The 56,139-nt window shown below is 63.9% G+C and carries 51 protein-coding genes (2 of these 51 only partly in view); 30 read left to right on the top strand and 21 right to left on the bottom strand.

Annotated elements, in window-relative coordinates; all coding sequences use genetic code 11:
- From OKC44_RS14380 to OKC44_RS14315, 14 genes are all read left to right on the top strand, one after another.
- Nucleotides 1–174, top strand: partial view of a hypothetical protein gene (locus OKC44_RS14380; RefSeq protein ID WP_270813597.1) — the final stretch only. 465 nt of this gene lie to the left of the window's left edge; 174 of the gene's 639 nt are visible here — the last part of the coding sequence; its start codon lies beyond the left edge, outside the window; the stop codon is at nucleotides 172–174.
- On the top strand, nucleotides 171–1,541 hold the full coding sequence (locus OKC44_RS14375; protein ID WP_270813595.1) for an AMP-binding protein: 1,371 nt from the start codon (nucleotides 171–173) through the stop codon (nucleotides 1,539–1,541). Before OKC44_RS14380 ends, OKC44_RS14375 begins: the two co-directional genes overlap by 4 nt.
- Nucleotides 1,525–1,896 carry an ApeI family dehydratase gene (locus tag OKC44_RS14370; RefSeq protein WP_270813593.1) on the top strand — a complete coding sequence of 124 codons (372 nt, stop codon included), beginning with the start codon at nucleotides 1,525–1,527 and terminating at the stop codon, nucleotides 1,894–1,896. Before OKC44_RS14375 ends, OKC44_RS14370 begins: the two co-directional genes overlap by 17 nt.
- Complete coding sequence (locus OKC44_RS14365; RefSeq protein WP_270813591.1) at nucleotides 1,893–3,596, top strand: glycosyltransferase family 2 protein; 1,704 nt, start codon at nucleotides 1,893–1,895, stop codon at nucleotides 3,594–3,596. Before OKC44_RS14370 ends, OKC44_RS14365 begins: the two co-directional genes overlap by 4 nt.
- Nucleotides 3,583–5,145, top strand: a complete 1,563-nt coding sequence (locus OKC44_RS14360) for an HAL/PAL/TAL family ammonia-lyase (protein WP_270813589.1) — start codon at nucleotides 3,583–3,585, stop codon at nucleotides 5,143–5,145. The genes OKC44_RS14365 and OKC44_RS14360 overlap by 14 nt, the downstream gene beginning before the upstream one ends.
- Nucleotides 5,142–5,582: an acyl-CoA thioesterase gene (locus OKC44_RS14355; RefSeq protein ID WP_270813586.1), complete on the top strand. Its 441-nt coding sequence runs from the start codon at nucleotides 5,142–5,144 to the stop codon at nucleotides 5,580–5,582. The genes OKC44_RS14360 and OKC44_RS14355 overlap by 4 nt, the downstream gene beginning before the upstream one ends.
- Complete coding sequence (locus tag OKC44_RS14350) at nucleotides 5,579–6,193, top strand: outer membrane lipoprotein carrier protein LolA (RefSeq protein ID WP_270813583.1); 615 nt, start codon at nucleotides 5,579–5,581, stop codon at nucleotides 6,191–6,193. The genes OKC44_RS14355 and OKC44_RS14350 overlap by 4 nt, the downstream gene beginning before the upstream one ends.
- Nucleotides 6,194–6,240: 47 nt before the next feature.
- Nucleotides 6,241–8,601 (top strand): MMPL family transporter, encoded by a 2,361-nt coding sequence (locus OKC44_RS14345; RefSeq protein ID WP_270813580.1) that lies wholly within the window; start codon nucleotides 6,241–6,243, stop codon nucleotides 8,599–8,601.
- The gene (locus OKC44_RS14340) at nucleotides 8,598–9,155 is read left to right on the top strand and encodes a DUF3261 domain-containing protein (RefSeq protein WP_270813578.1); all 558 of its coding nucleotides are present in this window, start codon (nucleotides 8,598–8,600) and stop codon (nucleotides 9,153–9,155) included. Before OKC44_RS14345 ends, OKC44_RS14340 begins: the two co-directional genes overlap by 4 nt.
- On the top strand, nucleotides 9,152–10,336 hold the full coding sequence (locus OKC44_RS14335; protein ID WP_270813576.1) for a beta-ketoacyl-[acyl-carrier-protein] synthase family protein: 1,185 nt from the start codon (nucleotides 9,152–9,154) through the stop codon (nucleotides 10,334–10,336). The genes OKC44_RS14340 and OKC44_RS14335 overlap by 4 nt, the downstream gene beginning before the upstream one ends.
- Entirely contained in the window at nucleotides 10,329–10,790 is a 462-nt protein-coding gene (locus OKC44_RS14330) for an ApeP family dehydratase (protein ID WP_029304317.1), read from the top strand. Before OKC44_RS14335 ends, OKC44_RS14330 begins: the two co-directional genes overlap by 8 nt.
- A gap of 9 nt (nucleotides 10,791–10,799) precedes the next feature.
- The gene (locus tag OKC44_RS14325; RefSeq protein WP_043167653.1) at nucleotides 10,800–11,525 is read left to right on the top strand and encodes a 3-ketoacyl-ACP reductase FabG2; all 726 of its coding nucleotides are present in this window, start codon (nucleotides 10,800–10,802) and stop codon (nucleotides 11,523–11,525) included.
- Nucleotides 11,522–12,748, top strand: a complete 1,227-nt coding sequence (locus OKC44_RS14320) for a beta-ketoacyl-ACP synthase (protein ID WP_270813574.1) — start codon at nucleotides 11,522–11,524, stop codon at nucleotides 12,746–12,748. Before OKC44_RS14325 ends, OKC44_RS14320 begins: the two co-directional genes overlap by 4 nt.
- 89 nt (nucleotides 12,749–12,837) lie before the next feature.
- Entirely contained in the window at nucleotides 12,838–13,251 is a 414-nt protein-coding gene (locus OKC44_RS14315) for a DUF2541 family protein (RefSeq protein WP_270813572.1), read from the top strand.
- Nucleotides 13,252–13,290: 39 nt separating this feature from the next.
- On the opposite strand, the gene mog is transcribed toward OKC44_RS14315, so the two are convergent.
- Entirely contained in the window at nucleotides 13,291–13,821 is a 531-nt protein-coding gene (gene mog / locus OKC44_RS14310) for a molybdopterin adenylyltransferase (protein ID WP_016351777.1), read from the bottom strand.
- 398 nt (nucleotides 13,822–14,219) lie between these two features.
- Between mog and OKC44_RS14305 the strand changes: the two genes are divergently transcribed.
- From OKC44_RS14305 to proX, 7 genes are all read left to right on the top strand, one after another.
- A complete protein-coding gene (locus OKC44_RS14305) occupies nucleotides 14,220–14,561 on the top strand; it encodes a DUF3135 domain-containing protein (RefSeq protein WP_101617679.1) in 342 nt (113 codons plus the stop codon).
- 235 nt (nucleotides 14,562–14,796) lie between these two features.
- Entirely contained in the window at nucleotides 14,797–15,594 is a 798-nt protein-coding gene (locus OKC44_RS14300; RefSeq protein ID WP_011707144.1) for a threonine/serine exporter family protein, read from the top strand.
- A complete protein-coding gene (locus OKC44_RS14295; protein WP_011707143.1) occupies nucleotides 15,591–16,058 on the top strand; it encodes a threonine/serine exporter family protein in 468 nt (155 codons plus the stop codon). Before OKC44_RS14300 ends, OKC44_RS14295 begins: the two co-directional genes overlap by 4 nt.
- Nucleotides 16,059–16,082: 24 nt before the next feature.
- Nucleotides 16,083–16,574 (top strand): type 3 dihydrofolate reductase, encoded by a 492-nt coding sequence (gene folA, locus OKC44_RS14290; RefSeq protein ID WP_270813568.1) that lies wholly within the window; start codon nucleotides 16,083–16,085, stop codon nucleotides 16,572–16,574.
- A 500-nt stretch (nucleotides 16,575–17,074) separates the two neighbouring features.
- Complete coding sequence (gene proV / locus OKC44_RS14285; protein WP_049048238.1) at nucleotides 17,075–18,271, top strand: glycine betaine/L-proline ABC transporter ATP-binding protein ProV; 1,197 nt, start codon at nucleotides 17,075–17,077, stop codon at nucleotides 18,269–18,271.
- Complete coding sequence (proW, locus tag OKC44_RS14280) at nucleotides 18,268–19,419, top strand: glycine betaine/L-proline ABC transporter permease ProW (RefSeq protein ID WP_270813566.1); 1,152 nt, start codon at nucleotides 18,268–18,270, stop codon at nucleotides 19,417–19,419. Before proV ends, proW begins: the two co-directional genes overlap by 4 nt.
- Nucleotides 19,416–20,417: a glycine betaine/L-proline ABC transporter substrate-binding protein ProX gene (gene proX / locus OKC44_RS14275; RefSeq protein ID WP_270813564.1), complete on the top strand. Its 1,002-nt coding sequence runs from the start codon at nucleotides 19,416–19,418 to the stop codon at nucleotides 20,415–20,417. The genes proW and proX overlap by 4 nt, the downstream gene beginning before the upstream one ends.
- A 92-nt stretch (nucleotides 20,418–20,509) precedes the next feature.
- Here the strand turns inward: proX and OKC44_RS14270 are convergent, their stop codons facing one another.
- Genes OKC44_RS14270 through OKC44_RS14260 form a run of 3 tightly spaced genes read right to left on the bottom strand, consistent with a single transcriptional unit; the run spans nucleotide 20,510 to nucleotide 24,808 of the window.
- Nucleotides 20,510–21,316: a phosphoadenylyl-sulfate reductase gene (locus OKC44_RS14270; protein ID WP_270813562.1), complete on the bottom strand. Its 807-nt coding sequence runs from the start codon at nucleotides 21,314–21,316 to the stop codon at nucleotides 20,510–20,512.
- Nucleotides 21,306–23,018 carry an assimilatory sulfite reductase (NADPH) hemoprotein subunit gene (gene cysI / locus OKC44_RS14265; RefSeq protein WP_270813560.1) on the bottom strand — a complete coding sequence of 571 codons (1,713 nt, stop codon included), beginning with the start codon at nucleotides 23,016–23,018 and terminating at the stop codon, nucleotides 21,306–21,308. Before cysI ends, OKC44_RS14270 begins: the two co-directional genes overlap by 11 nt.
- Nucleotides 23,018–24,808, bottom strand: a complete 1,791-nt coding sequence (locus OKC44_RS14260; protein ID WP_270813653.1) for an assimilatory sulfite reductase (NADPH) flavoprotein subunit — start codon at nucleotides 24,806–24,808, stop codon at nucleotides 23,018–23,020. Before OKC44_RS14260 ends, cysI begins: the two co-directional genes overlap by 1 nt.
- A gap of 198 nt (nucleotides 24,809–25,006) precedes the next feature.
- Between OKC44_RS14260 and OKC44_RS14255 the strand changes: the two genes are divergently transcribed.
- Entirely contained in the window at nucleotides 25,007–25,810 is an 804-nt protein-coding gene (locus tag OKC44_RS14255) for a PhzF family phenazine biosynthesis protein (protein WP_270813559.1), read from the top strand.
- A gap of 128 nt (nucleotides 25,811–25,938) precedes the next feature.
- Here OKC44_RS14255 and lysS read toward each other — a convergent pair whose 3' ends face one another.
- Nucleotides 25,939–27,474 carry a lysine--tRNA ligase gene (gene lysS, locus OKC44_RS14250; RefSeq protein WP_011707134.1) on the bottom strand — a complete coding sequence of 512 codons (1,536 nt, stop codon included), beginning with the start codon at nucleotides 27,472–27,474 and terminating at the stop codon, nucleotides 25,939–25,941.
- Nucleotides 27,475–27,498: 24 nt separating this feature from the next.
- Nucleotides 27,499–28,597 (bottom strand): peptide chain release factor 2 gene (prfB, locus tag OKC44_RS14245; RefSeq protein WP_270813558.1). Its coding sequence is split into 2 segments (ribosomal slippage): nucleotides 27,499–28,521 and nucleotides 28,523–28,597, totalling 1,098 coding nucleotides; the frame shifts between segments, so codons are not numbered across the junction.
- A 253-nt stretch (nucleotides 28,598–28,850) separates the two neighbouring features.
- Between prfB and OKC44_RS14240 the strand changes: the two genes are divergently transcribed.
- Nucleotides 28,851–30,722, top strand: coding sequence for a methyl-accepting chemotaxis protein (locus tag OKC44_RS14240; RefSeq protein ID WP_011707132.1), 1,872 nt, complete (start codon nucleotides 28,851–28,853; stop codon nucleotides 30,720–30,722).
- A 183-nt stretch (nucleotides 30,723–30,905) separates the two neighbouring features.
- On the opposite strand, the gene gltS is transcribed toward OKC44_RS14240, so the two are convergent.
- On the bottom strand, nucleotides 30,906–32,105 hold the full coding sequence (gene gltS / locus OKC44_RS14235) for a sodium/glutamate symporter (RefSeq protein WP_226031423.1): 1,200 nt from the start codon (nucleotides 32,103–32,105) through the stop codon (nucleotides 30,906–30,908).
- A gap of 514 nt (nucleotides 32,106–32,619) precedes the next feature.
- On the opposite strand from gltS, the gene ansA reads away from it, so the two are divergent.
- Nucleotides 32,620–33,627 (top strand): asparaginase, encoded by a 1,008-nt coding sequence (ansA, locus tag OKC44_RS14230; RefSeq protein ID WP_270813555.1) that lies wholly within the window; start codon nucleotides 32,620–32,622, stop codon nucleotides 33,625–33,627.
- A 261-nt stretch (nucleotides 33,628–33,888) separates the two neighbouring features.
- On the opposite strand, the gene OKC44_RS14225 is transcribed toward ansA, so the two are convergent.
- Together OKC44_RS14225 and OKC44_RS14220 are read right to left on the bottom strand one after the other, a co-directional pair.
- Nucleotides 33,889–34,182 carry a YeaC family protein gene (locus OKC44_RS14225; protein WP_039214746.1) on the bottom strand — a complete coding sequence of 98 codons (294 nt, stop codon included), beginning with the start codon at nucleotides 34,180–34,182 and terminating at the stop codon, nucleotides 33,889–33,891.
- Nucleotides 34,183–34,222: 40 nt separating this feature from the next.
- Nucleotides 34,223–35,653 (bottom strand): glyceraldehyde-3-phosphate dehydrogenase, encoded by a 1,431-nt coding sequence (locus OKC44_RS14220; protein ID WP_270813551.1) that lies wholly within the window; start codon nucleotides 35,651–35,653, stop codon nucleotides 34,223–34,225.
- 197 nt (nucleotides 35,654–35,850) lie between these two features.
- Between OKC44_RS14220 and OKC44_RS14215 the strand changes: the two genes are divergently transcribed.
- Both OKC44_RS14215 and OKC44_RS14210 read left to right on the top strand, forming a co-directional pair.
- The gene (locus OKC44_RS14215; RefSeq protein WP_270813549.1) at nucleotides 35,851–36,651 is read left to right on the top strand and encodes a DUF2989 domain-containing protein; all 801 of its coding nucleotides are present in this window, start codon (nucleotides 35,851–35,853) and stop codon (nucleotides 36,649–36,651) included.
- A 6-nt stretch (nucleotides 36,652–36,657) separates the two neighbouring features.
- The gene (locus OKC44_RS14210; protein ID WP_017409320.1) at nucleotides 36,658–37,215 is read left to right on the top strand and encodes an NUDIX domain-containing protein; all 558 of its coding nucleotides are present in this window, start codon (nucleotides 36,658–36,660) and stop codon (nucleotides 37,213–37,215) included.
- A 60-nt stretch (nucleotides 37,216–37,275) separates the two neighbouring features.
- Here OKC44_RS14210 and sppA read toward each other — a convergent pair whose 3' ends face one another.
- Nucleotides 37,276–39,120: a signal peptide peptidase SppA gene (sppA, locus tag OKC44_RS14205; protein WP_270813547.1), complete on the bottom strand. Its 1,845-nt coding sequence runs from the start codon at nucleotides 39,118–39,120 to the stop codon at nucleotides 37,276–37,278.
- A 310-nt stretch (nucleotides 39,121–39,430) separates the two neighbouring features.
- On the opposite strand from sppA, the gene OKC44_RS14200 reads away from it, so the two are divergent.
- Entirely contained in the window at nucleotides 39,431–41,446 is a 2,016-nt protein-coding gene (locus OKC44_RS14200) for an oxidoreductase (RefSeq protein WP_270813650.1), read from the top strand.
- 106 nt (nucleotides 41,447–41,552) lie between these two features.
- Complete coding sequence (locus OKC44_RS14195) at nucleotides 41,553–42,101, top strand: NAD(P)H nitroreductase (RefSeq protein WP_270813545.1); 549 nt, start codon at nucleotides 41,553–41,555, stop codon at nucleotides 42,099–42,101.
- Nucleotides 42,102–42,559: 458 nt separating this feature from the next.
- Here OKC44_RS14195 and OKC44_RS14190 read toward each other — a convergent pair whose 3' ends face one another.
- From OKC44_RS14190 to OKC44_RS14175, 4 genes are all read right to left on the bottom strand, one after another.
- A complete protein-coding gene (locus OKC44_RS14190; RefSeq protein WP_270813543.1) occupies nucleotides 42,560–43,123 on the bottom strand; it encodes a sugar O-acetyltransferase in 564 nt (187 codons plus the stop codon).
- A gap of 73 nt (nucleotides 43,124–43,196) precedes the next feature.
- Nucleotides 43,197–44,174, bottom strand: coding sequence for a D-2-hydroxyacid dehydrogenase family protein (locus OKC44_RS14185; protein ID WP_270813542.1), 978 nt, complete (start codon nucleotides 44,172–44,174; stop codon nucleotides 43,197–43,199).
- A gap of 245 nt (nucleotides 44,175–44,419) precedes the next feature.
- Nucleotides 44,420–45,298 (bottom strand): 50S ribosomal protein L11 methyltransferase, encoded by an 879-nt coding sequence (gene prmA, locus OKC44_RS14180; protein ID WP_005298012.1) that lies wholly within the window; start codon nucleotides 45,296–45,298, stop codon nucleotides 44,420–44,422.
- Between the two features lie 528 nt (nucleotides 45,299–45,826).
- Nucleotides 45,827–46,843 carry a zinc-binding alcohol dehydrogenase family protein gene (locus tag OKC44_RS14175; protein WP_270813539.1) on the bottom strand — a complete coding sequence of 339 codons (1,017 nt, stop codon included), beginning with the start codon at nucleotides 46,841–46,843 and terminating at the stop codon, nucleotides 45,827–45,829.
- A 100-nt stretch (nucleotides 46,844–46,943) separates the two neighbouring features.
- Here OKC44_RS14175 and OKC44_RS14170 point away from each other — a divergent pair, with 100 nt between their 5' ends.
- Complete coding sequence (locus OKC44_RS14170; protein ID WP_270813536.1) at nucleotides 46,944–47,816, top strand: LysR family transcriptional regulator; 873 nt, start codon at nucleotides 46,944–46,946, stop codon at nucleotides 47,814–47,816.
- 2 nt (nucleotides 47,817–47,818) lie between these two features.
- On the opposite strand, the gene OKC44_RS14165 is transcribed toward OKC44_RS14170, so the two are convergent.
- The 7 genes from OKC44_RS14165 to acs form a co-directional block, all read right to left on the bottom strand.
- Entirely contained in the window at nucleotides 47,819–49,246 is a 1,428-nt protein-coding gene (locus tag OKC44_RS14165) for a PTS transporter subunit EIIC (protein ID WP_270813534.1), read from the bottom strand.
- Between the two features lie 77 nt (nucleotides 49,247–49,323).
- On the bottom strand, nucleotides 49,324–50,802 hold the full coding sequence (panF, locus tag OKC44_RS14160; RefSeq protein WP_017409311.1) for a sodium/pantothenate symporter: 1,479 nt from the start codon (nucleotides 50,800–50,802) through the stop codon (nucleotides 49,324–49,326).
- Entirely contained in the window at nucleotides 50,792–51,070 is a 279-nt protein-coding gene (locus OKC44_RS14155) for a YhdT family protein (protein ID WP_016351749.1), read from the bottom strand. Before OKC44_RS14155 ends, panF begins: the two co-directional genes overlap by 11 nt.
- A 112-nt stretch (nucleotides 51,071–51,182) precedes the next feature.
- Nucleotides 51,183–52,523, bottom strand: coding sequence for an acetyl-CoA carboxylase biotin carboxylase subunit (gene accC, locus OKC44_RS14150; protein ID WP_011707113.1), 1,341 nt, complete (start codon nucleotides 52,521–52,523; stop codon nucleotides 51,183–51,185).
- A 15-nt stretch (nucleotides 52,524–52,538) separates the two neighbouring features.
- Nucleotides 52,539–52,994, bottom strand: a complete 456-nt coding sequence (gene accB / locus OKC44_RS14145) for an acetyl-CoA carboxylase biotin carboxyl carrier protein (RefSeq protein WP_219253804.1) — start codon at nucleotides 52,992–52,994, stop codon at nucleotides 52,539–52,541.
- Between the two features lie 36 nt (nucleotides 52,995–53,030).
- Complete coding sequence (aroQ, locus tag OKC44_RS14140) at nucleotides 53,031–53,480, bottom strand: type II 3-dehydroquinate dehydratase (RefSeq protein ID WP_016351748.1); 450 nt, start codon at nucleotides 53,478–53,480, stop codon at nucleotides 53,031–53,033.
- Between the two features lie 266 nt (nucleotides 53,481–53,746).
- Nucleotides 53,747–55,693 (bottom strand): acetate--CoA ligase, encoded by a 1,947-nt coding sequence (gene acs, locus OKC44_RS14135; RefSeq protein WP_029299275.1) that lies wholly within the window; start codon nucleotides 55,691–55,693, stop codon nucleotides 53,747–53,749.
- 168 nt (nucleotides 55,694–55,861) lie between these two features.
- On the opposite strand from acs, the gene OKC44_RS14130 reads away from it, so the two are divergent.
- Nucleotides 55,862–56,139 carry the 5' portion of a hypothetical protein gene (locus OKC44_RS14130; protein WP_049048219.1) on the top strand. The gene runs 19 nt beyond the window's last position, so only the first 278 of its 297 coding nucleotides appear in the window; it begins with the start codon at nucleotides 55,862–55,864; its stop codon lies beyond the right edge, outside the window.

Raw genomic sequence — 56,139 nt, 5'->3', positions numbered from 1 at the left:
GTCTGGTGCGGCTTCTTCATCATCAACGGCGCGCTGGCGGCCTTCACCATCTGGCACGGGGATCTGGCGCTCTGGAGCCTCTACAACGGCCTCATCAGCTACGCCCTGATGGGCGGCCTGATGGGCGCTGAGTATCTGGTGCGCCGCCGCCTGCTCAAGAGGCTGGCCCCATGACCCTGCTGAAAACTATCTGGCAGCGGGACGGCGAGCGGGTGGTGGCGTTCGGCCCGGATGGCGAGGTGACCCTGGCGGAGCTGCGCCGTGGCAGCCTGCAGCTGGCGCGGGCCATGGCCCGTCTGGCCGGCCCAGAGCGGCCAAGCATGCGCTGGGCGCTCTGTTTCGATGACAGCCTGCTGTTTGCCCAGGCGCTGCTCGCCTGCGCCCTCGGCGGGCACCGGGCCATCCTGCCGGGTCATCAGCGACTGGCCGGTCTGCAGGCGCTGCAGAGCCAGTTCGACGGCCTGCTCACCGACGGCGAGCTGCCGGGTTCGGCACTCACGGCGGCGCAGCTCAGGCTGCCGCAGCTGGTGGTGGATGACGAACCGGAGGCAGACGGTGCGGTCCTGCCGCCCGAGCGCCTCGATCTCACCCTGTTCAGCTCCGGCTCCACCGGCGAGCCCAAGGCGATCCCCAAGGCCTGGCCCCAGCTGGAGGCGGAATTGCGGGTGCAGATGGCTCTATGGGGCGAGCGGCTGGCGGACACCCGGGTGCTGGCCAGCGTCAGTCACCAGCACATCTACGGTCTGCTGTTTCGCATTCTGTTGCCGCTTGGCCTCGGCATCCCCTTTGATCGTCGCAGCATCGACTACCCGGAGCAGCTGGCGCTGCAAACGGCCCCCTGGTGCCTGATCGCCTCGCCAGCGTTTCTGAGCCGGCTCGACCCGGCCATTCCCGCCGCTGGCTGCCGGTTGATCGTCTCCTCCGGCGGTCCCCTGCAACCGGTCGATGCCCAGCAGGCCAGAGAGCTGTTCGGTCAGCTGCCGGTGGAGATCTTCGGCAGCAGCGAGACCGGCGGCATCGGCTGGCGCCAGCGCCACCAGGTACAGACCCCCTGGACGACGCTGCCCGGAGTCGAGGTGCGGGTCGGCCCGAAGCAGGGCCTGCTGCTGCGCTCCCCCTTTCTGCCGACGGGGGAGTGGCTCGTCTGCGCCGATCGCATCGCCTTGCACGAGGGCGGTTTCGAGCTGCTGGGCCGCCAGGATCGGGTGGTCAAGCTGGAGGAGAAGCGCATCTCCCTCGACGAGGTGGAGGCGCGCCTGCAGGGGCTGGCGGAGGTGGAGGCAGCCGCCGTGCTGCCGCTGCAGCAGGGTCAGCGCCAGATCCTCGGCGCCGTGCTGGTGCTGAGCGAATTGGGTGCCGCCCGCTGGGCTGAGCTCGGGCCCGGGCGTTTCCTGCTGGCCCTGCGCCAGCAACTGAGACCCTGGCTCGAGCCGGTCGCCCTGCCGCGCAGCGTGCGCCGGGTCGAACAGATGCCCGTCAACGCCCAGGGCAAGCGCCCCTGGCCACAACTCAAGGAGCTGTTCGATGAGCCTCTCGGTTGATTCTTTGCCAGCGAACACCTTGCCCACCGTGCTGGCCTGCGAGACGCTGGCCGACGGAGTGTGCCTGCAACTGCGGCTCGATCCCGATTTGCCCTGGTTTACAGGCCATTTCCCCGGTGCGCCCCTGCTGCCCGGGGTGACCCAGATCCACTGGGTGATGCACTATGCCGCCAGCCTGCTCAAGCTGGCGCAGCCGTTTCACGGGGTGGATCAGCTCAAGTTCCAGCGCCCCCTGCGCCCCGGGGCCGAGTGCAGCCTGAACCTGCAGTGGCAGGCAGACAAGGGCCAGCTCCTCTTTCATTATCTGCTCGGCGATGAGCCGGCGAGCAGCGGCCGGGTGCGACTGATCCCATGACCCCCTGCATTCTCATCCCCTGTTACAACCATGCCGGCCCGCTGGCCGCCGTGCTGGCACGGCTGGCCGAATACGGGCTGCCCTGCCTGCTGATCGACGATGGCAGCGAGCCCGTCGCCGCCGCCGAGCTGGCTGCGCTGGCTGCGCGTTACCCCTGGGTCACCCTGCTGCGCCACCCCCACAACCAGGGCAAGGGTGGCGCCGTGATGACGGGGCTGCGCCGCGCCCATGCACTGGGCTTCAGCCATGCCCTGCAGGTGGATGCCGACGGCCAGCACGATCTGGCGGACATTCCGGCCCTGCTGGCCGAGGCAGACCAGCACCCGGCGGCGCTTGTCTCCGGCCGCCCGCTCTACGATGATTCCGTGCCCAAGGGGCGCCTCTACGGCCGCTACATCACCCATGTCTGGGTCTGGATTGAGACGCTGTCGTTCGCCATCAAGGACAGCATGTGCGGCTTTCGGGTCTATCCGCTGGCGGCCACCTGCGCGCTGCTCGAACGGGTGGCGCTCGGCCGGCGGATGGATTTTGACACCGAGGTGATGGTGCGCCTCTACTGGGCCGGGGTGGCGGTGCGCTTCGTGCCGACCCGGGTCATCTATCCCGCCGATGGCAGCTCCCACTTCCAGCTCTGGCGCGACAACCGCGACATCTCCTGGATGCACACCCGGCTGGTGTGCCGCCTGCTGTGGGATCAGCTGCTGCGCCTCGGCCGCTGGCCCCGCCGCCTCGGCGCCAGGGCGGCGCAGCTGTGGCGCGAGCGGCGCACCCACTGGTCACGCACCCCGGAGCGGGGATCCCTGCTCGGCATGCAGATCATGCTGACCAGCTATCGCCTGCTGGGGCGGCGTGGCTTCTCCCTGCTGCTCTACCCGGTCATCGGCTACTTCTGGCTGACTGGTCGCGCCCAGCGCCAGGCATCCCAAGCCTATCTGACCCGCCTAGAGTCCTTCGCCAATGCGAGCGGTGTGGCGCTGCCCGCCGAGCCAAGATCGAGCTTTCGCCACTTCCTGCGCTTTGGCGAGGCGGCGCTCGACAAGCTGGCGGGCTGGCGCGGCGACATCACCGAGCAAGAGGTGGAACTGGTGGGAGCGGAGCATTACCAAGCGGCCATCAACAGCGGTCAGGGGGTTCTGCTGCTGGGCTCCCACCTCGGCGATCTGGAGCTGTGCCGCGCCCTGGGCAGCCGCAAGCAGGGGCTGCGCATCAATGCGCTGGTATTCACCCGCCACGCGGCCCGCTTCAACGCCCTGCTCAAACAGATCAACCCGGATTCGCACCTTAATCTCATCCAGGTGCAGGAGCTGGGGGCCGATACCGCTATCCTGCTCAAGGAGAAGCTGGAGCGGGGGGAGTGGGTGGTGATCGTCGGCGATCGCACCTCGGTGACCCGGGAGAAGCGGGTGATCTGGGCCGATTTTCTCGGCGCGCCGGCGCCCTTTCCGCTCGGGCCCTTCGTGCTCAGCAGCGTGCTGGACTGCCCGGTTTACCTGATGTTCGGCCTCAAGGAGCAGGGCCGCTTTCGGGTACATTTCGAGCCCTTTGCCGACGGCCAACCCCTGCCACGGCAGGGGCGCCAACAGATTCTTGCGTCCCGGGTGCAGGCCTATGCCGATCGCCTGCAGCATCACTGCCTGCAGGCCCCGCTGGACTGGTTCAACTTTTTTGATTTCTGGCAGCTGACCGATGAACAAGAGTGAGATGAGACGGGTCACCTTCGGCGCCGAGCCGCTGACCATAGAGGACGTGGTGGCGCTGGCCGAAGGGCGCGCCACCCCCGCACTGAATCCGGATCCCGCCTTCATGGCCCGCATCCAGCGGGGCGCTGACTTTCTCGATCGGCTGCTGGCCGAAGAGGGGGTGATCTACGGGGTGACCACAGGCTATGGCGATTCGGTGACCCGGCCGGTGCCAACCGAGCTGGTGCCCGAGCTGCCGCTGCACCTGACCCGCTTTCATGGCTGCGGGCTGGGGGCGGATCTCGAGCTCGATGCTGCCCGCGCCGTGCTGGCGACCCGGCTCTGCTCGCTGGCGCAAGGGGTCTCCGGGGTCAGCCCGGCCTTGCTCGAGCGGCTCTGCTGGCTGCTGGAGCAGGATCTGGTGCCGCGCATTCCGGAAGAGGGGTCGGTGGGCGCCAGCGGCGATCTGACGCCGCTCTCCTACGTCGCCGCCGTGCTGGTGGGGGAGCGCGAGCTTCATCATGATGGTGTGCTGCGCCCCGCCACCGAGGTCTATCGGGAGCTGGGGGTCACCCCCCTGACCCTGCGGCCGAAAGAGGGGCTGGCGCTGATGAACGGCACCTCGGTGATGACGGCGCTGGCCTGCCTCGCCTATGCCCGCACCGACTACCTGATGCGGCTGGCGACCCGGATCACCGCCCTGGTGAGCGTCGCCATGGGGGGCAACGCCTTCCACTTTGACGAGCGGCTGTTTGCCGCCAAGCCGCACCCCGGCATGCAGGGCATCGCGGCCTGGCTGAGGGAAGATCTGGTGGCCGGCGAGCTGCCGCGCCACAGCGATCGGCTGCAGGACAGATACTCGTTGCGCTGCGCCCCCCACGTCATCGGGGTGGTGGCCGACAGCCTGCCCTGGTGGCGCCAGCTCATCGAAAACGAGCTCAACAGCGCCAACGACAACCCGCTGATCGACGGGGAGGGGGAGCACGTGATGCACGGCGGCCACTTCTACGGTGGCCACATCGCCATGGTGATGGACAGCATGAAGGCGGCCGTCGCCAACCTGGCGGACCTGCTGGATCGCCAGCTGGCACAGCTGGTGGACAGCAAGTTCAACGGCGGCCTGCCGAGCAACCTCTCCGGCGCGCCAGAGGAGCGGCAGATGATCAACCACGGCTTCAAGGCGGTGCAGATCGGTGTCTCGGCCTGGACTGCGGAGGCGCTCAAGCAGACCATGCCCGCCAGCGTCTTCTCCCGCTCCACCGAGTGCCACAACCAGGACAAGGTGAGCATGGGTACCATAGCGGCGCGCGATGCGCTGCGGGTGCTGACCCTGACCGAACAGGTGGCGGCCGCCTGCCTGCTGGCGGCGGTGCAGGGTGTGGAGCTGCGCCTGGCCCGGCCCACCCCCTTCACCCGTCCGCTTGGCACGGCGCTGGCCGCCATGGTCGCGCAGGTGCGGGCCGAGTTTGCCCCGCTGCTGGAAGATCGGGGGCTCGAGCCCGAGCTGAGGGCGCTGATCGCCCGCATTCGTCAGCGTCACTATCCCCTCTATCAGGACTCTTCACTATGAGCCGTATTCAGACTACGCCTGAACCCTGGCAGGTCAGCGCCGAGATCGAGGTGACCATTCCGTTCCACGACGTGGACATGATGGCAGTGGCCTGGCACGGCCACTACTTTCGCTACATCGAGCTGGCCCGCTGCACCCTGCTCGATCTCATCGATTACAACTACCCGCAGATGGAGGCCTCCGGCTACCTCTGGCCCATCATCGACACCCGGATGAAGTACCTGGCGCCGCTGCGCTTCGGCCAGCGGGTGCGGGTGCGCGCCACCCTGACCGAGTACCAGAACCGCCTGAAGATCGACTACCTGCTGAGCGACGCCGCGAGCGGCACCCGCACCAGCAAGGGTTACAGCATCCAGGTGGCGGTGAGCAAGGCGAGCGGCGAGATGTGCCTGGCTTCGCCCCAGGTGCTGCTGGACAAGCTGGGGGTGAGCCAATGAGCCGGCTGACAAGGCCGCTGCTGGCCGGTCTGCTCCTGCTGCTGACATGGCCGCTGCAGGCGGCGCCCCTGAGCCGGGCCGAGGTGCAGCAGTTGCTCGCCCTGAACGAGGCCAAGCAGGCCCGTTTCGAGCAGGAGAAGCAGGTGGCGGGGTTGAGCCAGCCGCTCAAAGCGTCCGGCGAGCTGCTGCTGGTGCGCGATCAGGGGCTCTGGTGGCAGCAGCAGAAACCCTTTCCGCTGACCCTTGTCCTGACGCCGACGCGCATGGTGCAGCAGATGGCGGGCCAGCCCGCCACCGTCATCGACAACCCCCAGCTGCTGGAGTTCAGCCAGATGCTGCTGGCGCTGTTCGGCTCGGACGAGGCGACCCTGAGCCGCTACTTCAGCATCGATTTTCACAGCACGGAGGCGGGCTGGCAGCTGGTGCTGGTGCCGACCATGGCACCGCTCGACAAGGTGTTTGCCAGCCTCACCCTGAGCGGGCAGGGGCAGCTGGATCAGCTGCTCATCGCCGACAAGCAGGGTGACAGCACCCGCATCCGCTTCACCGCCTGGCGGGATCGCGCCCTGCCGCTGACCCCTGAGGAGCAGGCCCGCTTTGCTGCTCACTAGCACGATGACGCGCCAGCGCGGCGCCCCCGGGACGAGGAGAGCCCCTCTTGCTGCAAGCTGAAACCACCTGGCGCTGGCTCTCCTGGCTCTGGCTGCTGCTCAGCGCGTTGGTGTTGGCGCTGCTCGGCTGGCAACTCTCCCACAGCCGCATCAACACCAGCCTGATGGATCTGCTGCCCCACGAGGAGCGCTCCGCGCTGGATCCCGCTCTGCGTGAGGGCTTGCTGCGCCAGGTCGACAGGCAGCTTGTCTGGATGCTGAGCCTGCCGGCGGGGCAGGATGGGCTGGCCGCGGCGCAGGCGTGGGCAAAAGACCTGCAGTCCCTGCCCGAGCTCAGCGCGGTGCGCGCCGCCCAGCCGGAGCTGGCCTCCGCCTGGCAAGGCTTCATCTATGACTATGGCTGGCAGCGCCTCGACGAGGGCAGCCGGGCGCGGTTGGCCGCAGGGCCAGAGGTCTGGAGCCAGTGGGTGCTCGGCCAGATCTACAGCCCCTTTGGCGGCGTCTCCCGCACCGAGTGGCAGGCCGATCCCCTGCTGCTGACCCGGGCCGCGGTGCAGGGGCAGATGGCCAGCCCCCTGCGCCTCGACCACGGCTGGCTGAGCAGCCGGGACGAGGGCGGGCGGCAGTGGTACCTGCTGCGCGCCGAGCTGGACTTGTCGGCCTTCGACCTTGCCCGCAACAGCGAGCTGCTGAGCCGGCTCAACGAGGCGGAGCAACACCTCAAGGCCGAGTTTCCGGGCGTGGAGCTGCTGCGCCGTGGCACCCTCTTCTACAGCCAGCATGCCAGCGAGCTGGCCCAGCAGGACATCTCCACCATAGGGCTCGGCTCCACGGTCGGGGTCTTGCTGCTGATGTGGCTGGCGTTTCGCTCGTTGCGGGCGCTCTGGATCTCCCTGCTGCCCATCGCTGTCGGCCTCGCCTGGGGGGTATTGGCGGTGCTGCTGTGGTTTGGCGAGGTGCACATGTTCACCCTGGTGATCAGCTCCAGCCTGGTCGGCATCATAGATTACGGGATCCACTTCCTGACCGAGCGGCGCCTGCATGGCCGGCAGGAGAGTCCGCACCAGACCCGTGCCCGCCTGCTGCCCAGCCTGTCGATGGCGCTGTTCGCCACCCTGGTCGGCTATGGCCTGCTCTGGCTCGCCCCCTTCCCCGGCCTGCAGCAGATGGCCCTGTGCGCCCTGGTGGGGCTGACTGCGTCATTCATTACCGTGCTCTGCCTGTACCCGCTCTGGCTCGGGGAGTTGCCCCAGCGGGAGGCGCGCGTGCTGGTGCCGATGGCGCTCTGGCTCACATGGTGGCGCGAGTGGCGTCTCTTGCGCTGGGGCGTGCCCCTGCTCTGGCTGACCCTGATCGGCACGGGCTTGAGCCGGCTGGCCGTCGATGACGACATCGCCCGCCTGCAACCGCTGCCCGTCGAGCTGCAGGCGCAGGAGCGGCAGATCCAGCGCCTCACCGGCCAGCAGGGGGGCATGACCGGCTTCCTGGTGACGGCGGCCGACGGTGAAACGGCGTTGCAACGGCTCGAGGCCATGAGCCGCAAACTGGCCGAGGCCAAGGCAGAGGGGCAGCTGACGGGCTTCGTGTCACTGGCCCAGTGGCTGCCCTCGCTGGCGCAGCAGCAGGCGGATCACGCCGCCCTCACGGGCCTGTTGCCGGAGGTGGTGACGCGGCTCAACCAGGCCGGGGTGCCGGTCCAGGCCGAGCCTCGTCCCTTGCACCCTCTGACCCCGCAGCAGTGGCTGGCCAGCCCGGTCAGCGAGGGCAGCCGGCTGCTGTGGCATACCATGGCCGATGGCCGGGTGGCGCTCTGGCTGCCGGTCAACGGCGTGACCGATGCGGCCGCCGTGGCGGCCCTGGCCGAGGGGCAGGAGGGGGTGTTCTGGCAGGATCCGCGCAATCAGTGGAGCCAGCTGTTCGCCCACTACCGGGTCAAGCTGACCGAACTGCTGCTGGTGGCGATCGCCCTGGTGGGGGGGCTGCTGTGGGCCCGCTTCGGCTGGCGCAAGGGGGGGCGGATCCTGCTGATCAGCGGGTTCTCGCTGGGGTCCGGGCTGGCCCTGCTGGCCGCCTGCGGCCAGCCGCTCACCCTGTTCGGGGTGCTGGCCATGAGCCTCATCTTCGGCATCGGCATCGACTACAGCCTCTTCTTCGCCTATAGCGGCGGGGATCCTTTGCGCCAGCGTTCGACCATGTTCGCCATCCTGCTGGCCAACCTGACCACCCAGCTCTCGTTCGGTTTGTTGGCGCTGAGCCACACCTCTGCCATCGCGGGCTTTGGTCTGGTGCTGAGCGGCGGTATCTTTACCGCCTTCCTGCTGTCGCCTCTGGTGCTGGATAAACAGGGATTGAACAAACCGGCATGTACCCCGCCGGTGCGGGGCCACCGGGAGCAGGAGCAACCATGAGACCACTGTTCGCCTTTATCATCCTCTTGCTGGCAGGCTGCAGCAGCCAGCCGACCCCCACCGCCTATCTCGACAAGGGGACCATCATGACGCTGCCGGCCCCCGTGCTGGCCGCCCCTTTCTATCGCCAGCAACTGCTGACCGCCAGCGTGGGGGAGAGCACTCACCAGCTGATGACGGTGCTGGAGGCTGACGGCCGCCAGCTGACCCTGGTGGGGCTGACCCCGAGCGGGGTGCGGCTGTTCCTGGTGCGCTATGACCAGCAGGGGATTTCAACTCGGCAGCTCAGCCCGCTGCTCACCACCGGCATGCCGCCGGTGAGCCAGGTGCTGGCGGACGTGATGCTCTGCTACTGGCCGCTCGCCAGCTGGCAGTCGCAGCTGCCACCGGGCTGGACGCTGCGCGACGAAGGGCCGCTGCGCCGACTGCGCGCCCCCGACGGCACTTTGGTGACCGAAATCCGCTACCGCGACGTCGACGGCGTGCGCGAGCCAGTCGGCCTGCAGCAGCACGTATTCCACTATCGCCTGCAACTGGAGACCCTGAGCCAATGAGCTGTTATATCGCCGCCTACGGCCTCGTCTCGGCATTGGGGATGGGGCGCGATGCCAGCGCCGAGGCGCTGCTGGCCTGGCAGCAGTCGGGCGTGAGCCCGCTGGATCGCCACCGGGCGCCGCTGCTGGATGGCCGCCAGACCCCGGTGGGGCGAGTGGAGGGCGAGTTGCCGGCCATACCGACGGCGCTGGCTCCTTATGCTTCGCGCAACAACCAGCTGCTGCTGGCGGCGCTGGCCCAGGTGCGGCCTGCTCTCGACGAGGCGTTGGCGGCCCATGGCCCCGCGCGGGTGGGGCTGGTGCTTGGCACCAGCACCGCCGGGATCGGCGAGGCCGAGCTGGCGGTGGCGGCTGCCCGGCGCGGGGAGGCCGTGCCGCCCGCCTTTGACTATCGCCAGCAGGAGCTGGGCTCGCCGTCCGAATTTCTGGCTCGCCACCTCGGCCTGACCGGGCCGGCCTGGACTATCTCCACCGCCTGCTCCTCCAGCGCGCGCGCCTTCATCAGTGGCCAGCGATTGCTGGCGGCCGGGCTGGTGGACGCCGTGCTGGTGGGCGGCGCCGACAGTTTGTGCGGGCTCACTCTCAACGGCTTTGACAGCCTGGAGTCCCTCAGCTGTGCGCGCTGCCAGCCGTTTGATGAGGCGCGCCAGGGGATCAACATCGGCGAGGGGGCGGCGCTGTTTCTGCTGAGCCGCACGCCTGCGCCGCTGGCGCTGCTGGGGGCGGGGGAATCGTCCGATGCCTGGCATATCTCGGCGCCCCATCCAGACGGTATCGGCGCCGAGGCGGCGATGCAGATGGCGCTGGCCCAGGCGGGCCTGACGCCGGCGCAGGTGGGTTACGTCAACCTGCACGGCACCGCCACCCGCCTCAACGACGCCATGGAGAGCCAGGCGGTGCATCGGCTGTTTGGTGCCGAGGTGCCCTGCAGCTCCACCAAGCCGCTCACCGGTCATGCCCTGGGGGCGGCGGGGGCCATCGAGGCGGCGCTCGCCTGCCTGTTGCTGGAGCGCGCCCTGCCGCTGCCACCCCAGCGGGTGATGACGCCGGGTCCGGCGCTGGCGCCCATCCGGCTGGTGAGCGGCGAGGTGCCGCTTGCGGCGCCCCGGGTGCTCTCCAACTCCTTTGCCTTCGGTGGCAACAATGTCAGCCTGCTGTTTGGGAGCGTTCACCATGAATGAGCCAAGTTCACTGCCCGCCATCGAGACCCTGTTGCCCCATCAGGCCCCCATGCTGCTGCTGGATCGGCTCTGCGCGGCGGATGCCCAGCAGGCGCGCTGCGAGACCCGCATCGGTGCTCGCCATGCCTTGCTGCTGGATGGCGAGGGCAACCTGCCCGGCTGGGTCGGCATCGAGCTGATGGCCCAGACCATCGCCGCCTGGGCCGGCATGCAGGGGCGGCTGCGCGGTGAGCCGGTGCGCATCGGCATGCTGCTCGGCAGTCGCAAGTATCGCTGCCTGCGCCCCGCCTTTGCGGCCGGTAGCCTGCTCACCATCGAGGCGTGCTGCCTGTTGCAAGACGGTGGCATGGCCAGTTTTGATTGCCGGATCCTGCTGGCGGGGGAGGAGTGCGCCCAGGCGCGTCTCTCCACCTACCAGCCGAGCCCCGGCGAATTGTCCGATTTGTTAGCCTGAGGAAGCTTCATGATCTCTAGCGTATTGGTCACGGGCGCCAGCAAGGGGATAGGCCGCGCCATCGCCCTCAAGCTGGCGGCCGACGGTTTTTCCATCGTGGTGCACTACCACAGCGATCGGGCCGGGGCCGAAGCCACTCTGGCCAGCCTGCAGGCGGCCGGTGGGCAGGGGCGCCTGCTCCAGTTCGACATCGCCGATCGGCAGGGCTGCCGCGCGCAACTGGAGGCCGACATGGCCGAGCACGGCGCCTATTACGGCGTGGTCTGCAACGCCGGCATCATCCGTGACGGTGCCTTCCCCGCCCTCACCGACGAGGAGTGGGACGGGGTGCTGCACACCAACCTGGATGGCTTCTACAACCTGCTCAAGCCCTGCATCATGCCGATGATCGGCCTGCGCCGGGGCGGGCGCATCGTGACCATCTCCTCGGTGTCCGGGCTGATGGGCAACCGGGGCCAGGTCAACTACAGCGCCGCCAAGGCGGGCATCATGGGCGCCACCAAGGCGCTGGCCCTCGAGCTTGCCAAGCGCAAGATCACGGTCAACTGTGTGGCCCCCGGCCTCATCGACACCGGCATGGTGGACGAAGAGGTGAAGGCGGAGGCGCTGAAGCTGATCCCGCTCAAGCGGATGGGGCAGGCCGATGAGGTGGCCGGGTTGGTCTCCTACCTGATGTCCGACATCGCCGGCTATGTCACGCGTCAGGTCATCTCCATCAACGGAGGCATGGTATGAAGCAGGTCGTGGTGACCGGCATGGCCGGGGTGACGGCCTTCGGGCAGGATTGGCCGAGCGTGCGGGCTCGCCTGCAGGCGGGGCGCAACGCCGTGGTGAACATGCCGGAGTGGGCCATCTACGACGGCCTCAACACCCGGCTGGCGGCCCCCATCCCGGACTTCACGCTGCCGGCCCACTATCCGCGCAAGAAGACCCGCGCCATGGGGCGGGTGTCCCAGCTGGCGACCGTCGCTACCGAGCTGGCGCTGGCGCAGGCGGGGCTGCTGGACAACCCGGCGCTCACCGACGGGCGCACCGGCATCGCCTACGGCTCCTCTACCGGCAGCACGGACCCCATCCGCGCCTTCGGGGTCATGCTCAACGACAAGAGCACCGCCAGCATCACGGCCACCACCTATGTGCAGATGATGCCGCACACGGCGGCGGTCAACACCGGGCTGTTCTTCGGCCTGCGCGGGCGGGTCATTCCCACCTCCAGCGCTTGCACCTCCGGCAGCCAGGGCATCGGCTACGCCTATGAGGCGATCAAGCACGGCTACCAGACCCTGATGGTGGCCGGCGGGGCGGAGGAGCTCTGCCCGTCGGAGGCCGTGGTGTTCGACACCCTGTTTGCCACCAGTCAGATGAACGACAACCCCGAGCTGGCGCCGCGTCCGTTTGACCGGCAGCGGGACGGACTGGTGATAGGCGAGGGGGCCGGCACCCTGGTGCTGGAGGAGCTGGAGCATGCGCAGTCGCGCGGCGCCACCATCCTCGCCGAGCTGGTGGGCTTTGCCACCAACTGCGATGCCGCCCACGTGACTCAGCCCCAGCAGGAGACCATGCAGCTGTGCATGGAGATGGCGCTGGCCCAGGCCGGGCTCAAGGCCGCCGACATCGGCTACATCAGCGCCCACGGCACCGCCACCGAGCGTGGCGACATCGCCGAGAGCCACGCCACCGCCGCCATCTTCGGCGACCGTACCCCCATCTCGTCGCTCAAGAGCTACTTTGGCCACACCCTGGGGGCCTGCGGCGCCATCGAGGCCTGGCTGGCGCTGGAGATGATGCAGGAGGGGTGGTTTGCCCCCACCATCAACCTGACCGAACCGGACCCGGCCTGCGCCCCGCTCGATCACGTGGTGGGCAGCGGCCGCACGCTGGCGGTGGAGTACCTGATGTCCAACAACTTCGCCTTCGGCGGCATCAACACCTCCCTCATCTTCAAACGCTGGTCCTGAGTGTCGGTGCCCTGCCAGGCAGGGCGCCGGTACAGGCTGGGTTTAGCCTTGATGAATTAATATGCCCCCCGTTTTTTTCGGGAGGCATCATGTCTTTGTTATCTGGTTTTTCTTGTGCCGCCGCGCGGCTGCGTGTCCTGCAGGGCGTTCTGTTATCCAGCTTGTTTTGGGCGCTGGCCGCTCCCGCCATGGCTGATGATGAATTTCGGCTGGGCAAGACCATTCTGCTCGGGGTCGGCGATCATCCCGCCATCATTCCCATGCTCGCCTGCCGGCCGACCAAATCGATCATGGTCAAGGCAGGGCGGGAATTGACCCTGGAGCGGGTCAAGGTGTTTTATGGCAACGATCGCAGCAAGACCCTCTATTTCGACAAGGATCTGAAAGAGGATCAGGAGTCGGGGTGGAAATCCCTCGGCAGCCGGCTCTGCATCAAGCGGATCGAGGTGTACGGCAATTCGGAAGGGAGCAAGGCCGGGGTCAAGGTATACGGCCGCAAATAAATGTTGGACGGGGGTTCAAATCCCCCGTCCAGTCAGCCCTTATTTCTTCGGGCGGAACGGCTTGATGACGGTCTCGTCACACTCGAGATAGGGACCTTCCATTAAATCGATGCAGTAGGGGATGGCGGGGAAGACCGCATCCAGGCACTCGCGGATCGATTTGGGCTTGCCCGGCAGGTTGACGATGAGCGAGCTGCCGCGCAAGCCGGCGGTCTGGCGCGACAGGATGGCGGTCGGCACGAACTTGAGGGATTCGGCCCGCATCAGCTCGCCAAAGCCCGGCATCATGCGATCGCACACCGCCTCGGTGGCCTCCGGGGTGACGTCCCGCTTGGCCGGCCCGGTGCCGCCGGTGGTAACGATGAGGCTGCACTGCTCCTGGTCCGCCAGCCGGATCAGGGTCGCTTCGATCTGCTCCTGTTCATCGGGGATCACCTGATAGACGGGCTCCCACGCCGAGGTCAAATATGCGTTCAGCGTGTCGATGATGGCCTTGCCGGACAGGTCTTCGTAGATGCCTGCACTGGCGCGATCGCTGACGGTGACGATACCGATTCTTGCCTTGCTCATGGTCTGCTCTTGGTTGCTGCTATAAGTGGCAAATAAAATAACATAATCAGCAAGATATGTTAAACCAGCCGGATGGTGGCGCGAAGGCGAGCGTCAAATGGCAAACCATATTGGCAGCCTCCTTTCAATAAGACATAACATCGGCATATTGCCGTGCCAAAAATGTATAAACGAACCCGCCATCGATATTCAGGAATAATCGGTTGATCCATAACGAATAACCCGTCTGGGTTCCCGCCGCGCCGTCATCTTTTGGCGCAAGAGGAGGGGAAAGCAGGCCCGGCGGATTGAACCGCGGCGGGGTTCGGCTTATATAACTCCATATGCGATTGGTGAAAATATGAACCGATTGTTGTTGTTTGAGTATCACCATGCAGCGGCTGGCCGCGGGAGGGCATATGGAGTTGCCTGATTTTGATACCTTGAAACGGTTGGCGGTGGCGGAGCCCGAGCGGCTCGACGAGTTGCTGCAGCAGCAGATTGAGGGGCTGATCGACCGGGTCAGCCCGCAGCAGCAAATGCGTCTGCGCGGCCTGCAATTTCGCATCGACTGTCAGCGTCAGCTGGCCAAAAACAACCTGGACAGTTGCATCCGGATTGCCGCCATGATGCACGACTCCTTTTATTCTATGCGTTGTGAAATGGTTCATCTCAATGATCCTGATTATGCTGAACCATTGCTGGAATATAGGGAGAACAATGTCCTCTATTTCAGCAATTATTACCGCAAGAAAAAATAATATTATTCCCGAGTCATTATTGAAATATATCCCCGTTATTCTGCGCGGTTGCCGGGTGAGGCCGGCTGACCAACGTTGTATAGTTTGGCGTGATTTGTAATCCATTTGATGTATTTTTGTGTCGCCTTTTATTTTATTTGAGTTTGGTTATTGGCGTGATATGTGTAGATGTATGGCGCCGATTGTTAGGCTAATATGGCGAGACTTTTTTAATTTGCTACGACTCGAAGGGATTATGAGAAGTATTACACCAAGACGGGTGCTGTCGCGGGAGCAGCAGACGGAAATCACCCGCATTATCGTCAAGGTGGGCCAGATGCTGGCCCAGTTCGGCGCCGAGAGTCGCATCATCGAGCAGACCACGGTCCGGCTCGGCATGGCGCTCGGGCTGGAGAGCGTCGAGATGGCCATCTCCTCCAGCGCCATCGTGCTCACCAGCCTCTATCAGGGCAGTTGCGTCACCACCACCCGGCGGGTGCGCGAGCATGGCATCAACATGCAGGTGGTGTGCGAGATCCAGCGCATCTGCATCATGGCGGAGAAGGAGCTGATCGGCGCGCGGGAAGTGCGTCAGCGGCTCGATGCCATAGTGCCGTTTCACTATCACCCCTGGCTGGTGGTACCCATGGTGGGGCTCTCCTGCGGCGCCTTCAGCCTGCTGTTCGGCGGTGACTGGCCCATCTTCCTGGTGACCTGCTTCTCGGCCTCGGTCGCCATGCGGGTACGCCAGCTGATCGCCCGCCATCACCACAGCCCCCTCATCAACTTTGCCGCCACCGGTTTCATCGCCACCCTGCTCGCCTCCAGCGCCACCTTCTTCAACTGGGGGGCGCAGCCCTATCTCGCCATGGCGGCCAGCGTACTGCTGCTGGTGCCGGGCTTTCCGCTCATCAATGCGGTCTCCGACATGGTGAAGGGTTACTTCAACATGGGGCTGGCCCGCTGGGGCACGGCGACCCTGCTGACCATCAGTGCGGCGATAGGGATTATTCTCGCCATGTCGGTGACCGGCATCTGGGGGTGGAAGGTATGATGGATTTCATCTGGCTGCTGGCCAAGGATGCCTTCTGGTCGGCCATTCCGGCGGTGGGGTTTGCCATGCTGTTCAACGTGCCGCCACGGATGTTGAAGTACTGCGCCATGGGCGGCGCGCTGGCTCACAGCCTGCGCACCCTGCTGATCCATCAGGGCATGCCCATCGAGTGGGCCACCCTGGCGGCGGCGACCACGGTCGGCTTTGTCTGCGTCTACTGGTCGCGCCGGCTGCTGGCGCCGCGCCCGGTGTTCAGCGTCGCCTCCATCATCCCCATGATCCCGGGCAGCTATGCGTTCAAGGCGATGATCGCGGTGGTGGAGCTCAATATCTCCGGAGTGACCATGGAGCTTATCCAGAGCGCGGTGGAGAACGGCCTCAAGGCGTTGTTTATCGTGGGAGCTCTCAGTTTCGGTTTGGCGATCCCCTCTCTGGTCGTGTACCGTAACCGCCCCATTATCTGACCGACGGTTCGAGAGGTTGACCCCATGATGATTTCCATGATTGCCGCCATGGCCCACGATCGGGTGATAGGGCTGGACAACCAGATGCCCTGGCACCTGCCGGCGGATCTGGCCCACTTCAAGCGGGTGACCCTGGGCAAGCCGGTGCTGATGGGGCGCAAGACTTTTGAATCCATCGGGCGGCCGCTGCCTGGCCGCCGCAATCTGGTGATCAGCCGCAACCCCGACTACCGGGCCGACGGCGTGGAGGTCATCGATTCGGTGGAGGCGGCGCTGGCGCTGCTGGCTGGCAACGACGTGGCCGAGCTGATGGTGATCGGCGGCGGTCATCTCTACGGTCAGCTGCTGCCACGGGCCGACAGGCTCTATCTGACCCGTATCGATCTGGCGGTGGGGGGGGATACCCGCTTCCCGGCCTTTGACGAGGGCGACTGGTCGTGTATCGAGCGCGAGTCACATCAGCCCGACGAGAAGAATCCCCACTCCTACTGTTTCGAGACTTGGCAGCGGCGCTGACGGGCGACGTTACCGCTCTGGCAGATAAAAGGCCCCTTGTGCTGCACAAGGGGCCTTTTTGTTGCCCGTAGCTGCCTCGTTAGGGATGAATGGCGGCGTTGATCAGGGTATCGATTGACCTGCGCCCTCTCTGTTCTTTCCTAAAATGGAACTAAAAATTCATTAGCTGTCTAATTATTTTGTTGCCCTTGGCAGATACGCGCGATTCCTTCCTTGTCTGGCGCATCTTCTTGGCCTTTTACCGGCTTTCTTTCTCAATCGTTCAGGTGTTTAGATTGAATTTGTTTGCATTTCATGGCCTGATATAGAGTCTTGCACCATCTTTTGATGAATTTTTATGGTGTTAAATAATCCTTAAAAATCAAATAATTATGATTTTCTTTTTTTGTGCGGACTCTTTTGGTTCTTTTGTTTTGGCTGAAAATTACTTAGTGTTAAAAGTAATTGGCTCACGTTCGATGGTTTGCCAGGCAAGTCGTCGGCCAAGAAAAAAGGACAATATGACAGTCAAACTCGAGGTTAAATCACTCTACAAAATCTTCGGCGATCAGCCGGAAAAAGCGTTCAAATTGCTGGCGAAAGGGCATGACCGCGCCAGCATCCTGCAAAAAACCGGGCAGACCCTGGGGGTCCAGGATGTCAATCTGGCCATCGACGAAGGGGAGATCTTCGTGGTGATGGGCCTCTCCGGCTCGGGCAAGTCCACCCTGGTGCGTCTCTTCAACCGGCTGATCGAGCCGACCCGCGGCCAGGTGCTGATCGATGGCGAGGACATCGCCGCCATCTCCGACAGCGAGCTGCGTCAGGTACGCCGCAAGAAGATCAGTATGGTATTCCAGTCCTTCGCCCTGATGCCGCACCTGAGCGTGCTGGAAAACACCGCCTTCGGGCTGGAGCTGGCCGGTGTGCCGCTGGCGGAGCGCCAGCAGAGCGCCCGTCAGGCGCTCCATCAGGTGGGTTTGGGTCAGTGGATCGATGCTTTCCCCGATGCCCTCTCCGGCGGGATGAAGCAGCGGGTCGGCCTGGCCCGCGCGCTTGCCAACGACCCCGACATCCTGCTGATGGACGAGGCTTTCTCCGCGCTGGATCCGCTGATCCGCACCGAGATGCAGGACGAGCTGCTCAAGCTGCAGGCCAGCCAGCAGCGCACCATCGTCTTCATCTCCCACGATCTGGACGAGGCGATGCGCATCGGCGATCGCATCGCCATCATGCAGGACGGCCAGCTGGTGCAGGTCGGCACCCCGGACGAGATCCTCAACCAGCCCGCCAACGACTATGTGCGCGCCTTCTTTCGCGGGGTGGATCTGGCCAACGTGTTCAGCGCCCGCGACGTGGCCAGCCGCAAGCAGATGCCGCTCATCAAGAAGCACACCACCGACGGGCCGGGCAACGCCCTGCGCCAGCTCAAGGAGCAGGAGCGGGAGTTCGGTTATGTGGTGGATCGCCGGCGCCGCTTCATCGGGGTCGTCTCGGTGGAGTCGCTCGGTCAGGCGGTCAGGGCCAAAGGCAGCCTGGAGCAGGCGCTGCTGACAGACATCCAGCCCATTCTGGCGGACACCGCCCTCAACGAACTGATCAGCCAGGTGGCGGCCGCCCCCTGTCAGGTGCCCGTGGTCGAGGAGGATGGCACTTACCTGGGCCTCATCTCCAAGGCCAACCTGCTGAACACCCTGGACAGGAGTACCCCGGCATGAAGCGGATGAATCCCCATTTTTTACTGAGCGGGCTGCTGGCCCTGGTGCTGCTGGCGAGCCCCTCCCTGCGTGCCGATGAGGCTGCTGTCGACCCCTGGGGGGCCACTGCAGCCGCCACCGAGGTTGCCGATCCCTGGGGCAGTACCGACACTGAGGCTACCGACTGGCAGAACCAGATCGAGGCGGTCGACACCGCGGCCGCCGTCGACTGGCTGGATCCCTTCCAGCAGGCGCTGGTGCCGCTGGATAGCTGGGTCGAGGGCGGCATCGGCTGGCTGGTGGACAATCTGCGTCCCGTGTTTCAGCTGATCCGTGCGCCGGTGGAGCTGGCGCTGGGCGGCATGACCCATCTGCTGCAGACGGTGCCCTCCACCCTGATGATCGGCCTGCTGACCCTGATCGCCTGGCAACTGGTGAACGGTCGCATGGCGCTGGGAACCCTGTTCTCACTGGTGGTGGTGGGGCTGATCGGCGCCTGGTCAGATGCCATGGTGACCCTGTCGCTGGTGCTGACCTCGCTGTTCTTCTGTGTGCTGATAGGGCTGCCGGTCGGCATCCTGCTGGCGAGGAGCGAGCGACTGTCGCGCTGGACCCGGCCGCTGCTGGATGCGATGCAGACCACGCCGGCCTTCGTCTACCTCATCCCCATCGTCATGCTGTTCGGCATCGGCAACGTGCCCGGGGTGGTGGTGACCGTCATCTTCGCGCTGCCGCCGATGATCCGGCTGACCATGCTGGGCATTCGTCAGGTGCCCGCCGATCTGGTGGAGGCGGCCCACTCGTTCGGTGCCAGCCCCTCCCAGCTGCTGTTCAAGGTACAGCTGCCGCTCGCCATGCCCACCATCATGGCCGGGGTCAACCAGACCCTGATGCTGGCACTCTCCATGGTGGTGATCGCCTCCATGATCGCGGTGGGGGGCCTCGGCCAGATGGTGCTGCGCGGCATCGGCCGGCTCGACATGGGGCTCGCCTCCATCGGCGGCCTCGGCATCGTGCTGCTGGCCATCGTGCTCGACCGCCTGACCCAGGCGATGGGGCAGCCGGATCGCAGCCGTACCGGCCGCTGGTATCAGCGTGGCCCCGCCGCCCTGCTGCTGCGCCTGCTTGGCCGCGACAAGTCTATCGATTACAAAGGAGTAAATGCATGAGACTCATCACCAAGACGCTGACCCTGGGTTCCCTGCTGTTGAGCTCCCAACTGCTCGGCCCGCTCGCCATGGCCAGCACCGAGCTGCCGGGGGAGGGCGTGCGCGTCCAGCCTCTGCAGAGCTCGTTGCCGGAGGAGAGCTTTCAGACCCTGCTGGTGAGCAAGCTGATGGCACGCCTCGGTTACGACGTCCAGCCGGCCCAGGAGGTGGATTACAACGTGGCCTACGCCTCGGTGGCGCAGGGGGATGGCACCTTCCTCGCCTTCAACTGGATACCGCTGCAGGACGACAAGTATGAGCAGGCGGGGGGCGACAAGGTGTTCTTCCGCGAGGGCACCTATGTGGCCGGGGCCGCCCAGGGCTATCTCATCGACAAGCAGACCGCGACCCGCTACGGCATCACCAACCTGGGTCAGCTCAAGGATCCCAAGCTGGCGGCGCTGTTTGACGGCGATGGCGACGGCAAGGCCGATCTGGTGGGCTGCAACCCGGGCTGGGGCTGCGAAGAGGCGATCAACCGTCATCTGGCCGGGTTTGGCCTGACCCCGACCGTCACCCACAAGCAGGGCAACTACGCGGCACTGATCGCCGATACCCGTGCCCGTTACCAGGCCGGCAAGCCGGTGCTCTACTACACCTGGACCCCCTACTGGCTCAGCAGCGAGCTGGTGCCGGGCAAGGATGTGGTGTGGCTGGAGGTGCCCGCCGACGGCCCTGATGCAGCCAAGACCCGGCTGCCGAACGGCAAGAACTACGGCTTCCCGGTCAACACCATGCACATCGTCGCCAACAAGCAGTTCGCCGAGGCCAACCCGGCAGCCGCCAGGCTGTTCTCCATCGTCAAGCTGCCGCTTAATGACATCAACGTCCAGAACGGCCTGATGAACAAGGGGCAAAACAAGCCGGCGGACGTGGAGCGTCACGCCGACGCCTGGCTCAAGGGCCACGAGGCGCTGGTGAACGACTGGCTGACCCAGGCGCGCGCCGCCGCCAAGTAATGAGGGGTGGAATGCCACCCTTTTGCGAAAATTAAAACGCCCGGCAGTTGCCGGGCGTTTTTTATGGAGGCCGTGCGGGTGGACCCTCTGGCTCAGATGCCGGAGCCGTCGTTCTCGCCGTTCTCCTCGTGCAGGCCGCATTCGCGCTTGAGGCCGAAGAAGCGGGTCTGCTCCTCGCTCATGCCGGGCTCCCACTTGGTGGTGGTGTGCACGTCGCCCACCGACAGGTAGCCCTGCTCCCACAGCGGGTGGTAGGGCAGGTCGAACTCCTTGAAGTAGTAGAAGACGTCCTTGTTGCTCCAGTCGATCACCGGCAGGAACTTGAAGCGGCCGCGCTGGATGGCCAGCACCGGCAGCTTGCCCCGGCTGCCGGATTGCTCCCGGCGCAGGCCCGAGAACCAGGTGCGGGCACCCAGCTCGTTCAGGGCGCGGTCCATCGGCTCCACCTTGTTGAGCTGGTTGTAGCGGGTGATCCCCTCTACCCCCTGCTCCCACAGGAGGCCGAAGCGGGCCTCCTGCCAGGCCGGACTGAGCTCGGCCCGGTAGATTTTGAGGTTGAGGGCGAGGCGCTCGGTCAGCTCGTCGATGAAGCGGTAGGTCTCGGGGAAGAGATAACCGGTATCGGTCAGCACCACCGGCACGTCGGCACGCTCGCGGCTCACCAGGTGCAGCATCAGCGCCGCCTGGATGCCGAAGCTCGATGACAGCACGTGCTCTCCCGGCAGGTTGGCCTGCGCCCAGCGCACCCGCTCGGGGGCGCTGATGGCATCCAGCTGCCGGTTGAGGGGGGCCAGCGCCTCGACCTGCTCCTCGCGGCTCAAGGCCAGCAGGGCGTCGAGGTCGAGCCGGCCATCGGCGGTGCGCGCCAGCCGCTCTGTATCGGTCTGATCAGGCTGCATAGAAGTCCCTCGCGGAGTCGATGACCGGGGCTATGATGCCGGCGCGGATGACGAAGTCGCCGAAGCACTCGCCCGCGCTGCGATCCTTGGCCCAGCGACCGATCAGGGCATCCAGCTCGGCCAGGATCTGCGGCTCCGTGATGTTCTCCAGGTGCAGGCGCGGGATGCGGGTCCCCTCGAGGTTGCCACCCAGGTGCAGGTTGTAGCGTCCCGGCGCCTTGCCCACCAGACCCACCTCCGCCAGCATGGCGCGGCCGCAGCCGTTGGGGCAGCCGGTGACCCGGAAGATGATGGCGTCATCGGCCAGACCGTGTTTGGCCAGCAGCACTTCGATGTCGCTGACGAAGGCAGGCAGCATGCGTTCGGCCTCGGCCATCGCCAGCGGGCAGGTGGGCAGGGCGACGCAGGCCATGGACTGCTTGCGCTGCTCGCTCACGCCGTCATCCAGCAGGCCGTACTGGCGTGCCAGTGCTTCGATGCGGGCCTTCTCGCCGGCAGGTACGCCTGCGATGATCAGGTTCTGGTTGGCGGTGAGACGGAAATCCCCCTGGTGTACCTTGGCGATCTCCAGCATGCCGGTCTTGAGGGGCTTGCCCGGGAAGTCCAGCAGGCGGCCGTTCTCGATAAACAGGGTCAGGTGGTGCTTGCCGTCGATCCCCTCTACCCAGCCGAAGCGATCGCCACGGCTGGTGAACTCATAGGGACGTACCGGCCCGAACTCGATGCCGGCGCGGCTCTCTACCTCGGCCTTGAAGGCCTCGACGCCGACGCGCTCGAGTGTGTACTTGGTCTTGGCGTTCTTGCGGTTGACCCGGTTGCCCCAGTCGCGCTGGGTGCTGACCACGGCGGCCGCCACTTCCAGCACGTGGGAGAGCGGCACGAAGCCGAAATCGCTCGCCTTGCGCGGGTAGGTGCTGGTGTCGCCGTGGGTCATGGCCAGACCCCCGCCCACCAGCACGTTGAAGCCCACCAGCTTGCCGTGATCACTGATGGCTACGAAGTTGAGATCGTTGGCGTGGATGTCCACGTCGTTGTGGGGCGGGATCACCACCGTAGTCTTGAACTTGCGCGGCAGGTAGTTGGAACCCAGGATCGGCTCTTCGTCACCCCCCAGCTTCTCGCCGTCCAGCCAGATCTCCACGTAGGCGCGGGTCTTGGGCAGCAGGTGTTCGGAGATCTTCTTGGCCCACTCGTAGGCCTCCTGGTGCAGCTCGGATTCCACCGGGTTGCTGGTGCAGAGCACGTTGCGGTTCACGTCGCCGGCGGTGGCTATGCTGTCGATGCCGGTGCTGTTGAGGGTCTGGTGCATCATCTTGATGTCGCGCTTGAGCACCCCGTGGAACTGGAAGGTCTGGCGGGTGGTCAGGCGGATGCTGCCGTACAGACTGTGCTCCTCGGCGAACTTGTCGATCACCTGCCACTGGGCCGGGGTGATGATGCCGCCGGGCAGGCGGGCGCGCAGCATGACGTTGTGCAGCGGCTCCAGCTTCTGGGCGGTGCGCTCCGGGCGAATGTCGCGGTCATCCTGCTGATACATGCCGTGAAAGCGGATCAGCTGGAAGTTGTCGCCGTTGAAGCCACCGGTGAGCGGGTCTGTGAGATCCTGCGCTATGGTACCGCGCAGATGATCGCTCTCGCGTTTCAGACGTTCGTTGTCGGCCAGCGGTCCTTCCACCGGTCCCGGAATCAGTTGTTTGCTCATCAATAGACATCCCTTTGATAACGTTTGGCACGACGCAATTCGCTCAAATACTCTTCTGCTTCTTCACGGCTCTTGTGGCCATGTTCCGCAATCACATCCAGCAGGGCTTCCTGCACATCTTTCGCCATCTGGTTGGCATCGCCGCACACATAGAAGTGAGCGCCTGCTTCCAGCCACTGGTAGAGCTCCTGGCCCGCTTCCCGCAGGCGGTGCTGTACGTAGACCTTCTCGGCCTGATCCCGGCTGAAGGCCAGCGAGATCTTGCTGAGCAGCCCGCTCTTCACATAGCGCTGCCACTCCACCTGATAGAGGAAATCCTGGGTGAAGTGCGGGTTGCCGAAGAACAGCCAGTTGTTGCCTTCGGCCCCCTGGGCCTCGCGCTCCTGCAGGAAGGCGCGAAACGGGGCGATGCCGGTACCTGGGCCCACCATGATGACGGGGGTGTCGGGGTTTGACGGCAGGCGGAAGTTGTCGTTGTGCTCGACGAACACCCGCACCTCGGCATCTTCAGCCAGCCGATCCGCCAGGTAGGAGGAGGCGGCGCCGCTGCGCACAGTGCCGTCTTCCTGTGGGTAGCGCACCACGCCGACGGTCAGGTGCACCTCCTCTTCCACCTCGCTCTGGCTGGAGGCGATGGAGTAGAGGCGCGGGGTGAGCGGGCGCAGCAGGCCCAGCAGCTGTTCGGCTGTGAGCGCGGTCGGGAAGCGTTTCAGCACGTCCACCACCTGGGCAGAGGCCACCAGAGCATTGACCTGGGCCTTGTCGCCGGCCAGATCTTTCAGTGCTGCGTTGCCCGATATGTCAGCGAGCCCTGTGATAAAGCCGCCGTGCAAGCGGGTCAGCTCCAGCTCGCGGCTGAGTACTTCGCGCAGGCTGCCGCGGGCGGTGGCCTCGTCGCCGGAGAGACCGGCCAGCGCCAGTACCTCGTTCACCAGTGCGGGGGCGTTGTCAAACCAGATGCCGAGGGCATCGCCCGGCTGGTAGCGGATGCCGGACTCTTCAAGGCTGATCTCGATGTGGCGGATATCCTTGGTCGAGTCGCGGCCGGTGATCTTCTGATTGACCGAGAGTCTGGCCGGGAAGGGGTTCTCCTTGCTGTACTGGCTGTGGCCGACCGCCTGTTGTACCGCGCTGGCCACGCTGCTGCCGGCAGGGCCGGCGGAGAGGGTGGCGGCGATGGCATTGAGCGCCTGCTCGCCCCACGCCTTGGCGGCATCCTGATAATCCACGTCCAGGCTGGCGAGTTCATGCACCCGATCGGCGCCGGCCTTGGTCAGCAGGCTGTCAAAGTCCTTGCCGGTCTGGCAGAAAAATTCATAGGAGCTGTCACCCAGCCCCAGCACGGCGAACTTGAGCCCTTCCAGCTTGCCGACCTTGCCCTTCTTGAGCTGCTCGAACAGATCGACTGCGCTCTCCGGCGGTTCACCCTCCCCGTAAGTGCTCACTACCACCAGCAGGTGGGTCTCTTTCTTGAGCTGCTTGGGTTTGTAGTCCGCCATGGAGGTGAGGGTCACCGGCAGGCCACGGGCCTCGGCCTGCGCCTTGATGGCACTGGCCACGCCCTTGGCGTTGCCGGTCTGGGAGCCGTAGAGAATGGTCAGATTGCCGCTGGGGGCAGTGGCGGTTGCACCGGTCACGGCAGGCTGGCTGCCCGCCTGGGAGAGACCGTAGAGATAACCGCTGACCCAGGCCAGTTGCTGGGTATTGAGGGTCGATAGCGCCTGGCTCAGCTGTCGCTGCTGCTCGTCGGAGAGGGGAGTCAGGTTGGTCAGGGAGTCCTTCAATTGCATCACACACGTCTTCCATGGTCTGATTTTTGGTCAGGTTAAGGGGTGTGATGGATAACAACAAAGAATAAAAATGTCTTTTTTATTCTATTACTGCATTAAAACGGTGATGGAGAGGGTCGCAAGGCGACTCAGATCGACAGGGCTCTCATGGTATAAAGAGCAATGAATGAACCCGTATTACCCACACAGGAAGCGTGAATGTCGACCATCAGCTTGTTTCATGTCAATGCCTTCAGCCAGCACCCCTTTGGTGGCAACCCGGCGGTGGTGGCGCTGGGGCCGAGCCAGCCGGATGCCACCTTGCTGGCCATGGCGGCCGAGTTCAACCTGTCGGAGACCGCCTTTCTGGTGCCCCTTGGCCATGCCCGCTACCAGCTGCGCTGGTTCACTCCCGAGCTGGAAGTGGATCTCTGCGGCCACGGCACCCTGGCGGCGGCCCACATGTTGTGGCAGACGGGGGCGGTAGCAGAGGATGAGGTCATCCACTTCGAGACCCGCAGCGGCGAGCTGCTGGCCCGGCGCGAAGGGGAGTGGATCTGGCTCGATTTCCCGCGCATTGCTCCGGTGCCGCTCGTTCTGGATCCTGCCTATGCGGCTGCGGTCGGTTGCCAGCCGCTGCAAACCCTGGCGGCTGGCGCCAAGTTCTTGCTAGCGCTGGCCAGCGAGGAGGAGGTTCGTGCGCTGACTCCCGATTTTCACGCCCTGCGCGCGCTGCCCGGTCGCGGTCTGATGGTGACGGCGCTCTCGCGCGGCTCGGACCATGACTTCGTCTCCCGCTACTTCGCCCCCTGGGTCGGGGTTGAGGAGGATCCGGTGACCGGCTCCAACCACTGCGCCCTGGTGCCCTTCTGGGCCGAACGGCTCGGCAAACGGCAGCTGCGGGCCCGCCAGATCTCGGCTCGGGGCGGGGAGCTGCGGCTAGAACTGCAGGAGAATCGGGTGCTGATGGCCGGTCAGGCCGTCACCTTGTGGCAGGGGGAGTGGCTGCTGCCGGCCTCATAAGCGGCAAGCTGGTGGCATTGAAGATTCGTCACCGGTTTGTGCCTACCATAAAAAACGCCCCGCGGTTGCGGGGCGTTTTGATTGTCATGGACGGCAGCTGTGCTGCTGCGGCCCTGTTTCTTCGGCTCTTACTTTTGTGGACGAAGAGCCGGGAACAGGATGACGTCGCGGATGGTGTGGCTGTTGGTGAACAGCATCACCAGACGGTCGATACCGATACCCTGACCGGCAGTCGGCGGCAGACCGTGTTCCAGCGCGGTCACGAAGTCGGCGTCGTAGAACATGGCTTCGTCATCGCCTGCGGCTTTCTGGTCAACCTGAGCCTGGAAGCGTTCGGCCTGATCTTCCGCATCGTTCAGCTCGGAGAAGCCGTTGGCCAGCTCGCGGCCGCCGATGAAGAATTCGAAGCGGTCGGTGACGTCCGGGTTTTGGTCGTTGCGACGGGCCAGCGGAGAAACGGCGGCCGGGTACTCGGTGATGAAGGTCGGTTGCAGCAGCATGTGCTCCACGGTCTCTTCGAAGATCGCGGTGATCACGTGGCCCAGTTCCCAGCTCTTCATCAGCTCGATGTGCAGGCGCTTGGCGACGGCGGTGGCCTTCTCCAGGGTCGCCAGATCGTCACGGGTCACATCCGGGTTGTACTTCAGGATGGAGTCAACCATGGAGAGACGCTGGAACGGCTGACCGAAATCGATGGTCAGGCCCTCTTCGCCCTCTTTGGCGTAACGGATCTTGGTGTCGCCCAGGATGTCCTGCGCCAGGGTGCGCAGCATCTCTTCGGTGAGATCCATCAGATCGATGTAGTCGGCGTAGGCCATATAGAACTCGAGCATGGTGAACTCGGGGTTATGGCGAACGGAGATACCTTCGTTACGGAAGTTGCGGTTGATCTCGTAGACACGCTCGAAACCACCGACCACCAGACGCTTCAGGTAGAGTTCCGGAGCGATACGCAGGTACATGTCGATGTCCAGCGCATTGTGGTGGGTGATGAACGGACGGGCAGAAGCGCCACCCGGGATGACCTGCATCATGGGGGTTTCCACTTCCATGAAGCGCTTGTCGTTCAGGAACTTGCGGATACCGGCCACGACCTTGGTACGGGTCACGAAAGTCTTGCGGGACTCTTCGTTGGCGATCAGATCCAGATAACGCTGACGGCAGCGGGCTTCCTGATCGGTCAGACCTTTGTGCTTCTCGGGCAGCGGGCGCAGGGCCTTGGTCAGCAGGCGAATGTCGGAGACGTGAACGGAGAGTTCGCCTGTGTTGGTGCGGAACAGGGTACCTTCGACACCCACGATGTCGCCCAGATCCCACTTCTTGAACTGCTCGTTGTAGAAGCCTTCCGGCAGGTCGTCACGGGTGACGTAGACCTGGATCTTGCCAGCCATGTCCTGCAGGGTGGCGAAAGATGCCTTGCCCATGATCCGGCGGGTCATGATGCGACCGGCAATCTTCACCCGTTTACCCAGTGCGGCCAGTTCGTCGGCGCTCTTGTCACCAAACTCGGCGTGCAGATCGCCGGAGAGGCTGTCACGACGGAAGTCGTTGGGGAAGGGGTTGCCCTGGGCGCGCAAGGCGGCCAGCTTGGAACGACGCTCCTGCATCTCGTTGTTCAGATCGAGAGTTTGGTCGACTTCCGGAGTAGTGGTTTGTTCAGACATGGTGATTCCTGCTGTTCTGTTTTTTTACAGGCCTGATTTCAGGCTAGCTTCGATAAACTTGTCCAAGTCGCCGTCGAGTACCGCCTGGGTGTTGCGGGTTTCGACGCCGGTACGTAGATCCTTGATGCGCGCATCATCCAGCACATAGGAACGGATCTGGCTGCCCCAGCCGATATCGGACTTGGTCTCTTCGAGGGCTTGCTTCTCGGCATTCTGCTTCTGAATTTCCAGCTCGTAGAGCTTGGCCTTCAGCTGCTTCATACACTGATCTTTGTTTTTGTGCTGGGAACGATCGTTCTGGCACTGTACCACGACCCCAGTAGGAATGTGGGTAATACGTACCGCGGATTCGGTCCGGTTGACGTGCTGACCACCGGCGCCGGAGGCACGGTAGACGTCGATGCGCAGGTCGGCCGGGTTGATCTCGATGTCGATGTCATCGTCGATCTCGGGGTAGACGAACACCGAGCAGAACGAGGTGTGGCGACGGCCACCGGAATCGAACGGGGATTTGCGCACCAGGCGGTGGACGCCGGTCTCGGTACGCAGCCAGCCGAACGCATACTCACCGGTGAACTTGATGGTGGCGGACTTGATGCCGGCCACGTCGCCTTCGGAGCATTCGATGAGCTCGGGCTTGTAGCCGTGGGCATCACCCCAGCGCAGGTACATGCGCAGGACCATGTTGGCCCAATCCTGCGCTTCGGTACCACCGGAGCCGGACTGGATGTCGATGTAGCAGTCGGAGGGGTCGTGCTGACCGGAGAACATGCGGCGGAACTCGAGATCCACCAGCTTGGTTTCCAGCACGTCGGCTTCGGCCACGGCTTCGTTGAAGGTGTCTTCGTCTTCACCTTCCACGGCCAGCTCGACCAGCATGGCCACGTCATCGGCGCCCTGGGTCAGGGTGTCGATGGTGCCGACCACGTTTTCCAGCGCCACGCGCTCTTTGCCCAGCGCCTGTGCGCGCTCGGGTTCATTCCAGACGTCCGGCTGTTCCAGCTCGGCGTTGACCTCTTCTAGACGCTCTTTCTTGGCCTCATAGTCAAAGGTACCCCCTAAGCAGCTCGGTCCTCTCAGACAGCTCCTTAAGCTTGTTTAATACAGGATTGACTTCAAACATCGTGAAAACTCTCGGGGTCGATGTGATTTAAAAACGGGATATTCTAGCCAATTGTGGAAGGAATAAACAGGGTCGGCTGTCCTTGTGCCGGCCTCGTAGTCAATTTCTGGTGCAGTTTTCCCCAACTCGGTGGAAAATATCGCCCACCGGCCCATTTTCCGGTTTAGTTTTGCGCCGACGGGTCGTTAATAACTACGCAGTGCTGTGCACTTTTTGGGAAATCCTGTTCCTGACCTCATAAGAAGAACGCATGATGAAAAACCTATCACTCAAGCAGAAGATACTGTTGTCGGTGGTGATCGCCCTGTCGCTGGTGATCCTGCTGCTCTCCTGGCAGAGCTATACCAGCCAGAAGTCCCTGTTGCTGCAAGGCAGTCAGGAACAGGTACAACGCCTCGGCAGCCAGCAGGCGGCCAGTGTCAGTGACTGGCTCGCGGCCCGTCGCGATGTCATTCAGGCGCTTGGCAACAAGGCCGGTGCCGAACCCCTCAACGCCCTGCAACAGGCGCAAGTCTCCGGTCGCTTCCAGCTCACCTATTTTGGCGAGAGCGGCGGCAAGATGAACGACTCCGACCCTTCCATCAACCGTGACGGTTACGATCCCCGCTCCCGTGGCTGGTATCAGGAAGCGATGAGCAAGGGCGGCCTGATCGTGACCAAACCCTATCTGGATGTGGCCTACAACATCATGGTGGTGACCCTGGCCCAGCCGGCTCAGGGCGGCGTGGTCGGCGGCGACCTCTCCATCGCCTCGCTGGTGGAAGACGTCACCAAGATGAAGCTGCCGGCCGACGGTTTCGCCATCATGATGCACAAAGACGGCACCGTCATCGCCTACAAGGACGCCGCCAAGGCGATGAAACCGGCCACCGAGATCGACAACGATCTGACCAATGCCCTGATCGAGCAGAGCAAGACCAGCAACAGCCTGGTACCGGCCTACTTCGACAACGAAGGGCGTGACAAGCTGCTGTGGGCGGTGGACATCCCCGATACCGACTGGGAACTGGTGCTGGTGCTGGACAAGGAGACCCTGGAGGCGCCGCTCTCTTCCCTGCTGATGACCCAGCTCGGCCTGGCCCTGCTGGTGCTGGTGGGCAGCATCCTCGCCATCTCCTGGCTGGTCAGCATGCTGCTCGGCCCGCTCAGCAAGGTCTCCCAGGCCCTGGCGCGCATCGCCGACGGTAACGGCGATCTGACCCAGCGCATCAAGATCGACACCAACGACGAAGTGGGTCAGCTGGCCAACAGCTTCAACCGCTTCGTCGGCAGCCAGCACCAGCTGATCGGCAATATCCGCAAGCTGGCCAACGAGCTGAACGCCGATGCCGAGCGCAGTCTGGTGACCAACCAGGCCGCCGTGGACGAGCTGCAGCGTCAGCAGCAGGAGGTGACCATGGTCGCTACCGCCGTCACCGAGATGGCGAGCGCCACCATGGAGATCGCCGGCAACGCCGAGAACACCGCCGCTGCGGCCCAACAATCCGCCCAGAGCAGTGAGCAGGGCAAGATGCTGGTGAACCAGACCCGTCAGTCCATCAACGGTCTGGCCGAGGAAGTGGGGCAGGCGACCGAGGTGATCGGCGAGCTGAGCCGCCACGCCCAGGCCATCTCCGGCATCCTCTCCACCATTCAGGGCATCGCCGAGCAGACTAACCTGCTGGCGCTGAACGCGGCCATCGAAGCGGCCCGCGCCGGTGAACAGGGTCGCGGTTTCGCGGTGGTGGCGGACGAGGTGCGGGTGCTGTCACGCCGTACCCAGGACTCCACCCAGGAGATCCAGTCCACCATCGAGACCCTGCAGCAGACCACGGCCCGTGCGGTGAGCCTGATGCAGACCAGCCAGGGGCTGGCGGACAACAGCGTGAAAGACGCCGATGCCGCCGCCGCTGCGCTCGAAGAGATCACCCAGGCGGTGTCGCTCATCTCCGACATGGCGGGTCAGATCGCCACGGCCGCCGAGGAGCAGACCCAGGTGACCGGCGAGATCACCCAGAACACCACCGCCATCAAGGACGTGAGTGACGAGATCACCGCCGCCGCCATGCGCGATCTGGATCAGGCCGAGAGCCTCAAAGGCCGGGCCACCGACCTGAACCAGCAGGTCTCGACCTTTATCCTGTAAGTGTTTGAACGCGGCGAGCACGGCCGCCATGACAAAGCCCCGCCCTCTGCCGAGTGCGGGGCTTTTTGTTTATGTGACTCGCCGCGGGCAGCCATGAAGGGTGGGGGGGCGCCGCTCGCGAGCAGCAATGGCAGAGCCCACCAAGGGGTGGGCTCTGTTCATAGACGTCTGACGGGAACGGAATTACAGGAAGGGCAGTGCCAAGAACAGCTTGATCACCATGGCGTTGATGATGTCGATGAAGAAGGCGCCCACCATGGGCACCACCAGAAACGCCAGGTGGGAGGGGCCGAAGCGCTGGGTGATGGCCTGCATGTTGGCAATGGCGGTGGGGGTGGCCCCCAGACCAAAACCGCAGTGGCCTGCCGCCAGCACGGCTGCATCGTAGTTGCTGCCCATTACCCGGAAGGTGACGAAGATGGCGTAGAGCGCCATGGCCACGGTCTGGGCCGCCAGCAGGACGAAGATGGGCAGCGCCAGGTTGGCCAGATCCCACAGTCGCAGGCTCATCAGCGCCATCGCCAGGAACAGCGACAGGCTGACGTTGCCGAGCAGGGAGACTTCGCGGTCGCTCACCTCATGCCAGTTCAGCAGGGTCAGCACGTTGCGCAGCAGCACGCCGACGAACAGCACGCAGACGAACACCGGCAGCTCGAAGGCGCCGCCCTTGAGGTAGGCAGAGAGTATCTCGCCCCCCTTCAGGCTGATGGCGATCAGCGCCAGGGTCTCGATCAGGCTGAAGGTGGTAAGCGGGCGCTCCATGTCCGGCATCTCGAAGCCTTGCGGTGCGTCATCCCGGTTGTGCTCCTCGCCGGGTACTTTCACCTTTTTCACCAGATAGCGGGCGACCGGGCCGCCGATGAGGCCGCCCAGCACCAGGCCGAAGGTGGCACAGGCGATGGCCAGTTCGGCGGCGGATTGCACCCCGTACTTCTCGGTGAAGGTGGCGCCCCAGGCCGCCCCGGTGCCGTGGCCGCCGGAGAGGGTGATGGAGCCGGCCAGCAGCCCCATGTGGGGATCCAGACCGAGCAGGGTCGCCAGACCCACGCCCAGGCTGTTCTGCACCAGCAGCAGACCGGTGACCACCAGCAGGAAGGTGAGCACCGCCTTGCCGCCGCGCTTGAGGCTGGCGAGATCGGCGGAGAGACCGATGGAGGCGAAGAACGCCAGCATCAGCGGGGTTTGCAGGCTGGTATCGAACTGCAGCTCCATCTGCAGGGTGGAGCGCAGCAGCAGCAGCACCAGGGCGACCACCAGGCCGCCGGCAACCGGTTTGGGGATGTTGAAGGTTCGCAGCAGCCCGACTCGGGTCACCAGCAAACGACCGAGCAGCAACACCAGGGTGGCTGCGACCAGGGTGGCGTAGGAATCAAGTTGTAGCATTCAGTACTCCCATGTTGATTGGCTGTGTCTTTCGTTGATGCAGACTCACAGATTCAGCCGGGATAAAAACAGTGTGGCTCAGGTGCCAACAAAGAAGGGGCAACATGCCCCCGCCCCACGTAAAAATGGGACCGGTGCGGGCCTGAACGGATCAGGCTTCCAGATGAGATTTATGAAAAATCGAGCGGATAGTAGCAAAAAGCACCACTTATATCCACATTTGTCAGATAAATGGTCACTCTTGATGTATCTTGTGACATTTAACACTATTGGGTTAGTCGCCGTTTAATACCGGCCGCAGGCCATTTCCAGGCTGTCATCTGGGGCGCCAGTCCCTATAATTCGGCGGTTTTTGGCCCGCCGGACGGCACTGGTGGGATGTGAGCCGGCGGCCCGGCGCGCTATTATGGGCGGGCTTTCGGCCCATGGCGAATACGGCGGGCAGTCGATGCCGCCGTTTCGCCCCAGGTGAGCCACGATTCGCGGGTGTTGTGCCCATCAAAGAGGAGAGGGTGTGAAGAAGTCCATCTACATCGCCTACACAGGCGGCACCATAGGGATGCAGCGTTCCGACCACGGCTATGTGCCGATGGCGGGCTTCATGGAAGACTGTCTGGCGCGGATGCCCGAGTTCCATCGCCCCGAGATGCCGGATTACCATATTCACGAGTATGCGCCCCTCATCGACTCTTCCGACATGACGCCGGCGGATTGGCAGCGCATCGCCGAGGATATTCGTGACAACTACGACAAGTACGACGGTTTCGTCATTCTGCACGGCACCGACACCATGTCGTTCACCGCTTCGGCGCTCTCCTTCATGCTGGAGGACCTGCACAAGCCGGTCATCATCACCGGCTCCCAGATCCCGCTGGCGGAGCTGCGCTCCGACGGTCAGCAGAACCTGCTCAACGCCCTCTATATCGCGGCCAACTACCCGATCCACGAGGTGACGCTGTTCTTCAACAACCAGCTCTATCGCGGCAACCGCAGCAAGAAGGTGCACGCCGACGGCTTCCACGCTTTCGATTCACCCAACTACCCGCCGCTGCTCAATGCCGGCATCGCCATCTCGCTGGAAGCGGGCGAGCTGGGGGGGCCGTCCGAGCGGCCGCTGGTACTGCACGACATCACCCCCCAGCCCATCGGCGTGGTGACCCTCTATCCGGGCATCTCGGCCGAGGTGATCGCCAACATCCTGCAGCAGCCGGTGCGTGCGCTGATCCTGCTCTCGTTCGGAGTGGGCAATGCGCCGCAGAATCCGGCCATGTTGGCGCTGCTCTCCGAGGCCTCGGCCCGCGGCGTCATCATCGTCAACCTGAGCCAGTGCCTGCACGGCAAGGTCAACATGGGCGGCTATGCCACCGGCAATGCTCTGTCCCGGGCCGGGGTCATCTCGGGCTTCGATATGACCGCCGAGGCGGCGCTGACCAAGCTGCACTTTCTGCTGAGCCAGGATCTGCCAGCGCCACGCATCCGCGAGCTGATGCAGCAGTCCCTGCGTGGTGAGCTGACCCCCTGACTGGTTTCCCCCTCACCCTAACCCTCTCCCAGCGGGAGAGGGGATAGATCGAGGTGGCGAGGTTTGCCATGAAGATCGCCGGCAGGTGGCCCGCTTACTGTTCGCAGGTGCGAGCCTGCTCCCTTCTCCCCTGGCGGGAGAAGGGCCGGGGATGAGGGGAATGAGGGGAATGAGTTATCCTGCATAGATAGGAAAAAAGAGGGGAGCCATGATGGCTCCCCTCTCTGTTGTGGCCGCCGTGGGCGGCCTGGCGGGTCAGACTCAGTGGTTGAGGTCGACCCGCACTATCTCTTCCTCGTCGCGATACTGACGCTTGAGCTCGCTCTTGCTCTTCATCACGATCTCGCCGTCACGGCCGATGTTCATGTGCTCGGGGTTCTCAAGGTGCATCGCCTGCCAGGCCATCACGGCCTGCAGCGACGTGGCCTTCTGCTCGTCGGTGAGTGGCTTGCCATCGGGCCACTTGCCAAGCTCGACCGCGGTCTTGAGGCGCTCGTACACCTCTGCGGGCATCTGCCTGATTGCTTGCAAAAACTCACCTTGTTGAAACGACATCCGGCCTTCTCCTTGCACATTGAGCCATGACGAATCGGGATCAGACCGGCAGATCCTGGCGAACTGCGCCAGCCATCTGCTCCATCACCCGCACTACCTGACAACTGTACCCGAACTCGTTGTCATACCATACGTAGAGCACGCAGTGATCCCCCTCGGCGATGGTTGCCTGGGAGTCGACGATACCCGCAAAGCGGGAGCCCACCATGTCGGAGGAGACCAGCTCGGTGCTGGCGCTGAAGTCGATCTGGCGATGCAGGGCCGAGCTCAGCGCCATCTGCTGCAGATAGGCGTTGAGGCTCTCCCGATCGGTGGTCTGCTCCAGCGACAGGTTGATGATGGCCAGCGACACGTTGGGGGTGGGCACCCTGATGGCGTTGCCGGTCAGCTTGCCCTTGAGCTCGGGCAGCGCCTTGGCCACCGCCTTGGCGGCGCCGGTGCTGGTCATCACCATGTTGAGGGCCGCGCTGCGACCGCGGCGCTCGCCCTTGTGATAGTTGTCGATGAGGTTCTGGTCGTTGGTGTAGGAGTGCACCGTCTCCACATGACCGTGGCGGATGCCGTACTTGTCCTGCATCACCTTGAGCACCGGGGTGATGGCGTTGGTGGTGCAGGAGGCGGCGGAGATGATGCGATCGTCAGACGTGATCACCTCGTGGTTGACCCCGAACACCACGTTCTTCATCTCCCCCTTGCCGGGAGCGGTCAGCAGCACCCGGGCGGCGCCGCGCGCCTTGAGGTGCTCGGACAGACCCGCCTCGTCGCGCCAGACCCCGGTGTTGTCGACGATCAGCGCATCGTGAATGCCGTAGGCGGTGTAGTCGATGTCGGCCGGGCTGTTTGCATAGATCACCTGGATGAAGGTGCCATTGGCGATGATGGCACTGCGTTCCACATCCACCTCGATGGAGCCGTTGAAGGGGCCGTGCACCGAGTCGCGGCGCAGCAGGCTGGCGCGTTTCTCCAGATCCCCGTCACGGCCACCGCGTACTACGATGGCGCGCAGCCGCAGGGAGTTGGCGGCGCCGGTGCGCTCGATCAGCAGCCGGGCCAGCAGGCGGCCGATGCGGCCAAAGCCGTACAACACCACGTCGGTGGGGGCCGGCACGCCGCGACCCAGGGCCGGTGCCAGCTTGGCACGCAGGTAGTCGTCGATGCCGGCTTCATCCTGGTGATCCTGCCAGTAACCCACGGCCAGCTTGCCCAGATCGATCTCGGCGGCGGTCGGGTTCAGGGCCAGGATGGCTTGCAGCAGGGGAAAACTCTGTTGGATCGGGAGGGGAGCTCCCTGGTGGCGGCGAACGACCCGGTGGGCCTTGAGGATATCGATGGTGGAGGCGTTTTGCAGCGGGCGGCCGTAGAGGGTGATCTCGATCCCCTGCTGGCGGTAGAGGCGACCGATCAAGGGTTGCATGGCTTCGGCGAGCTCCTGGCTCTCCTGCCACGCCTGCAGATAGTGCTCGTGGGTCATTAACCAGATCCTTTATTTCACGTTGTTGGGGCAAATAGAAATTCGTCGAATGCAGATCAGTGTAGGGGTGTATATTTCGTTATATTATTCTGCAGTCGCGGCCTTATACGGCGCGCGCATTGTAATGGATATGTAATCTGTTTGCTAGCCAAGGGTGGCCATGGCAGGCTGCAATTGTTACCAACAAGATATGAACCATGACCCCTTTTCCAGCTTGTTCCCTGTTGTTTGGCCTCTGTTGCGGCCTGCTGCTCACCGCCTGTGACGATGACAGGATCCACAACATCTGTGCCAATTACCCGGCCCTCTGTCAGGATCTGGTGGACGATGGCTGGTGTCGTTACGAACGCAGCGACATCATCCGGGCCCGCTACTACCTGCAGGCGGAGGGGACGCAGCGGCGCCAGTACGAGTTGATGCGCAGCCTGGAGCGTTATCTCAAATGCGCCGAACGCTCTACCAACATCGAGTACAAGCGGGCCCGCGAGCAGAAGAGCCCGCGGGTGGAGGGGATGCTGGCGGCCGGCGAACAGCTGGCCCAGCTCGATGCCGCCACCCGCAACGCCAACGATCCCTACCTGCTGCTCTGGCACTGGACCAACAACACCAACGAGCTGGCTCGCCAGCAGTTTCTGGCGCTGGAGGGGCAATCCGTGCTGGAGGAGCCCGAACTGCAACTGGCGCTCGGCGGCATCTATGCCAAGAGTGAGCCGCAAAAGGCCATCGCGCTGATGCAGCACGCCCTCTCCCTCTACCGGGAAGGGGAGCCGGTCAACGGCCGGATCCTCACCTCTCTCAGTACCCTCTACATGGGCCAGAAGCAGTACGGGCAGGCCTATCTGTGGGGCAAGGTGAGCGAGTCGTTCCAGAATGCCGCCGAGGTGTCGGCCACCCGTTTCAGCCTCTATCACTCCCTGAGCAAGCAAGAGCAGGAGAGCCTGGACAGCCAGGCCGCCACCCTGGTCGAACAACTGAAAAGCGGAACCTATCATCCCTGAACCCTGATGAACCACATTGAATCTCTGGCCAGCGACTGGCCACACCCCTTCGACATCCGGCTCACCCACGGTCGGGTCAACACAGATGGCCGCCAGCTGGAGCGGGTCACCGTCAGGGCCGTCGTGCTGCGCGGTGATCAACTGCTGCTGGTGCACTCCCGAGTCAACGGCGATCTCATGTTCCCCGGTGGCGGCATCGAGCATGGGGAGTGTCACCGCACGGCCTTGGCGCGCGAGCTGCGCGAAGAGTGTGGCGCCGAGCTGGTGGCGGTCGGTGCCCTGCTCGGCGAGACGCGGGAGTACCGTCCGGCCCGCGAGGCCGACTACGACGCCTACTGCATCCGCTCTTTCTATTACCTCTGTCAGGTGGGGGAGGCGTGGTGCGAACCCCAGCCCCAGCCCTACGAGATAAGGCTCGGTTTCACCCCCGGCTGGTTCGAGCTGGCCGAGGCGCTGCAGACCAACAAGACCCAGCTGGCGGGCCCTTGCCCCCAGTGGACGGTGCGCGAAACCCGGGTACTGGCCGAACTGCACCACTGGCACGGTGCCGGCCTGCTGGGCTGAACGTCGCCCGATCGCCATAAAAAAACCGCCCCAAGGCGGTTTTTTTGTGTTTGTTGCCGATCAGGGCGTACAGACCGGGCAGAGGGCGTAGGTGCCCTGCGGATCGTTGAAGCGGGTCAGCGGGTCCAGGCTGCGGTTCATCTCCACCAGCGCCTTGCCAAGCCCGGCCGGCAACCAGCTCTGCAGGTGCGAAGCCAGTACTTGGGCACTGCTGTCGAACAGCTGGCGCAGGAACTTGTCTTTGGCCGACTCTTCCTGCTCGATGGGGGTGACCTGCCACTCCTTGAGGTTGGCCAGCTCGGCTGCCGCCTTGATGGCCGCCTCCTGATCGCCAAACTCGTCCACCAGTCCCAGCGCCTTGGCATCCTGACCGGTCCAGACCCGGCCCTCGGCCGCTTTCTCGGTCTCTTCCGGACTCAGGCCACGGCCCTTGCTCACCAGACCGACGAAACGCTGATAGGTATCTTCCACGTTCAGCTGGATCGCCTGACCGACGTGTTCCGGCAGGGCGCGGGTCAGGCCGACGCCGACATAGTCGGTGGTGCCGACGCCGTCGGTGTGCACCCCGTATTGGGAGAGCGCCTTGTCGATGGTGGCGAACATGCCGAACACCCCGATGGAGCCGGTGAGGGTGGTGGGGGAGGCGAAGATCTTGTCCGCATCGGCGGAGATCCAGTAGCCGCCGGAAGCGGCGTAGCTGCCCATGGAGATCACCACCGGCTTGCCGGCCTGCTTGAGGGCCAGCAGTTCGGCGCGGATCTGCTCGGCGGCGAAGGCGCTGCCGCCCGGGCTGTCGACCCGCAGCACCAGTGCTTTCACCTTGTCGTCGCGGCGGGCATCGGCCAGCAGGTCGGCGAGGCTGTCGCCGCCGATGGTGCCGGCAGGCTGGACACCATCCATGATGGCGCCGCTGGCGACGATGAGGCCCACCTCATCCTTGCCGCTCTGGGGATACTGGCTCGGGATGGCGGCCAGGTACTCCTTGAGGCCCACCCCCTTCCAGCCGTGGTCATCGCTCTCGCCCACTTCCTTGATCACCGCCTGAGTCATCTCGTCGCGGGTCGCCAGCTGGTCCACCAGACCGTTGTCGAGGGCGTAGTTGGCGGCATTGCCGCCGGCCTTGCGCAGCAGCTCGAGGAAGCGATCCTTGCCCGGTGCCACGGCGTCCGGTTCGATTTCGCGCTGCTCGGCCACGTCGGCCACATAGGATTGCCACAGCTGATCCAGCCAGCGCTGGTTCGCCTCCTTGCTCTCGGGGGACATCTCGTCGCGGGTATAGGGTTCGACGAAGGATTTGTAGGTGCCGACTTTGAACACGTGCGGGGTGATGTTGAGTTTCTCCAGCGCCGACTTGTAGTAGGTCTGGTAGACGCCGAGCCCCTCGATGACCACAGCGCCGCTCTGGTTGAGCAGCACGTGATCGGCGTGGGCGGCCAGCAGATATTGGCCCTGAGTGTAGAAGTCGGCCATGGCGATGACCGGCTTGCCGCTCTCCTTGAATGCATCGATGGCGCTCGCCACCTCCTGCAGTTTGGAGAAGCTGGTGCCCTGCAGCCCCTGGGGCTTGATCACCAGCGCCTTGATACGATCGTCATCCTTGGCGCTTTTGATGGCCCACAGCAGATCGGAGAGGACGATCTCGCTGGGCAGCTCGTCGCTGTTGTCCACCTGGCGCAGCAGCTGTACGGTGGGATCGGTCTGCGAGCGCTGTTCCACCAGCACACCGGAGAGATTGAGGGTGAGGGCCCCTTCGATGGGGGCGCTGGGCGCCTCTTTCTGGCTGACGCTGAAGACGATGATCAAGACCACGACGAGAAACAGCAGATTGACCAGCATCAGCCGGGTGAAATTGAGCAGGCGCCACAGGCTGCGAAACAGCCAACCCAGACCTTTGAAAATAGACATAGTCGCGTTATCGCCCTGTTAATGGGGAGGGAAGCGCCATTATTAACCAGTTGGCCGGTGAAATGCCATTTCCGCTTGGACAGGATCGGAGCCCGGTTGTTCGGAACACATCTGTTCGCCGAAAAATTGTCCAAACATTTGTTTGAAAAAGCATTTTCGATTCTTTACTCTAGCCTCGGTTTGATAACAAAAAATTAACTGGAGGCCCTGTGAGCCGCCCACCCATCCTGCCGTCGTGTCCCGGGTTTGAGTCCGGACGGCGGGGAATGGGCATGGTGCCATCCAGCCCGGCCCCGACAAGGAGTTCATGATGAGCCGTTACCCGACCCTGCTGACCCCCCTCGATCTCGGCTTTACCCAGCTGCGCAACCGCGTGTTGATGGGATCCATGCACACCGGCCTCGAAGAGGAGAAGGGGGGCTTTGACAAGCTGGCCGCCTTCTATGGCGAGCGGGCCCGGGGCGGGGTCGGCCTCATCGTGACCGGCGGCATCGCCCCCAACCTGCGTGGCAGGTTAGTGCCCCACGGTTCCCAGCTGAGCTTTCCCTGGCAGGTGGCCAAACACAAGAAGGTGACCAGTGCGGTGCATCAGGAGGGGGGCAAGATAGCGCTGCAGATCCTCCATGCCGGCCGCTACGCCTATCATCCGTTCAGCCTGGCGCCGAGTGCCCTCAAGGCCCCCATCTCTCCGTTCAAGCCGCGCGCCATGAGCGAGCGGCAGATCCGCGGCACCATACGCGACTTCGCCGCCACCGCACAACTGGCCAGGAGCGCGGGCTACGACGGGGTCGAGGTGATGGGCTCGGAAGGCTATCTCATCAACCAGTTCATCTGCGAGCGCACCAACAAGCGCACCGACGGCTGGGGTGGCAGCAGTGAAAACCGCATGCGCTTCCCGGTGGAGATTGTCCGCGCCATCCGCGAGCGGGTCGGGCCGGATTTCATCATCATCTTCCGCCTCTCCATGCTGGATCTGGTGGAGCAGGGCTCCTCCCTTGAGGAAGTGATCGCCCTTGGCAAGGCGCTGGAGCAGGTGGGGGTCACCCTCATCAATACCGGCATCGGCTGGCACGAGGCGCGCATTCCCACCATCGCCACCAGCGTGCCGCGCGGCGCCTTCAGCTGGGTGACCGCCGAGCTGAAAAAACACCTCAAGGTTCCGCTTATCACCACCAACCGCATCAACACCCCCGAGGTGGCCGAGCGCATTCTGGCGGGCGGCGAGGCGGATATGGTCTCCATGGCGCGCCCCTTCCTGGCGGATCCTGAATTTGTCATCAAGGCCGCCGAGAACCGGGCGGACGAGATCAACACCTGCATCGCCTGCAACCAGGCCTGTCTTGACCATGTCTTCAAGCAGAAGCGGGCCTCCTGCCTGGTCAATCCGCGCGCCTGCTTCGAGACCGAGTTGACGTTTGGCCGGGTGCCCCAGCCCAAGAAGCTGGCGGTGGTGGGTGCCGGTCCCGCCGGGCTGGCGTTTGCCTGCTACGCCGCCGAGCGTGGCCATCAGGTGAGCCTGTTCGATCAGGCGAGCGAAATCGGCGGCCAGTTCAACTTCGCCAAGCAGATCCCGGGCAAGGAGGAGTTTCACGAAACCTTGCGCTACTTTGCCAAGCGGGTGGAGAAGTGCGGTGTCGAGCTCTATCTGGGCCAGCGCCAGAGTGCCGAGAGCCTCTTGGGCGGCGGTTTTGACGAGGTGATCCTCGCCACCGGCATCCGCCCGCGCACCCCCAACATCCCGGGCATCGAGCATGCCAAGGTGATGAGCTACCTCGATGTCTTGCGGGATCACAAGCCGGTGGGCGAGAAGGTGGCGGTGATCGGCGCCGGCGGCATCGGCTTTGACGTGGCCGAATACCTGGTAGAGGGCAAGGGGGATCGCAGTCGCGATCACTGGCTCAAGGAGTGGGGCATCGACAAGCAGCTCGGCGAGCGCGGCGGCCTGATGGCCCCGGTGATCGACGCCCCCGAGCGCCAGGTGTGGCTGCTGCAGCGCAAGGAGAGCAAGGTGGGCGACGGCCTTGGCAAGACCACCGGCTGGATCCACCGCACCGTGCTCAAGAACCGCAAGGTGGAGATGCTCTCCGGCGTGCAGTACCTGCGCATCGACGACGAGGGGCTTCACATTCAGGTGGGCGAACAGCAGCAGTGTCTGCCGGTGGATCAGGTGATCATCTGCGCCGGCCAGGAGCCGCTCAAGGAGCTGCAGGCCGGTCTGCAGGCGGCGGGCAAGCCGGTACACATCATCGGTGGGGCCGACGTGGCCGCCGAGCTGGACGCCAAGCGCGCCATCCGCCAGGGGGCCGAACTGGCGGCGGTCATCTAGGCGACGGGCCGCCATGTATTGCGACAAACCCCTGATGCTCAGGGGTTTTCTTCATCCGGTGCTGTGCTAAGGTAGCGCCATCATAGCCCCTGACAAGGAACTGCCCATGGATGCCCTCCACCTGTTACTGAATCGTCACTCCTGTGGTCGTCTGGCCGAGCCCGCCCCGAGCGGCGAGGTACTCGACAATATCCTCAAGGCCGGGCTGCGGGCGCCGGATCACGGCACCCTGACCCCCTGGCAGTTCATCCTGTTCGAAGGGGAGGGGCGCGAACGGCTCGGCACCCTGCTGGCACAGGCTGCTCGCAGTCGCGGCGAGGATGAGGAGAGCATCAAGAAGTGTCAGGAGGCCCCGCTGCGCGCACCGCTGCTGATCGCGGTGGCAACCCGCTATCAGGAGCACCCCAAGGTGCCGCGGCTGGAGCAGGAACTCTCCGCCGGCTGCGCCCTGATGGCGATGCAGATGGCGGCCCAGGCCCAGGGCTTCAACGGCATCTGGCGCTCCGGCTGGTTCATTTTCGACGAGCAGATCAATGAAGGGTTGGGACTGGCACCGGAGGATCAGCTGGTGGGCTTCCTCTACCTTGGCACCCCCATGCTGGAGGCCCGCAAGCTGCGCGAGCTGCCGGTGAGCGAGTTCGTGCGCCACTTCTAGTCTGCTTCATTACCGGCAAGGCCCTGACTCGTCAGGGCTTTTTTGTTTCTGGTGACAGGCTGTACTGATATTTGGAGGATTGCCAAGAGGGAGGCCGTGGCTGGCAGGGAATTTTTTAAATAGTGAGATGCCGTTCTCAATCCTGGTTTATTACGCTATGTAAAACGTTTGCGCCTCGTTAATATCCCTGTGCCAGTTTAGAAGGTGACCCCTTCTAATTTTCTGCGATGAGAGTCGCAATTCCGTAGCACCTTTTTACAGCCCAACGTCTTGATGACATTGGGCTTCATTTTTATGGGCGTTTTTCAGATGCCAATACCCTTAACCGGCAAACCCACCCTTTTACAGGCCATCATGGTCTTGATGGCGTTGGGCTTCATTTTTGTTGGCGTTTTTTCAGATGCCAATCCCCTTAGCCGGCAAACCCACCTTTTACGGGGGGTTCTCGGTACGTGTTGCTAGCTCACCTGCGTCTTGCCTTTGGCGGGCAGCACGCGGGCCGGGTTGCCCACCACCCTGGCGCCAGCCGGCACGTCTTTGGTGACCACGGCTCCTGCGCCCACGACAGCTTCCCGCCCTATGGTGACACCGGGTAGTAAAATGGCGCCGCCGCCGATCCAGACCCTGTCCTCGATGGTGACCGGCAGCGCGGTCTCGACTCCCTGGATCCGTTCATCGGCGTCCAGCGCGTGGGCGGCGGTGTAGATCTGCACGTTCGGCCCAATCATCACCTCGGCGCCGATGCGAATGGGGGCGTTGTCCAGCAGGGTAGCCCCCATGTTGATGTAGCTGCGCTCGCCAAGGTGGATGTGGCGGCCATAGGTGCAGTAGAGGGGCGGGCAGATGAAGGCACCCTGGGCCAGCTCGCCGACGATCTGCTGCAGCAGCACCAGCTGTTCATCCTCCTCGTCGCTGCGATTGAAGCGGCGGTACAGGCGGGCCGTCTCCCGGCGCAACAGATCCAGTTCCGGCGCCATGCAGTTGTAGGGCTGGCTGGCGATCATCTTGTCGTACTCGGTCATGGCGGCTCCTGTGGCTTGCCTTGGTGGCGCATGGGGTTCACATGTTAGCGGTCCGGCCGCCGGATAACCGTGATCAGCGGCCCGCTACGGGCAGCACCAGATTGGTCGGCCTGCCCTCGGAAAAGGCAATCAGATTGTCAAAGGCGGCCTGAAAGTAGAGCTGGTAGCTGTTGCGCTCCACATAGCCGAGATGGGGGGTGGCCAGCACATTGGGCAGGCGCAGCAAAGGCTCGCTTTGCGCCGTGGCAGGCTCTGCGTCGAACACGTCGAGTGCTGCGCGCCGGGTGGGGTTGGCGGAGAGTTCAGCATAAAGGGCGCCCGGCTCGACAAGCTCAGCCCGACTGACGTTGACCAGCAGGGAGTCGGCCTTCATCCGCGCGAGATCGGTGCGGGTCACACAGCCACGAGTTGCCTCGTGCAGGCGCAGATGCAAAGAGAGGATGTCGGCGTCACGAAAGAAGGACTCCTTGTCGGGGGCGCTGACATGGCCATCTCGCTCGGCCTGCTGGCGGGAGCCCTCGCTGCCCCAGATCAGCACCGACATGCCAAAGGCCCGGCCATAACCGGCCACCAGTCTGCCAATCTTGCCGTAGCCCCAGATGCCGAGCGTCATCCCCTGCAAGGTACGCCCCAGCCCCAGTGTGCCGGATTGCTGCCACTGCCCCTGGGCGAGGGCATGGCAATAGGCCGGGAGGTGACGGGAGGCGGCCATGATGAGTGCCCAGCAGAGCTCGGCGGGCGCCACTGGGCTGCCGATGCCTTCAGCGACGGCCACCCCGTGGCGTTGACACAGGAGGGGGTCGATATGCTGGCTGATCTTGCCGGTCTGACTGATGAGCCGAAGGGAGGGGAGCCTGCGCAGCAACGCCTCGTCGATGCGGGTGCGTTCGCGGATCAGCACCAGCGCCTCCACCCCAGCCAGCTTGGCGGCAAGGCGCTCGGGGTCAGGTTCGCTTTGGGTGAGGATGGTGACGTCGTGGCCCGCCAGGCGGGTAAAGCAGGGCAGATGACGCACCTGATCCTGATAGTCATCCAGTATGGCAATCCGCATAAGCACTCCGTGTCGCAAGGGGGACTGGCGGCCTATCCTACCGGAAACGGGGTGAGCTGTGTGGTCAAATGAGCACTGATTGCAGTGCGGGTATGGATGCGCTGGGCAACAGCACCAGAGAGGTGGCTGCCGGTGGGTTGCAAACAGACGAGGCTCCCGTGTGGGAGCCTCGTTGGCAGCTTTGTGTCGATGACTTAGCCGAGTTTACGGCCGATGGATTGGCAGCTGCCGTGGCTTGTTGCTTATCAGCCGAGTTTGCGGCCGGAGAGGCGGCACCACTCTTCCTTGACGGCGGTCGGGTCCATCTCGAACCACTGGCCGTAGATGGTCTCCAGCTCCGGCGCCTGGCTTTCCAGCACACCGGAGAGGGCCATCAGGCTGCCCGCTTTGCCATGGCCGGCGATAAGCGGTGCCAGTTCGCGCAGCGGGCCGGCCAGGATGTTGGCAACCACCACGTCCGCTTCGACATCTTGCGGCTGATCCGCCGGCAGGTAGAGCTCGATCTGATCGGCGACGCCATTGCGCATCGCGTTGTCACGGCTGGCCTGGATGGCCTGCGGATCGATGTCGATGCCGATGACCCGGGCGGCGCCCAGCTTCAGGGCGGCGATACCGAGGATGCCGGAGCCGCAGCCAAAGTCGACCACGGTTTTACCGGCCAGATCCAGCCCGTCCAGCCACTGCAGGCAGAGCGCCGTGGTGGGGTGGGTACCGGTACCGAAGGCCAGACCCGGGTCCAGCATGACGTTGACCGCATCGGGGTTCGGCACGTCGCGCCAGCTCGGGCAGATCCACAGCCGCTCGCCGAACTGCATGGGGTGGAAGTGATCCATCCACTCGCGCACCCAGTCCTTGTCTTCCAGCTGCTCCACCTTGTAACCCACGTCTTCACCGAAGATCTGCTGGAAGAAGGCGATGGTGGGCGCCGGATCGGTTTCGGCGTCGAACAGCCCCATTACTTCGGTCTCGCCCCAGAGCGGGGTTTCGCCCGGCATGGGTTCATAGACGGGCACATCCTTGGCATCCATAAAGGTCACCGCCTGGGCACCACGCCCCAGCAGCATGTTGCTCACCTTGTCTGCGGTCTTGGCAGTGGCGTTGATTCGAATTTGTATCCAGGGCATGGCGTCGACTCTTCATAAATGTGAAACCGCGGGATTCTATCATCATGGGCGTGTGCTGTCGTGGTTTGCCCATGCAGTGTGGTGGAGGAGGCGGACTTTGCCGAGTTGGCACGGTTAATGTATTCCTCATTGGGTGACGGGAAGCAACCTGTTCCCGCTGAATGCTTTGCTCTAGGAAAGTTCCGTCATCTTTTTCAGCCACCTTCGGGTGGCTTTTTTTTTGCCTGCGGATCTGCCGGGGGCTACAGACCACCGGTGGCAGGGCACAATGTGGCAAGCAAGCGGGGATAGGGGCGGGATTGGCACACTAGCTGCAAAAATACAGATGTCCTGCATAAGGATATGTGTGTGATTGTTACCCCAACGTTCAGGTATTTAGGGCCATCCCGGCGGGATGGCCCCTTTTTTTGGTTCTTTTTATGGTGATGCTGCGTGGTGACTGTCTGTTGCCTGAGGTGAGCTGTGCTGTGATGGGGCTTGTCACTGGTGAGTTCACCCCATGATGGTGCAGTTTTTACCCATAAGGGATTAGTTGCCGAACTGGCTCATGTCGATCACCAGCTTGCCCACCATGCGGCCGGCTTCCACTTCTGCATGGGCCTGAGCCAGGGTAGCCGGGGTCAGCTCGGCCACCACCTTGCTGAGGGTGGTCTTGACCACGCCCTGGTCCACCAGGGCGGCGACCAGCCCCAGCAGGTTGTGCTGCTCGATCATGTCCGGAGTCTGGAACAGGGAGCGGGTAAACATGAACTCTTGGCTGAAGGTGACGCTCTTGCTCTTGAGCAGGGAGAGGTCCCAGGGCACGCTCGATTCGGCGATGGTGCAGATATGGCCGAACGGGCGAATCAGGCTGGCCATGGCATCCCAGTGCTGCTCGGTGGCATTGGTGCAGAAGATGGCGTCCACCTGAGTGATGCCAAGGGCGGTGAGCTCCTCCTGCAACTGGTGATGGCCCACCACCAGGTGGGCCCCCATCTGCAGGCACCAGGCCCGGGTCTCGGGGCGCGAGGCGGTGGCGATCACCTCCATGCCGGTGAGCTGGCGGGCCAGCTGGATGGCGATGGAGCCCACGCCGCCGGCGCCGCCGATGATCAGCAGCTTGCCGCTGCTCTCGCGGGTGAGGCGCATGCGCTCGAACAGGGTCTCCCAGGCGGTGATGGCGGTGAGCGGCAGGGCGGCCGCTTCCACGTCGCTCAGGCTGGTGGGGGCGAGGGCGGCGATGCGCTCATCCACCAGTTGCAGGGCGCTGTTGCTGCCGGGGCGGCTGATGTCGCCGGCATACCAGACCCGGTCGCCCGCCTTGAACAGGGTCACCTCGCGGCCGACGGCGATCACCTCGCCCACGGCGTCCCAGCCCAGTACCCGCGGGCTGCTCTCGACCTTGGCCTTGGGGGCACGCACCTTGGTGTCGACCGGATTGATGGAAGTGGCCTTGACCCGCACCAGCAGGTCGCGCGGGCCCGGTGTCGGGTCGGGCAGATTGGCTTCGATGAAGCAGTGGGGGTGATCGCTCGGCAGATAGTGGGTCAGGGCGATAGCTTTCATGGCAGTTCCTTTCAAATCGGTTGGATGGGGATTGCCAGCCACTCTAGTCTGGTTGATTATTCAGATTAAGATGGGTAATTGGTAAAGACTGTTTGAATATATGAACAATGTCGAACTGGAGCTGATGGGGCTGTTTGCCACCGTGGTGGAGCAGGGCAGTTTTACCGGCGCGGCCGAGCTGCTCGGCATGCCCAAATCCTCGGTCAGCCAGAAGATCTCGCGGCTCGAATCCCAGCTCGGGGTGCGCCTGTTGCAGCGCACCACCCGCCGGCTGAGCCTGACCCCGCAGGGGGAGGTCTATGTGGAGCAGTGCCGGGCGCTGCTGGCGCTGGCCCGCAGCGCCAATCTGGCGATGGCGCGGCTGCGCGCGGCCCCGGCCGGCCGGGTGCGGATCACCGCGCCGGAGGCCACCGGCACCCTGCTGCTTGGCCGGATCCTGGCCGAGTTTCGGGCCCTCTACCCCGAGGTGGTGCTGGAGTTGACCCTCTGCGATGAGCAGCTCGATCTGGTGGGGGAGGGTTATGATCTGGCGCTGCGGGCGGCGCCGTTGAAAGATTCCAGCCTGATCTGCCGGCGCATCGGCCAGGTGCCGCGCCATCTGGTGGTGGCGCCCGCCTATCTGGCGGCCCACGGCACGCCGCAACAGCTGAGCGAGCTGGGGCGATATGCCTGCCTGGTGCACACGTCGCTGCCGGTGTGGCCGCTGCAGGAGGGGGGCTGGCGGCCGCAAGGGGCTTGTCTGAGCAACAGCCTGCTGGCGCTGCGGGAGCTGGCCATCAACGAGGGGGGAATTGCCCTGCTGCCCCATCACGTCTGCGAGGGGGATCTTGCGGCGGGACGCTTGCAGAAGGTGCTGCCGAGTCACCCCATTCCGGCCAACCCCTTCTACCTCATCTACCCGAGCCGGGAGCACCTGGCGCCCGCCCTGCGCAGCCTGATGGACTTTGTGGCCGAGCGGTTGCCGTTTGCCTGAGGTTACCAGCTGCTCTGGCCGGCGGACTCCTGATTGGGCTTGAGGCCGAGCGGCACCGACTGGCGCTCCGCCAGCATGCGGATCTGCCCCTCGATCAGGCTGGCGTTGGGGCCCAGCACCAGCACCAGCTGATGGTCGTTGAGCTGGATCCAGGAGAGGCAGCCCAGCCCCAGCAGGCGGGATTGATCCACCAGCGAGATGTCGCGTACCCGCAGGCTGAGGCGGGTGAGGCAGACGCTCATGGCCTGCAGATTGTCCATGCCGCCCAGCACCTTGAGGTACTGGATCGCCAGCATCTGGGGGTCGGAGGGGGCGACGCTGGCCAGGCGCGGGTGCTCCGGCGCGATGGGCTTGCTCGGCAGGCTGAGGGGCGTGCGCTCCAGCAGCTGATAGAACAGCAAGGTGTAGGCGACGAAGAACAGGATGCCGACCGGAATGAGCCAGAAACTGTGCTCGCCGGCGTGGTAGCTCAGCACCAGATCCAGCAGGCCGGCGGAGAAGTAGCTACCCACCTTGATGCCGAGCGCGCTGCAGGTGGCGAGCGACAGGCCGGTCAGCAGGGCGTGGGCCAGAAACAGCCAGGGGGCGGTGAAGGCGAACAGGAACTCGATGGGTTCGGTGATGCCCACCAGCGCCGAGGTGAGCGCCAGGGTGAGCAGCAATCCCCCCTGCGGCAGTCGCTGCATGCGCTGGCGGTGCAGCCAGATGGCGAAGCAGGCGCCCGGCAGGCCGAACATGATGATGGGGTAGAGCCCGGCCACATAGCCTTCGTGCAGCGGCTGTGCGCTGGCCAGTGCCTGCAGGTTGCTCTCCCCCAGCCCGATGAGGCTGCCCAGCACCTGGTGCAGGCCGAGCGGGATCAGCAGCCGGTTCAGCACGCCGTAGCAGAAGGCGCCGAACGGGGTGGTGAGCAGTTCGGAGGCGAGCAGGGTGATGCCCTGTTCCAGCAGCGGCCAGAGCAGCGCGAGGGGGAAGGCCAGCAGCAGACAGGTGAGCGCCGAGGCGAGCAGGCTGGTGAAGTCGCCGTTGACCAGCCGCAGCCAGTGGGGCATGGGGTGGCGCTTGAGCCAGGGGTAGACGATGGCGGTGGTCAATCCCGCCAGCAGGCCGCAGATCATGTCGCTGTGCAGGCCGGGAGCCAGGGTGCCGAGCGCCGAGCTCAGCAGCAGAAAGTTGACCGCACCGGCCAGCGCCTGGGTGCCTTCACCCTGGCGACTCAGCCCGAAGGCGATGGCCACCGCATAGATGAGCGGCATCTGGCTGAACAGGGCGCGGCCGGTGAGGGAGAGCACCGCCAGATCCAGCACGTCCGGCTGGCCGAGCCGATAGAGCAGCGCGGCCAGCGGCAGGATGGAGACCGGCAGCAACAGGGCGTAACCGAGTCGCTGCAGGGCTTGGGTCAGGATCTGTCTGGCGTTCTGTACGGGCATAAGGGCGCGGCATTTTGTGACATGGCGCACAGTTTACCCGTAAAACACCCATTTTGGGATAGTTTCGGAACCCTTTATTAATCCATCGATGATTGCGGCTCAAACAAGCGCCGCACATGCTGGCTCGGGGCCGGGGTCAGCAGGCTGACCAGCACGAAGGCAATCAGCCCCAGCCCCAGGCTCGGCACGATGGCGTGCAGGCCGGCCGGCTTGATCTCCCACTGGCTCAGGATGGCGTAGCAGAGGATGCCACACACCATGCTTGCCAGGGCCCCCGGGCCGTTGGCCCGCGACCAGTAGAGGCCAAGCACCAGTGGCCAGAGGAACACCGCCTGCAGGCCGCCGAAGGCGAGCAGATTGAGCCAGATGATCATCTCGGGGGGCTGCAGCGCCGCCAGCAGCACCAGCGTGCCCAGGATCAGGGTGCAGAGCAGGGAGAGGCGCGGCACCCGCACTTCCAGCTTCTCCTGGCCGGCCTTCTCCGGGCTCAGGTAGTTGAGGTAGAGATCCTTCACCAGGGTGGCGGAGGCCTGGATCAGCTGGGAGTCGATGGTGGACATGATGGCCGCCATGGGCGCCGCCAGGAAGACCCCGGCCAGCCAGGGTGGCAGTACCTCCATCATCAGGGAGGGCATGATCTTGTCCGGGCTGTCCATGCCGGGCAGGATGGCGCGGCCCAGGGCGCCGGCCAGGTGCATGCCGAACATCAGCAAGGCGCTGACGATGGTACCGATGAGGATGCCGCGGTGCAGCGCCTTGCTGTCGCGATAGCCGAAGCAGCGCAGCGCCGAGTGGGGCAGCCCCACCACCCCGATGCAGACCAGCACCCAGAAGCTCAGCATGAAGGGCTGGGTCAGCAGGTCGCCGGCACCCTGCGGGCTCACCAGCTTGGGATCGATCACCTTGAGCTGGTGGATGAGGTTGGGCAGGCCGTCACCGGCTACCAGAATCCCCGCCAGCAGGGCGCCGGTGCCGATCAGCATGATGATCCCCTGCAGCGCATCGGTCATCACCACGGCGCGAAAGCCGCCGATCACCGTGTAGAGCAGCACGCAGCTGGCAAACAGCAGGAGCCCCTGCTGGTAGCTGAGGCCGGTGGCGGTCTCCAGCAGACGGGCGCCGCCGATGAACTGCACCACCATGGTGGCGATGAAGGCGAGGATGATGGTGACCGAGCCCAGCACCACCACCGCCTTGCTCTGGTAGCGGGCCCACAGCATGTCGTTGATGGTCACCGCATTGACCCGGCGGGCGATGATGGCGAACTTCTTGCCAAGCACCCCCAGGGTGAGCCAGACGGTGGGCAGCTGGATCATCGCCAGCAGCACCCAGCCCAGCCCGATCTTGTAAGCCGCCCCCGGCCCGCCGATGAAGGAGGAGGCTGAGGTGTAGGTGGCCACCAGGGTCATGGCCAGCACCAGCCCGCCCATGCTGCGGTTGCCGATGAAGTACTCCTGCACGAAGTCACCGCCCACCCGGTGGCGGCTGGCCCAGAAGCCGACTCCCAGCACCAGCACCAGATAGATGATGAGCGGCAGCATCAGCTCAAGATTCATGGGAAGGCTCCTTGGCATCGAGGGGAGGGGAGTCGAGGGGGATGTCCACGAACAGGCGATCCACCATCAGGCCGCACAGCACGATGAACAGCAGCGGCATCAGGATGCAGCTGAGCAGGAACCAGAGCGGCATGTCCCAGCATTCGATCTCTGCGGGGATGAAATAGGCCGTGCCATACCAGGCAAGGAAGTAGAGCAGGGTCAGCAGCAGGCAGAGGGCTGCTTCCCGGCGAGCGAGCGCGAAACGATTCACCTTGGCCTCCGACAATTTTGAGGGGCGCAAGGATAACAAAAAAGGGCCATGTCGCCATGGCCCTTTTTCAACAGAGGCTCCTTGCGGAGCCGACGTCCACCGACATTGCGGTCTTCGTCAAGGATCCTTACAGACCCAGCTTCTTGTGCAGGTAGTGGATGTTGGTCCCACCGTGCTGGAAGTTTTCGTCCTTCATGATCTCTTTTTGCAGGGAGACGTTGGTCTTGATCCCTTCCACCACCAGCTCGTCCAGCGCCTGACGCATGCGGGCGATGGCGACGTCGCGGTTTTCACCGTAACAGATCAGCTTGCCGATCATGGAGTCGTAGTAGGGCGGCACCTTGTAGCCGGCGTAGATGTGGGAATCCCAGCGTACGCCCAGACCGCCCGGCGCGTGGAAGCGCTGGATCAGGCCCGGAGACGGCATGAAGGTGGCCGGGTCTTCGGCGTTGATCCGGCATTCGATGGCATGGCCACGGATGCGGATGTCCTGCTGGGTGATCGACAGGGGCTGACCGGCGGCGATGCGCAGCTGCTCCTTGATCAGATCCACGCTGGTGACCAGCTCGGTGACCGGGTGCTCAACCTGGATACGGGTGTTCATCTCGATGAAATAGAACTCGCCGTTCTCGTACAGGAACTCGAAGGTGCCCGCACCGCGGTAGCCGATCTCGATACAGGCGCGCACACAGCGCTCACCGATGAACTTGCGCATCTCTTCGGTGATGCCGGGTGCCGGCGCCTCTTCGACCACCTTCTGGTGACGACGCTGCATGGAGCAGTCGCGCTCGCCCAGGTAGAGAGCGTTGCCCTGGCCGTCTGCCAACACCTGAATTTCGATGTGGCGCGGGTTTTCCAGGTACTTCTCCATGTAGACCATGTCGTTCTTGAAGAACTGGCCGGCTTCGGATTTGGTCAGTGCGATGGCGGCAGAAAGCTCGGCTTCACTGCGCACCACGCGCATGCCGCGACCACCACCGCCACCGGCGGCCTTGATGATCACCGGGTAGCCAATGCGCTTGGCGATGGCGGCGTTGTGCTTGGCATCGCTGTCGACCGGACCGTCGGAGCCCGGTACGCAGGGCACGCCCGCTTTCTTCATCGCCTCGATGGCGGAGACCTTGTCACCCATCAGGCGAATGGTCTCGGCGCGCGGGCCGATGAAGATGAAGCCGGATTTCTCGACCACTTCGGCGAAGTCGGCGTTCTCGGAGAGGAAACCGTAACCCGGGTGGATGGCGACGGCACCGGTCACCTCGGCGGCGGCGATGATGGCCGGCACATTGAGGTAGGAGTCGGTACTGGCCGGCTTGCCGATACAGATGGTTTCGTCGGCCAGCAGCACATGCTTGAGCTCCCGGTCGGCGGTGGAGTGAACGGCCACTGTCTTGATCCCGAGCTCTTTACAGGCGCGCAGGATCCGCAGGGCAATTTCACCGCGGTTGGCGATGACTACTTTGTCCAACATGGGTGGCGACTTCCCTTATTCGATGATGAACAGCGGCTCGTCGAATTCGACGGCCTGACCATTTTCAACCAGGATCGCTTTGATCACACCGGCCTTGTCAGACTCGATTTGGTTCATCATTTTCATGGCTTCGACGATGCACAGGGTATCGCCGACATTGACGTGCTGACCGACTTCCACGAACGGCTTGGCTTCCGGGCTGGAGGAGCGGTAGAAGGAGCCAACCATCGGGGAGCGCATCAGATGACCGCTCGGGATGGCGTCGGCAACCGGGGCAGCAGCAGCCGGTGCGGCGGCAGGAGCGGCAACCGGGGCGGCAGCTTGTTGCATGATCATCTGCGGAGCAGCGGTCACCTGACCGGAGAAGTTGCGGCTGATGCGAACGGACTCTTCACCTTCGGAGATCTCCAGTTCGGCGATGCCGGACTCTTCAACCAGTTCAATCAGCTTCTTGATTTTGCGGATATCCATTAGCATTCTCTTTCTTCTTTATCTGATCAGTGATTATCAAGCCGCGCGCAACTGGTGCACGGCCGCGGTTAAAGCGAATTGGTAGCCATCGGCCCCCAGCCCACAAATGACCCCCTTGGCGACATCAGACAGATAGGAGTGATGACGGAAGGGTTCCCTGGCATGGACGTTGGACAGGTGAACCTCGATAAAGGGGATGGCCACACCCAGCAGCGCATCGCGGATGGCGACGCTGGTGTGAGTGAAGGCGGCCGGGTTGATGATGATGAAATCCACCTGACCCATGGCCTGGTGGATGCGGCCGACCAACTCATGTTCGGCATTGGATTGCAGGTGTTCCAGTGTGACCCCGAGTTCGCCGGCGTTGTGCGTCAGATCGGCGACGATCTCATCGAGCGTCTTGCTGCCGTAGATGCCCGGTTCCCGTTTACCCAGCAGGTTCAGGTTCGGCCCGTTGAGCAGGAGAATTCGGTGTTTTTGCGACATATTGAGTACATCCTCGATGATAATGCTGCTATCTGTCAGCCATCTTGTGGACTATCAGAAATCTAGTCATTTTCTGCGCAAATCGGTGTGCACTGGCACACAGATTTCGCAATTATATTGATTTCGTGAAAATTAGCAGCATTTTACTGGTCTAATCTCTACATCTGTCTATTTTTTGCGCTAACCGGTGCGTTGTTGAAACGCTCAGTAGCAAAGACGACAAAGCCGGCTCGAGGCCGGCTTTGGAGGCAGGAACGCAGTCAGGATCAGGCTGCTTCCGACTTCTCGCGGATCAGCTTGTCCACCACGCCCGGATCCGCCAGGGTGGAGATATCCCCCAGGCTGTCGGTCTCGCCGGTGGCGATCTTGCGCAGAATTCGCCGCATGATCTTGCCGGAGCGGGTCTTTGGCAGCCCCTCGGCCCAGTGGATCACGTCCGGGGTGGCGATGGCGCCGATCTCCTTGCGGACCCACTCCTTCACCTCCTTGTGTAGCTCCCGGCTCGGCTCCTCGCCGGCGATCAGGGTGACATAGGCATAGATGCCCTGACCCTTGATCTCGTGTGGCACGCCCACCACCGCCGCTTCGGCGATCTTGGGATGGGAGACCAGCGCGGATTCGATCTCGGCGGTGCCCATGCGGTGACCGGAGACGTTCAGTACATCATCCACCCGCCCGGTGATCCAGTAGTAGCCATCCTCGTCGCGACGGGCACCGTCGCCGGTGAAGTAGCGGCCGGGGAAGGTGGAGAAGTAGGTCTGCTCGAAGCGTTCGTGATCGCCGAACACGGTGCGCATCTGGCCCGGCCAGGAGTCGGTGATCACCAGGTTGCCCTCGGTGGCCCCCTCCAGCGGCTCGCCCATGTTGTCCACCAGCGCCGGCTGCACGCCGAAGAAGGGACGGGTAGCCGAGCCTGGCTTGAGATCGGTGACGCCGGGCAGCGGGCTGATGAGGATGCCGCCGGTCTCGGTCTGCCACCAGGTATCGACGATGGGGCAGCGCTCCTCGCCGATGGTGCGGTAGTACCACTCCCAGGCTTCCGGGTTGATGGGCTCGCCCACCGAGCCCATGATGCGCAGGCTCGAACGGGAGGTGCCGGCTACCGCCTCGTTGCCCTTGGCCATCAGCGCGCGGATGGCGGTAGGGGCGGTATACAGAATGCTGACCTGGTGCTTGTCCACCACCTGGCTCATGCGGTTGGTGGCCGGGTAGTTGGGCACCCCTTCGAACATGATGGTGGTGGCGCCGTTGGCAAGCGGCCCGTAGACCAGATAGGAGTGGCCGGTGACCCAACCCACGTCGGCGGTACACCAGTAGATGTCCTCTTCGTGGTAGTCGAAGATGTACTTGAAGGTGAGGGTGGCATAGACCAGATAGCCGCCGGTGGTGTGCAGCACTCCCTTGGGTTTGCCGGTGGAGCCGGAGGTGTAGAGGATGAAGAGCGGATCTTCGGCCCCCATCGCCTCGGGCGGGCAGTCGGTGCTGACGGTGGCGACGGCGTCGTGCCACCAGATGTCCCTGTGGTTGTGCCAGGCGATGTTGCCGCCGGTACGCTTGAGCACGATCACCTTGTTGACCTTGGTCTCCGGGTTGGTGAGCGCTTCATCCACGTTCTTCTTGAGCGGCACCGGGCGGCCGCCGCGCAGCCCTTCATCGGCGGTGATGACGATGGAAGAGCCGGAGTCGATGATGCGACCGGCCAGGGCTTCCGGCGAGAAACCGCCGAACACGATGCTGTGCACCGCACCGATGCGGGTACAGGCCAGCATGGCGATGGCGGCTTCCGGCACCATGGGCATGTAGAGGCAGACCACGTCGCCGCGATGCACTCCCTGCGCCTTCAAGACGTTGGCAAACTTGCACACCTCGGTGTGCAGCTCGCGGTAGGTGAGCTTGCGATCTTCGGCCGGGTTGTCCCCTTCCCAGATGATGGCGACCTTGTCGCCGCGCTGGGCCAGATGGCGGTCCAGACAGTTGGCAGAGACGTTGAGCAGGCCGTCTTCATACCATTTGATGGAGACGTGGCCCGGATCATAGGAGGTGTTCTTGACCCTGGTGTAGGGCTTCATCCAGTCGAGGATCTTGCCCTGCTCGCCCCAGAAGGCATCCGGATCCTGCACCGAGGCCCGGTACATGGCTTCATAGCCTGCCTTGTCCAGCAGGGCGCCGTTGCTGATGTGGGCTTTGACCGGGTAGACCTTGCTCTCGCTCATGTGTCACTCCTTTGAATACATTTTTGTAATGATTAGGTAACAACTTATACCTTTGGCGGGGGAGGGCAATTAGACTTTTGGATAGATGGCAACATCCGCTTACAGTCGAGTCGATGACAATTCATCGCTGATTGGGTAAAACGTCGTTTTATCGACGGAGATAGTCCCATGTTGACCCTGCTATTGTGCTCCTCCCTCTGGCAGTTCGAGGCCCCGCAGGCCGCCGATGAGGCTGCATTGGCCGCCCCCCATGCCAACGGCCTTGCGCTGACACCGGCACAGCCCGCTTCGCCATCCCTGCGGGACCACATCAGCGGTCAGTTGAGCGAGGCCTGGTTGGCGCGCAAGCCGTCGGTGTCCGTCACCCTCGAAGAGAAAAAATCCTCCTATCCGCAGGACTCGTTGCTGGAAGAGTCACGCCGGCAGCAGGACGAAGGGTGGGATGC

Source organism: Aeromonas sp. S41-2, from assembly GCF_027705845.1.
GTDB classification, from domain to species: Bacteria; Pseudomonadota; Gammaproteobacteria; order Enterobacterales; family Aeromonadaceae; genus Aeromonas; species Aeromonas hydrophila.
Note: the sequence above shows the minus strand (reverse complement) of the source record. Positions and strands in the feature narration are given on the sequence as shown.

Coding starts and splice junctions, on each gene's coding strand:
- OKC44_RS14375 (WP_270813595.1), top strand. CDS start 171: ATGACCCTGCTGAAAACTATCTGGCAGCGGGACGGCGAGCGGGTGGTG.
- OKC44_RS14370 (WP_270813593.1), top strand. CDS start 1,525: ATGAGCCTCTCGGTTGATTCTTTGCCAGCGAACACCTTGCCCACCGTG.
- OKC44_RS14365 (WP_270813591.1), top strand. CDS start 1,893: ATGACCCCCTGCATTCTCATCCCCTGTTACAACCATGCCGGCCCGCTG.
- OKC44_RS14360 (WP_270813589.1), top strand. CDS start 3,583: ATGAACAAGAGTGAGATGAGACGGGTCACCTTCGGCGCCGAGCCGCTG.
- OKC44_RS14355 (WP_270813586.1), top strand. CDS start 5,142: ATGAGCCGTATTCAGACTACGCCTGAACCCTGGCAGGTCAGCGCCGAG.
- OKC44_RS14350 (WP_270813583.1), top strand. CDS start 5,579: ATGAGCCGGCTGACAAGGCCGCTGCTGGCCGGTCTGCTCCTGCTGCTG.
- OKC44_RS14340 (WP_270813578.1), top strand. CDS start 8,598: ATGAGACCACTGTTCGCCTTTATCATCCTCTTGCTGGCAGGCTGCAGC.
- OKC44_RS14335 (WP_270813576.1), top strand. CDS start 9,152: ATGAGCTGTTATATCGCCGCCTACGGCCTCGTCTCGGCATTGGGGATG.
- OKC44_RS14330 (WP_029304317.1), top strand. CDS start 10,329: ATGAATGAGCCAAGTTCACTGCCCGCCATCGAGACCCTGTTGCCCCAT.
- OKC44_RS14325 (WP_043167653.1), top strand. CDS start 10,800: ATGATCTCTAGCGTATTGGTCACGGGCGCCAGCAAGGGGATAGGCCGC.
- OKC44_RS14320 (WP_270813574.1), top strand. CDS start 11,522: ATGAAGCAGGTCGTGGTGACCGGCATGGCCGGGGTGACGGCCTTCGGG.
- OKC44_RS14315 (WP_270813572.1), top strand. CDS start 12,838: ATGTCTTTGTTATCTGGTTTTTCTTGTGCCGCCGCGCGGCTGCGTGTC.
- mog (WP_016351777.1), bottom strand. CDS start 13,821: ATGAGCAAGGCAAGAATCGGTATCGTCACCGTCAGCGATCGCGCCAGT.
- OKC44_RS14305 (WP_101617679.1), top strand. CDS start 14,220: ATGGAGTTGCCTGATTTTGATACCTTGAAACGGTTGGCGGTGGCGGAG.
- OKC44_RS14300 (WP_011707144.1), top strand. CDS start 14,797: ATGAGAAGTATTACACCAAGACGGGTGCTGTCGCGGGAGCAGCAGACG.
- OKC44_RS14295 (WP_011707143.1), top strand. CDS start 15,591: ATGATGGATTTCATCTGGCTGCTGGCCAAGGATGCCTTCTGGTCGGCC.
- folA (WP_270813568.1), top strand. CDS start 16,083: ATGATGATTTCCATGATTGCCGCCATGGCCCACGATCGGGTGATAGGG.
- proV (WP_049048238.1), top strand. CDS start 17,075: ATGACAGTCAAACTCGAGGTTAAATCACTCTACAAAATCTTCGGCGAT.
- proW (WP_270813566.1), top strand. CDS start 18,268: ATGAAGCGGATGAATCCCCATTTTTTACTGAGCGGGCTGCTGGCCCTG.
- proX (WP_270813564.1), top strand. CDS start 19,416: ATGAGACTCATCACCAAGACGCTGACCCTGGGTTCCCTGCTGTTGAGC.
- OKC44_RS14270 (WP_270813562.1), bottom strand. CDS start 21,316: ATGCAGCCTGATCAGACCGATACAGAGCGGCTGGCGCGCACCGCCGAT.
- cysI (WP_270813560.1), bottom strand. CDS start 23,018: ATGAGCAAACAACTGATTCCGGGACCGGTGGAAGGACCGCTGGCCGAC.
- OKC44_RS14260 (WP_270813653.1), bottom strand. CDS start 24,808: ATGCAATTGAAGGACTCCCTGACCAACCTGACTCCCCTCTCCGACGAG.
- OKC44_RS14255 (WP_270813559.1), top strand. CDS start 25,007: ATGTCGACCATCAGCTTGTTTCATGTCAATGCCTTCAGCCAGCACCCC.
- lysS (WP_011707134.1), bottom strand. CDS start 27,474: ATGTCTGAACAAACCACTACTCCGGAAGTCGACCAAACTCTCGATCTG.
- OKC44_RS14240 (WP_011707132.1), top strand. CDS start 28,851: ATGAAAAACCTATCACTCAAGCAGAAGATACTGTTGTCGGTGGTGATC.
- gltS (WP_226031423.1), bottom strand. CDS start 32,105: ATGCTACAACTTGATTCCTACGCCACCCTGGTCGCAGCCACCCTGGTG.
- OKC44_RS14225 (WP_039214746.1), bottom strand. CDS start 34,182: ATGTCGTTTCAACAAGGTGAGTTTTTGCAAGCAATCAGGCAGATGCCC.
- OKC44_RS14220 (WP_270813551.1), bottom strand. CDS start 35,653: ATGACCCACGAGCACTATCTGCAGGCGTGGCAGGAGAGCCAGGAGCTC.
- OKC44_RS14215 (WP_270813549.1), top strand. CDS start 35,851: ATGACCCCTTTTCCAGCTTGTTCCCTGTTGTTTGGCCTCTGTTGCGGC.
- OKC44_RS14210 (WP_017409320.1), top strand. CDS start 36,658: ATGAACCACATTGAATCTCTGGCCAGCGACTGGCCACACCCCTTCGAC.
- sppA (WP_270813547.1), bottom strand. CDS start 39,120: ATGTCTATTTTCAAAGGTCTGGGTTGGCTGTTTCGCAGCCTGTGGCGC.
- OKC44_RS14200 (WP_270813650.1), top strand. CDS start 39,431: ATGAGCCGTTACCCGACCCTGCTGACCCCCCTCGATCTCGGCTTTACC.
- OKC44_RS14195 (WP_270813545.1), top strand. CDS start 41,553: ATGGATGCCCTCCACCTGTTACTGAATCGTCACTCCTGTGGTCGTCTG.
- OKC44_RS14190 (WP_270813543.1), bottom strand. CDS start 43,123: ATGACCGAGTACGACAAGATGATCGCCAGCCAGCCCTACAACTGCATG.
- OKC44_RS14185 (WP_270813542.1), bottom strand. CDS start 44,174: ATGCGGATTGCCATACTGGATGACTATCAGGATCAGGTGCGTCATCTG.
- prmA (WP_005298012.1), bottom strand. CDS start 45,298: ATGCCCTGGATACAAATTCGAATCAACGCCACTGCCAAGACCGCAGAC.
- OKC44_RS14175 (WP_270813539.1), bottom strand. CDS start 46,843: ATGAAAGCTATCGCCCTGACCCACTATCTGCCGAGCGATCACCCCCAC.
- OKC44_RS14170 (WP_270813536.1), top strand. CDS start 46,944: ATGAACAATGTCGAACTGGAGCTGATGGGGCTGTTTGCCACCGTGGTG.
- OKC44_RS14165 (WP_270813534.1), bottom strand. CDS start 49,246: ATGCCCGTACAGAACGCCAGACAGATCCTGACCCAAGCCCTGCAGCGA.
- panF (WP_017409311.1), bottom strand. CDS start 50,802: ATGAATCTTGAGCTGATGCTGCCGCTCATCATCTATCTGGTGCTGGTG.
- accC (WP_011707113.1), bottom strand. CDS start 52,523: ATGTTGGACAAAGTAGTCATCGCCAACCGCGGTGAAATTGCCCTGCGG.
- accB (WP_219253804.1), bottom strand. CDS start 52,994: ATGGATATCCGCAAAATCAAGAAGCTGATTGAACTGGTTGAAGAGTCC.
- aroQ (WP_016351748.1), bottom strand. CDS start 53,480: ATGTCGCAAAAACACCGAATTCTCCTGCTCAACGGGCCGAACCTGAAC.
- acs (WP_029299275.1), bottom strand. CDS start 55,693: ATGAGCGAGAGCAAGGTCTACCCGGTCAAAGCCCACATCAGCAACGGC.